The 57,671-nt window shown below is 63.4% G+C and carries 47 protein-coding genes and 1 pseudogene (2 of these 48 only partly in view); 33 read left to right on the top strand and 15 right to left on the bottom strand.

All coding sequences use genetic code 11. From position 1 onward, the window contains the following. Positions 1–392, top strand: the end of a protein-coding gene (locus MSIL_RS08820; RefSeq protein ID WP_012590748.1) for a DNA topoisomerase IB. Its footprint begins 709 nt before the window's first position; only the last 392 of its 1,101 coding nucleotides appear in the window; its start codon lies off the left edge, out of view; its stop codon occupies positions 390–392. Here MSIL_RS08820 and MSIL_RS08815 read toward each other — a convergent pair whose 3' ends face one another. Continuing rightward, on the bottom strand, positions 393–908 hold the full coding sequence (locus MSIL_RS08815; RefSeq protein WP_012590747.1) for a hypothetical protein: 516 nt from the start codon (positions 906–908) through the stop codon (positions 393–395). Positions 909–1,103: 195 nt separating this feature from the next. Here MSIL_RS08815 and MSIL_RS21655 point away from each other — a divergent pair, with 195 nt between their 5' ends. Further along, the gene (locus MSIL_RS21655; RefSeq protein ID WP_012590746.1) at positions 1,104–1,274 is read left to right on the top strand and encodes a hypothetical protein; all 171 of its coding nucleotides are present in this window, start codon (positions 1,104–1,106) and stop codon (positions 1,272–1,274) included. Positions 1,275–1,296: 22 nt separating this feature from the next. Here the strand turns inward: MSIL_RS21655 and MSIL_RS08810 are convergent, their stop codons facing one another. Next, positions 1,297–1,785: a molybdopterin-dependent oxidoreductase gene (locus MSIL_RS08810; protein WP_012590745.1), complete on the bottom strand. Its 489-nt coding sequence runs from the start codon at positions 1,783–1,785 to the stop codon at positions 1,297–1,299. Between the two features lie 127 nt (positions 1,786–1,912). On the opposite strand from MSIL_RS08810, the gene MSIL_RS08805 reads away from it, so the two are divergent. The 8 genes and pseudogenes from MSIL_RS08805 to rquA all read left to right on the top strand — a co-directional run bounded on the left by MSIL_RS08805 (position 1,913) and on the right by rquA (position 9,459). Further along, entirely contained in the window at positions 1,913–2,338 is a 426-nt protein-coding gene (locus tag MSIL_RS08805; RefSeq protein WP_012590744.1) for a hypothetical protein, read from the top strand. A gap of 559 nt (positions 2,339–2,897) precedes the next feature. Next, positions 2,898–3,566 (top strand): annotated as a pseudogene (locus MSIL_RS22335) (DDE-type integrase/transposase/recombinase). 291 nt (positions 3,567–3,857) lie between these two features. Further along, entirely contained in the window at positions 3,858–5,378 is a 1,521-nt protein-coding gene (locus MSIL_RS08795; protein ID WP_012590743.1) for a DASS family sodium-coupled anion symporter, read from the top strand. Between the two features lie 13 nt (positions 5,379–5,391). Further along, positions 5,392–7,176 (top strand): fumarate reductase (quinol) flavoprotein subunit, encoded by a 1,785-nt coding sequence (gene frdA / locus MSIL_RS08790; RefSeq protein WP_012590742.1) that lies wholly within the window; start codon positions 5,392–5,394, stop codon positions 7,174–7,176. Beyond that, a complete protein-coding gene (locus tag MSIL_RS08785) occupies positions 7,169–7,945 on the top strand; it encodes a succinate dehydrogenase/fumarate reductase iron-sulfur subunit (RefSeq protein WP_012590741.1) in 777 nt (258 codons plus the stop codon). Before frdA ends, MSIL_RS08785 begins: the two co-directional genes overlap by 8 nt. Continuing rightward, positions 7,942–8,346, top strand: coding sequence for a fumarate reductase subunit C (locus MSIL_RS08780; RefSeq protein WP_012590740.1), 405 nt, complete (start codon positions 7,942–7,944; stop codon positions 8,344–8,346). Before MSIL_RS08785 ends, MSIL_RS08780 begins: the two co-directional genes overlap by 4 nt. Continuing rightward, positions 8,343–8,726 carry a fumarate reductase subunit FrdD gene (gene frdD, locus MSIL_RS08775; protein WP_012590739.1) on the top strand — a complete coding sequence of 128 codons (384 nt, stop codon included), beginning with the start codon at positions 8,343–8,345 and terminating at the stop codon, positions 8,724–8,726. The genes MSIL_RS08780 and frdD overlap by 4 nt, the downstream gene beginning before the upstream one ends. Positions 8,727–8,790: 64 nt before the next feature. Next, positions 8,791–9,459, top strand: coding sequence for a rhodoquinone biosynthesis methyltransferase RquA (gene rquA / locus MSIL_RS08770; RefSeq protein WP_049768130.1), 669 nt, complete (start codon positions 8,791–8,793; stop codon positions 9,457–9,459). Positions 9,460–9,785: 326 nt separating this feature from the next. Here the strand turns inward: rquA and cutA are convergent, their stop codons facing one another. The 5 genes from cutA to MSIL_RS08740 form a co-directional block, all read right to left on the bottom strand. After that, positions 9,786–10,091 (bottom strand): divalent-cation tolerance protein CutA, encoded by a 306-nt coding sequence (cutA, locus tag MSIL_RS08765; protein WP_012590737.1) that lies wholly within the window; start codon positions 10,089–10,091, stop codon positions 9,786–9,788. Between the two features lie 54 nt (positions 10,092–10,145). After that, positions 10,146–11,123 (bottom strand): HpcH/HpaI aldolase/citrate lyase family protein, encoded by a 978-nt coding sequence (locus tag MSIL_RS08760; protein WP_012590736.1) that lies wholly within the window; start codon positions 11,121–11,123, stop codon positions 10,146–10,148. Between the two features lie 72 nt (positions 11,124–11,195). After that, on the bottom strand, positions 11,196–13,955 hold the full coding sequence (locus tag MSIL_RS08755; protein ID WP_012590735.1) for a phosphoenolpyruvate carboxylase: 2,760 nt from the start codon (positions 13,953–13,955) through the stop codon (positions 11,196–11,198). A 290-nt stretch (positions 13,956–14,245) separates the two neighbouring features. Then, complete coding sequence (gene sucD / locus MSIL_RS08745) at positions 14,246–15,172, bottom strand: succinate--CoA ligase subunit alpha (RefSeq protein WP_012590734.1); 927 nt, start codon at positions 15,170–15,172, stop codon at positions 14,246–14,248. Between the two features lie 76 nt (positions 15,173–15,248). Beyond that, on the bottom strand, positions 15,249–16,433 hold the full coding sequence (locus MSIL_RS08740; protein ID WP_041368804.1) for a malate--CoA ligase subunit beta: 1,185 nt from the start codon (positions 16,431–16,433) through the stop codon (positions 15,249–15,251). Between the two features lie 398 nt (positions 16,434–16,831). On the opposite strand from MSIL_RS08740, the gene MSIL_RS08735 reads away from it, so the two are divergent. The 5 genes from MSIL_RS08735 (at position 16,832) to MSIL_RS08715 (ending at position 23,589) form a co-directional block, all read left to right on the top strand. Beyond that, entirely contained in the window at positions 16,832–18,097 is a 1,266-nt protein-coding gene (locus tag MSIL_RS08735; RefSeq protein ID WP_012590732.1) for a glycerate kinase type-2 family protein, read from the top strand. 165 nt (positions 18,098–18,262) lie between these two features. Then, entirely contained in the window at positions 18,263–19,453 is a 1,191-nt protein-coding gene (locus MSIL_RS08730) for an aminotransferase class V-fold PLP-dependent enzyme (RefSeq protein ID WP_012590731.1), read from the top strand. A 246-nt stretch (positions 19,454–19,699) separates the two neighbouring features. Next, positions 19,700–20,641 carry a D-2-hydroxyacid dehydrogenase gene (locus tag MSIL_RS08725; RefSeq protein WP_012590730.1) on the top strand — a complete coding sequence of 314 codons (942 nt, stop codon included), beginning with the start codon at positions 19,700–19,702 and terminating at the stop codon, positions 20,639–20,641. Between the two features lie 24 nt (positions 20,642–20,665). Then, positions 20,666–22,342, top strand: coding sequence for a formate--tetrahydrofolate ligase (locus MSIL_RS08720; protein ID WP_012590729.1), 1,677 nt, complete (start codon positions 20,666–20,668; stop codon positions 22,340–22,342). A gap of 131 nt (positions 22,343–22,473) precedes the next feature. After that, positions 22,474–23,589 carry a hypothetical protein gene (locus MSIL_RS08715; RefSeq protein ID WP_041367800.1) on the top strand — a complete coding sequence of 372 codons (1,116 nt, stop codon included), beginning with the start codon at positions 22,474–22,476 and terminating at the stop codon, positions 23,587–23,589. A gap of 8 nt (positions 23,590–23,597) precedes the next feature. On the opposite strand, the gene MSIL_RS08710 is transcribed toward MSIL_RS08715, so the two are convergent. The 4 genes from MSIL_RS08710 to metC form a co-directional block, all read right to left on the bottom strand. Continuing rightward, positions 23,598–23,828: a hypothetical protein gene (locus MSIL_RS08710; RefSeq protein ID WP_012590727.1), complete on the bottom strand. Its 231-nt coding sequence runs from the start codon at positions 23,826–23,828 to the stop codon at positions 23,598–23,600. Positions 23,829–24,189: 361 nt separating this feature from the next. Continuing rightward, entirely contained in the window at positions 24,190–24,513 is a 324-nt protein-coding gene (locus tag MSIL_RS08705; protein WP_012590726.1) for a hypothetical protein, read from the bottom strand. Between the two features lie 225 nt (positions 24,514–24,738). After that, positions 24,739–25,542 carry a hypothetical protein gene (locus MSIL_RS08700; RefSeq protein ID WP_012590725.1) on the bottom strand — a complete coding sequence of 268 codons (804 nt, stop codon included), beginning with the start codon at positions 25,540–25,542 and terminating at the stop codon, positions 24,739–24,741. 91 nt (positions 25,543–25,633) lie between these two features. Next, positions 25,634–26,821 carry a cystathionine beta-lyase gene (gene metC / locus MSIL_RS08695; protein ID WP_012590724.1) on the bottom strand — a complete coding sequence of 396 codons (1,188 nt, stop codon included), beginning with the start codon at positions 26,819–26,821 and terminating at the stop codon, positions 25,634–25,636. Between the two features lie 334 nt (positions 26,822–27,155). Here metC and MSIL_RS08690 point away from each other — a divergent pair, with 334 nt between their 5' ends. From MSIL_RS08690 to MSIL_RS08670, 5 genes are all read left to right on the top strand, one after another. Continuing rightward, entirely contained in the window at positions 27,156–28,547 is a 1,392-nt protein-coding gene (locus MSIL_RS08690) for an NAD-dependent succinate-semialdehyde dehydrogenase (protein ID WP_012590723.1), read from the top strand. 410 nt (positions 28,548–28,957) lie between these two features. Then, the gene (locus MSIL_RS08685) at positions 28,958–29,971 is read left to right on the top strand and encodes an amino acid ABC transporter substrate-binding protein (RefSeq protein WP_041368802.1); all 1,014 of its coding nucleotides are present in this window, start codon (positions 28,958–28,960) and stop codon (positions 29,969–29,971) included. 47 nt (positions 29,972–30,018) lie between these two features. Continuing rightward, positions 30,019–31,194, top strand: coding sequence for an amino acid ABC transporter permease (locus MSIL_RS08680; protein WP_012590721.1), 1,176 nt, complete (start codon positions 30,019–30,021; stop codon positions 31,192–31,194). A gap of 1 nt (position 31,195) precedes the next feature. Further along, positions 31,196–32,350: an amino acid ABC transporter permease gene (locus tag MSIL_RS08675; RefSeq protein ID WP_012590720.1), complete on the top strand. Its 1,155-nt coding sequence runs from the start codon at positions 31,196–31,198 to the stop codon at positions 32,348–32,350. A 30-nt stretch (positions 32,351–32,380) separates the two neighbouring features. Beyond that, positions 32,381–33,130 carry an amino acid ABC transporter ATP-binding protein gene (locus MSIL_RS08670; protein WP_041367797.1) on the top strand — a complete coding sequence of 250 codons (750 nt, stop codon included), beginning with the start codon at positions 32,381–32,383 and terminating at the stop codon, positions 33,128–33,130. 563 nt (positions 33,131–33,693) lie between these two features. On the opposite strand, the gene MSIL_RS08660 is transcribed toward MSIL_RS08670, so the two are convergent. Continuing rightward, positions 33,694–34,587 (bottom strand): cupin-like domain-containing protein, encoded by an 894-nt coding sequence (locus tag MSIL_RS08660; protein WP_012590717.1) that lies wholly within the window; start codon positions 34,585–34,587, stop codon positions 33,694–33,696. 313 nt (positions 34,588–34,900) lie between these two features. On the opposite strand from MSIL_RS08660, the gene MSIL_RS08655 reads away from it, so the two are divergent. After that, on the top strand, positions 34,901–35,794 hold the full coding sequence (locus MSIL_RS08655; RefSeq protein WP_012590716.1) for a hypothetical protein: 894 nt from the start codon (positions 34,901–34,903) through the stop codon (positions 35,792–35,794). 115 nt (positions 35,795–35,909) lie between these two features. Next, entirely contained in the window at positions 35,910–39,368 is a 3,459-nt protein-coding gene (gene dnaE, locus MSIL_RS08650; protein WP_012590715.1) for a DNA polymerase III subunit alpha, read from the top strand. Positions 39,369–39,627: 259 nt separating this feature from the next. Here the strand turns inward: dnaE and MSIL_RS08645 are convergent, their stop codons facing one another. Further along, positions 39,628–41,190: an acid phosphatase gene (locus MSIL_RS08645; RefSeq protein WP_012590714.1), complete on the bottom strand. Its 1,563-nt coding sequence runs from the start codon at positions 41,188–41,190 to the stop codon at positions 39,628–39,630. A 161-nt stretch (positions 41,191–41,351) separates the two neighbouring features. Between MSIL_RS08645 and MSIL_RS08640 the strand changes: the two genes are divergently transcribed. Further along, positions 41,352–42,653, top strand: coding sequence for a cytochrome-c peroxidase (locus tag MSIL_RS08640; RefSeq protein WP_012590713.1), 1,302 nt, complete (start codon positions 41,352–41,354; stop codon positions 42,651–42,653). A gap of 56 nt (positions 42,654–42,709) precedes the next feature. Here MSIL_RS08640 and MSIL_RS08635 read toward each other — a convergent pair whose 3' ends face one another. Then, the gene (locus MSIL_RS08635) at positions 42,710–44,197 is read right to left on the bottom strand and encodes an FAD-linked oxidase C-terminal domain-containing protein (RefSeq protein WP_012590712.1); all 1,488 of its coding nucleotides are present in this window, start codon (positions 44,195–44,197) and stop codon (positions 42,710–42,712) included. A gap of 291 nt (positions 44,198–44,488) precedes the next feature. Between MSIL_RS08635 and MSIL_RS08630 the strand changes: the two genes are divergently transcribed. The 7 genes from MSIL_RS08630 (at position 44,489) to MSIL_RS08600 (ending at position 53,483) form a co-directional block, all read left to right on the top strand. After that, positions 44,489–45,538, top strand: coding sequence for a 30S ribosomal protein S2 (locus tag MSIL_RS08630; RefSeq protein WP_012590711.1), 1,050 nt, complete (start codon positions 44,489–44,491; stop codon positions 45,536–45,538). A gap of 100 nt (positions 45,539–45,638) precedes the next feature. After that, complete coding sequence (tsf, locus tag MSIL_RS08625; protein ID WP_012590710.1) at positions 45,639–46,571, top strand: translation elongation factor Ts; 933 nt, start codon at positions 45,639–45,641, stop codon at positions 46,569–46,571. Positions 46,572–46,755: 184 nt separating this feature from the next. Beyond that, the gene (locus MSIL_RS08620) at positions 46,756–47,301 is read left to right on the top strand and encodes a hypothetical protein (protein WP_012590709.1); all 546 of its coding nucleotides are present in this window, start codon (positions 46,756–46,758) and stop codon (positions 47,299–47,301) included. A gap of 330 nt (positions 47,302–47,631) precedes the next feature. Next, positions 47,632–48,276, top strand: a complete 645-nt coding sequence (locus MSIL_RS08615; protein WP_041368797.1) for a protein-L-isoaspartate O-methyltransferase family protein — start codon at positions 47,632–47,634, stop codon at positions 48,274–48,276. Between the two features lie 126 nt (positions 48,277–48,402). Continuing rightward, positions 48,403–49,839, top strand: a complete 1,437-nt coding sequence (locus MSIL_RS08610) for a TolC family outer membrane protein (protein ID WP_012590707.1) — start codon at positions 48,403–48,405, stop codon at positions 49,837–49,839. Positions 49,840–50,122: 283 nt separating this feature from the next. After that, on the top strand, positions 50,123–50,593 hold the full coding sequence (locus MSIL_RS20120) for a PopZ family protein (protein WP_049768128.1): 471 nt from the start codon (positions 50,123–50,125) through the stop codon (positions 50,591–50,593). Between the two features lie 181 nt (positions 50,594–50,774). After that, positions 50,775–53,483, top strand: coding sequence for a valine--tRNA ligase (locus MSIL_RS08600; RefSeq protein ID WP_012590705.1), 2,709 nt, complete (start codon positions 50,775–50,777; stop codon positions 53,481–53,483). Positions 53,484–53,486: 3 nt separating this feature from the next. Here MSIL_RS08600 and MSIL_RS08595 read toward each other — a convergent pair whose 3' ends face one another. After that, on the bottom strand, positions 53,487–54,833 hold the full coding sequence (locus MSIL_RS08595; protein ID WP_012590704.1) for an Nramp family divalent metal transporter: 1,347 nt from the start codon (positions 54,831–54,833) through the stop codon (positions 53,487–53,489). Positions 54,834–55,059: 226 nt separating this feature from the next. Between MSIL_RS08595 and mntR the strand changes: the two genes are divergently transcribed. From mntR to MSIL_RS08580, 3 genes are all read left to right on the top strand, one after another. Continuing rightward, complete coding sequence (mntR, locus tag MSIL_RS08590; RefSeq protein WP_012590703.1) at positions 55,060–55,539, top strand: manganese-binding transcriptional regulator MntR; 480 nt, start codon at positions 55,060–55,062, stop codon at positions 55,537–55,539. 637 nt (positions 55,540–56,176) lie between these two features. Continuing rightward, positions 56,177–57,019, top strand: coding sequence for a tetratricopeptide repeat protein (locus MSIL_RS08585; RefSeq protein WP_012590702.1), 843 nt, complete (start codon positions 56,177–56,179; stop codon positions 57,017–57,019). A gap of 121 nt (positions 57,020–57,140) precedes the next feature. Beyond that, positions 57,141–57,671, top strand: partial view of a DUF72 domain-containing protein gene (locus tag MSIL_RS08580; protein ID WP_012590701.1) — the 5' portion only. 318 nt of this gene lie beyond the right edge of the window; 531 of the gene's 849 nt are visible here — the first part of the coding sequence; its start codon is at positions 57,141–57,143; its stop codon lies off the right edge, out of view.

The following is a 57,671-nucleotide window of genomic DNA, read 5'->3' as shown; positions in this document are numbered from 1 at the left end:
CGAGCGACGTGAACGCCTATCTGAAAGAGATCACCGGCGAGGAAATCACCGCGAAGGATTTTCGCACCTTTGCCGGCACCGTCCTCGCCGCCATCGAGCTCAGGGAGCTCCAGAGTTTCGATAGCGCGGCGCAGGCGAAGCGCAATTTGCGGCAGGCGATCGAGCGGGTCGCTTCCCGGCTCGGCAACACGCCGACGATCTGCCGCAAATGCTACATCCATCCCGAGATTCTGAACGGCTATCTCGACGGCGGCCTTGTCGCCGGGATCAAGACCGAAATCGAAAAAGAGCTGCGCGATGAACTCGCGGGGCTCGAGCCGGAGGAAGCCGCGGTGCTTGCGATCTTACGCGCGCGTCTGGAGCGGGCCGGGCCGAACGGCTGCGCGCCCTGATTACGGCCCAGCGCGCCACGGCGTCTGCAGCGTGACGTCGGCGCCATAGGCTTCCGCCTCGAACGCCTTGCCGACTTCGATCGCATTTCCGGCGTCGTCGGTCGGGTCGGACAGCTTCTGCTTCCAGCGCGTCCAGTGGATGAGTTCGTGCAGCACGGTCGATTCCCAGATGATCCAGCCGTTGCCCTGTTCGTATTTGTTGGCGACCTTGCCATGAATGAAGCAAACAACCTGGCCGTTGTCATCGCCAGTGGTGCGCCCCATGGCGTGGCCCACTTTTGCGCTGTTGATTTGCACGAGCGGGCCTTTGCCCCAGGCGCAGGCTTCGGTCGCCCAAACCTCATTGTTGCCGCACCATTTCACGAAAATTTTCCAACGGTCCGGCGTTTTCGCCTTCATCGTCTGCGGGCTCAGCCAATATTTCAGGTACTGACCGCAGCAGGGAAATTTGCTGGCGTGATCCGCCGAGGATGCGGTCGGGCCCGCATCGCCGCTTTCAAATTGCTCAAATATCATGACGAGTCTCCGCAACAGGCGCGAGGCGGAAACATAGCGCTTCGCCACGAGGCGCGACGTGCCGCGGCGCACGACGGAAGAGCTTTCACATGATGGCGGCCTAATGGGCTTCCATGCCGGGAACCCGATGCGGCGTCGTCTTGTTTGCGAGGGAATCGTGGCGTAGGCGACCCAAGCTGCGAAAGGAGTCGATCAATGTCGATAAGAGACAATCAGCGCGATCATGGCCCGGAAACGCCGGAGGTCCTGACAACCACGGAAGCGCGGCAAGGCGCGTCGACGCATGTCACACGCTACGTTCTAGGCTGGGGATTGTTCCTCGTGGTCTGCGCGTTCCTGATCATCTACTTCGTGATGTATCGATAGAACGCGAGTATCGAGCGGGCGGCTAATGCAGCCGTTCAAGCCTGATCTGCTTGACCATCCGCACCGAGCGGGCAGGGCGTAAATCGCCCTCGACAACCAGACGAAACGGACCCGTCTCCGGCCCGATCGGCGCGCCGTCCATGCGGTCGGCAAGGATCACGCGATCCTTGCGGATGGTGGCGTCGGTTCCGGCGAGATCGAGCGCGATCTTGTATCCGTCGCGGGCTTCGACGATGATGACGTCGGTCATCTCCGCGCCGTGGATGGCCTTGCCGCTCGGCGCGCCGACCCTGGCGAGAATGTCCGTCAGCAGGGCGCCCTCGAACGCATGCGCCGCGCCGTGCTGTTCGGCGCTGACCGTAGCCCGAGGCAGCGCCGCCAGTTCATCGAGCGTCACCGCGCCGGCTTGCCCATCAAGTCCGGTGAGGGCAACGCTGACGTTTGCCTCATCGGCCTGCGAAGGGCTCGCTGCGAGCAAGGCGAGGGAGATGAGCGCAACGGAAAATCGCATGCCTGTCCTCATGGCGGTCAGATCCGCAGGCGGATCCGCGGCCACTATAGGGGCGTCGCGCGCCCCTTGTCACGCGCGGGCGCCCATGAGACGCTTTGCGTCTTCCCTGAATTTTGAGGAGCGGCCGATGAAGCATCATCAACCCTATTTGCACGCGAGCGCGCTCGGCGTCGAAGATTGGGAGCGCGAGGAGTTGATCGCGCTGGCCGCAAAGCTGCTTAACGAAGACATCGCGCTCGATATGGCGCGCGCCGCGTCGGATTGCGGCTCGATCGGCTGTATTGGCGGCCATATGGCGCTGGCTCACGGCGTCTCCGTGCGCGGAGCGCGGCGCTATGTGCAAAGCCAGGCGCAGGGCGGCGCCCCGCTCTCGGCGCTGTTCTTCCCGGATTTTACGGTGAACCACAGCCATCCCGGCTGGCGCGCCAGCGCCACGCAAGCAGCCCGGGCGATCATCAATTTTCTGACATCTGGCGCGCCGGATTGGGACGCCGTCATGAGCGCATCCAACGCCGAGCGAAAGAAATCGGCCCAGATGGCGCGCGCCGATTGACTATTTATTTGGGCGTCGACCCGTCGCGATCGAGCCGGGCGCGAGCATGCAGCCCGTCTTCGCGCGTTCGATTTCGATTCAATCGAAATGGCCAAGACATATCGCGCCAAGTATGTCGTCGCTGCCCTGACCATCCTGCGCGCTTTCTTCATTCCGGGACGCCCACAACAGGCCGCCCCACTCGGAAGCTTCGTGGGTGGTCGCGCGTCGTGCGGGACGCCTTGATCTGGCCCCGCCACGCGGACCCCGTGGTTTCGATGGAAATCATCCGCAGCAACGACCCGGCGCGGAACGCGCTGCTAACCTTGGCGACGCAATGGTTGGGGGTTTTTGGAACACACGTCGTAATCGCCGCGTAGCTCGTCGAGAAGGCTGAGGGCAAGCCGGAAAAGGGAATTGCCGCCGACTGAAAGCTTAAGGAAGCGCTCATCGAAATTACGGAGTCGGGCGGTCGCGGTGCGGGTCGTGCGGCAGCCGGCCAGTCGCCCCGCCGACGCGGCCAACAAGTCAACAGCTTGAAGCGCTTCTGGCGTATTTTTCGGCTATGAACTAAAGCGCAATCGTCTCTTTATCGCGGCCTCGTTTTCCGGCGGAGGCGATCGCCACGCGATTTGGCTCTATTTTCGCTTTCCCTTGAGCTTTAGAATTGTTAAAGATCTTCTGACGGCGCCAAGGGTCATGGTCAGCCATGAAAGCGTCCAGCGCGGGGCCGAGAAATCGCTCCGCCGCCTGGGCCTTGATTGGCGGACAAACGGCGTCTTGATGACATCGCTATCTCGATCAACCGCAAGACACATTGGCTTTGGCGCGCCGTAGATAGGGACGGCTTCGTTCTCGACGTTTTGGTTCAAAGCTGAAGCAGCCCGCCGCCGAGAGGCTTCTACTCAAACTTATTCGCAAGCAAGCGCATCCCGCGTTTCATGATCTAAAGTCAAGCTTGGCTCTTATGGCGCCGCGCAATGATATGGGCTTGTGATTCGCGCATCGTCAGCACAAAAACCTCGACGATCGCGCGGAGGATTCGCGCCAGCTAACAAGACGACGCGAGCGGATCATGAAGCGCGTCAAACCAACCCTTTAACTCCAGCGCTTTGTCTTCCTTCATGATCCGATCGCCAACCTGTCACACTTTGCTCGCCATGACCTCACGGCGCCCGATGATCGCGCGCGGCGCAACGCCGCCGCCGCAGTTCGCAGGGATCTTGCCGGAACACATTGTTGTGTCTGAGTTCAACGGAGAGGGCCGCCAGATTTTATGTCTTCGCGCGCGCGAGTTGACGACGCCGCCCTACCCGAGATCACTGCGGCGGCCGCTAGCGGACGCGCGTTTGTCAGACGCTTGGCGGTCGCCGCGCCAGACCGATCAATGGCCTCCGCCGCCACGCGTTGCGATACGGCTTCCCGGTGGTTTGGGCGGCGCCGATTTGATGCCTTCTTGATCCAGGTCAACGCTCAAGAGCTCGATGTGGGGTATGCTCGTCAAGGACGGGTTGCATTTCACTTTCGAGCAAGGATTACGATGAACTTTCACTCGAAGGCGTTTTTGCGCGAGCACCCGCAGTCGTCGGTGGCCAGCGCATCGCCGCTCAGCCGGCATACGCTAATGGCCGCTTTGCCGCTGGCCATCGGCCTCATCATGATCCTGCTCCCCGCGCCGCCGGGGCTGCCGCTATATAGCTGGCGCTATCTGGCGCTATTCGTCACCGTTATCGTCGGGCTGATCGTCGAGCCGGTTCCTGCGGCTGCGGTCGGCTTTCTCGGCATAACAGCAGGGGCGGCGCTCTCACATTTCGTCCTGTTCTCGCCAGCGCAGCTGGCGGCGCCAGGCTTCAACGCCAACGCGGCGGCGATTTCCTGGGCGCTCTCGGGCTTCTCCAATTCGACCGTATGGCTGATTTTCTCGGCCTTCGTTTTTTCCCTGGGGTACGAGAAAACGGGCCTCGGCAAACGGATTTCGCTGCTCTTGCTGTCGCGGCTCGGCGCGCGCACGCTGACCCTCGGCTATGCCGTCATGTTTGCCGATCTGCTGCTGGCGCCCTTCATGCCGTCCAACACGGCGCGCAGCGGCGGCACGATCTTCCCGGTCATTAAGAACATCCCGGAATTCTACCAGTCCCTCCCCAATGATCCGTCGTCCCGGCGCATCGGCAGCTATCTCATGTGGACGGCGATCGCCTCGACATGCGTCACCAGTTCGATGTTCCTGACCGGGCTGGCGCCGAACATTCTCGCAGTCGAGCTGGTGCGCAAGACCGTCCATGTCGAACTAGGCTGGGGGCAATGGTTCATCGCCTTCCTCCCGGTCGGATTGATCCTGTTGGCGACGACCCCACTGCTCGCTTACGTCTTGTATCCCCCCGAGTTGAAGCGATGCCCGGAGGTGCCGGCATGGGCGCGGCAGCAACTGGGCGAACTCGGCGCATTCTCCGGCAAGGAGATCACGCTTCTGATCCTGGTTATCCTGGCCCTGGCGCTGTGGATTTTCGGCGCGCAGATGGTGGATCCGACCACGGTGGCGCTGATGGTAGTCGGGTTGCTGGTGGTGACCCGCACGATCACCTGGACCGATGTGCTGGACGACAAGCCGGCGTTCAACACCCTGGTGTGGTTCGGCACGCTGGTGGCGTTGGCCGCCGGGCTGGCGCAGGTCGGCGTGGTGGCGTGGCTCGCCGGATTGGTCGGCCCGCTCTTGGCGACCTTGCCGGCATTGGCCGGGTTGATCGCGCTGATCGTGCTGTTTTTTCTGCTGCATTACCTGTTCGCCAGCACCACCGCTCATACCACCGCTCTGCTGCCATTGATGCTGATCGTGGCGACCAAAATCCCCGGCCTGCCGATCGCCACCGCTGCGCTGGGGTTGTGCCTGAGCCTTGGCATCATGGGGATCATCACCCCATATGGCACCGGGCCTAGCCCGGTCTACGCTGGCAGCGGCTTCCTGCCGGGGCGCGATTACTGGCGTCTGGGGGCCATCTTCGGCGGCTACTATCTGCTGGTCTTTCTGCTCGTCGGTGTGCCGATGCTGTTCCTCGTCGGTTAGAAAGGATTGCCTTGTGGAATACTTTGATACCGATGTCCTGATTTTGGGCGCGGGCGGTGCCGGTCTGCGCGCCGCCATCGCCGCAGCGCAGTCGGCCCCCGATCTGAGAATTGCGCTCGTGTCCAAGGTGTATCCGATGCGCAGCCATACGGTGGCGGCTGAGGGCGGCTCGGCAGGCGTTGTGCAGGCTCATGACAGCCTCGACGCGCATTTCCACGACACGGTCGCCGGCGGCGACTGGTTGTGCGAGCAGGATGTGGTCGACTATTTCGTCTCTCGCTGCACGCCCGAGATGATACAGCTCGAGCATTGGGGCTGCCCCTGGAGCCGCAAACCGGACGGCAACATCAACGTCCGCGCTTTCGGCGGCATGAAAATCGAGCGGACATGGTTCGCCGCCGACCGTAGCGGTTTTCATATCCTGCACACGCTGTTCCAGACCTCGACCAAGTTTCCATCGATCCAGCGTTTCGACGAGCATTTCTGCGTCGACCTGCTGGTTGAGGATGGCCGCGCCCAGGGCGCTGTCGTGCTGTCGCAATCGACGGGAGAATTTGCCACGATCACGGCGCGCTCCGTGGTCATTGCGACCGGCGGCGCCGGGCGGGTGTTCCGTCAGAATACCAATGGCGGGATCGTCACCGGCGATGGCATGGCCATGGCGTATCGCCACGGCGTCCCCCTGCGCGACATGGAGTTTGTGCAATACCACCCAACCTGCCTGCCGGGCACGGGTATTCTGATTACCGAGGCCTGCCGTGGCGAAGGCGGATTGCTGGTCAACAAGGACGGCTATCGCTATCTGCAGGATTACGGCCTCGGTCCGGCAGAGGCGCAGCCGCATAACAAGTTCATGGAGCTGGGGCCGCGCGACCGGCTGAGCCAGGCGTTCTGGCACGAGGAACGCAAAGGCCGCACCGTCACCACCCCGCAGGGCGAGGCGGTGCTGCTCGACCTGCGCCATCTTGGCGCGCGAAAGCTCAAGGAGCGGCTGCCGCTGATCTGTGACCTGGCCCGGGAGTTCATGGGCATCGATGCGGTCACTGCGGCGATCCCCGTACGGCCGGCGGTGCACTACACGATGGGCGGCATTCTGGTCGACATCAACACGGCCTCGCCGCTGGCGGGGCTTTATGCGGCCGGCGAATGCTCCAGCGTCGGCATCCACGGCGCCAACCGCCTGGGTTCGAATTCACTTGCGGAATTGTCGGTGTTTGGCCGGGTCGCCGGAGAGCAGGCGGCGGCGTTCGCGCGCGCCGCCCCGCCGCCCCGCAGGTCTGGCCAGGCGGAGGCCATCGAGGCCAAGGCCTTGGGGCTGCTGCAGCAGAAGGGCGGCGGAGAGCAGCACGCCCTGCTGCGCGAGACGATGGGCAAGAGCATGGAAAAGGGCTGCGGCATCTATCGTCTCGGGCCGGAGATGCAGGAGACCTGCGATACGATCGCCGAGCTTAAGCGCCGCTATGCCGACATCACGCTGCAGGATCGCTCGCGGGCCTGGAACACCGATTGGTTATCGGCTATCGAGCTTGGCTTCCAGCTCGATATCGCGGAGGCCATGGCGACGTCTGCCCTGGCTCGGACGGAATCGCGCGGCGCTCACCAGCGGCTGGACGGCTTCGAGACGCGCGACGACGCCAAGTTCCTTTGCCACAGCCTCGCCCACTACCAGGGGAGCGCGCCGCCCACGATCAGCTATGGCGCGGTCACCATCACCCGCTTGCCGCCGGGGCAGCGGGCCTATGGGGCGCTGGGCGAGAAGCTGGATGATGCGGCAGCCAAGGAAAATGGTCATGTATAGCGAAACCACAGCGGTTCCGGTCGACAAACCCAAGATTGTCGAACTTCGGGTGCTGCGGTACCGCCCCGCGTCGGACACCGAACCCGTCTTCATGACCTACCATCTGCCGTTCACGGACGACATGTCGGTTCTGCAGGCGTTGCAGGCGGTCAAGGTCTCACTTGACGCCACGCTGTCGTTTCGATGGTCCTGCCGCATGGCGGTGTGCGGGAGCTGCGGCATGATGATCAATGGCGAGCCAAAACTCGCCTGCAGCACCTTTCTGCGGGACCTCGCGTCCGAACCGGTGACGCTCGAGCCGCTGCATAATTTCCCGATCGAGCGGGACCTGATCGTAACCGTTGGCGACTTCGTCAAGAAGATCGAAAGCATCTATCCTTACATCATGCCGAAGGCGCCAAAGACGATCGAAGATGGCGCGTATTTGCAGACGCCGGGGCAGATGGCGGCATATGGGTCGTTCGCCGATTGCATCAATTGCATGCTGTGCTATGCGGCATGCCCGCAATTCGGCGCCAATCCGGACTTCATCGGGCCGGGCGCGATGGCGCTGCTGCAGCGCTACAACGGCGATTCACGCGACGGTGGGCAGCAACTGCGCCTGGAACAGATCAGCGGCGAGGATGGCGTGTGGTCATGCACCGCGGTCGGCGTGTGCTCTGATGTGTGCCCCAAGCAGGTCGATCCGGCCAATGCCGTAAACCAAAACAAGTCGAACAGCGCATTCGATTTCTTTCTGCGCTTCTTGCGTAAGGAGCCCAGCGCATGAATGAGAGTCGCCCTTTCCACCGCCCCCGGCCAAGCCGCTGGTGGGCTCACAAGCCATACCGCGCCTACACCATCCGTGAGTTATGCGGCGTCGCGGTCGCTGTGTATGGCGCCATTCTGCTGGCCGGCGTGGTTTGCCTGTGGCGCGGACCGGACGCCTATGACGCATATCGGCGCGCTTTAGCCAGTCCATGGTCGCTATTGGCGCATCTATTGCTGTTGGCGGCTGTGCTGTGGCACGTGGTGACGTGGTTCCAGATCCTGCCGAAGACGATGCCCAAGCTCGTGCTGCGGGGCCGGCTGGTGCCGCAGAGGCTGCTCTCTGCCGTCACATTGTCCATCGCGTGCGCCTGTTCGGTCGCTCTGCTGGTGGGCGCGATCATCGTGGGAGCGTGGTCATGACATTTCCGAACGCGCCTCACCCGCCGGCCCGCAGCGTCGCTCCGGTCTTCTGGTTGCTGTTCGGGGCTGGCGGCATGCTGTCGGCCTTGTTCGGGCCGGCGCTGATCATCCTGACCGGCATCATGGCGCCGCATGGCTGGGGTGTGCCGGCGGATTTCGCCGATTTTCCTCACGCACTGGCGTTTGCGCGGAATCCGATCGGCAAACTCGTGTTGCTGGCCGTGATTTCCCTGTTCTTTTGGCACGGCGCCGAGCGGCTGTTTTTGACGCTCAAAGACATGCGCGTGGCCGGCGCGCCTGTCTTGCGGCTGGCGACCTATGGCGTCGCCGCTGTCGTGACCGTGGCGACCTTCGTGTTGCTGTTGCTGATCGGCTTTTGATGTCTCGGATTCCCATCCTCTTATCCCGGTGGCAAATATAGTGTCGAATATTCCACTGCCAGACATGAGCCTGGAACTGCTGCCCGCGTATCTGCGCGATGTCTACACTTGGGCCTACCTTACGCCCGGCACGGCGTGGTTCTTCGATCGACAGATCGTGGTGCAGGCGATTTTGTGGGGCAATGCGCAGCGGCTGATGGGCGACGTGCTGGCTGCCTTGCAGCCGGGGGACCGGGTGTTTCAGCCGGCGGCCGTGTATGGGGACTTTTCTCGCCAGGTGGCGCAGCGCGTCGGTCCGCAGGGCCGATTGGAGGTGCGCGACGTCGCGCCGCTCCAGGTTTGCTTGACCCGGCGCAAGCTGGCCGACCTGCCGCAGGCGAATGTGGCCTGGGCCGACGCATCAATTCCGCAGGACGGCGAATTCGATGCCGTCACCTGCTTCTTCTTGCTGCATGAAGTGCCGGACCAGGTGAAGGTGCAGGTGATCCACGCCATGCTCGGGCTGGTGGGGCCGACCGGCAAGGTGATCTTCGTGGACTACCACCGCCCACATCGCTGGCACCCGCTGAAGCCGGTGATGAAGCGGATATTCGAGCGGCTCGAGCCGTTTGCCGCCAGCCTCTGGGCGCATGAAATCCAGACGCTGGCCGGAGCGGCGGCGGATGGTTTCCAGTGGCGCAAAAACACGCGGTTCCGCGGGCTGTACCAGATCGTAACCGCCGAACGAAAATGACAAATTTGGGCGTAGCGAAAGCCCCCTCGACCTCGGTCCCAGTGAGGAAAGAATCCTAAAAGGTTCTGGCGCAAACATTTTGTGGGGACGCGGTGAGGCGATGTGCGGGCGGCCCCACAGACCCCGCTAGATGTTTGCCAGAGTCTCGTCCAGCCAGTCGAAGGTGGTCTGATGCGCCAGGTACATCGCGCCCCAGCTTAGCGCATTAACGCGTCAAGGCCGCCAGTGGTAGCTCCCGCGATCCGGCGTCATGTGAACAAGGTTGAGGACAGGTGACCCGAGCTGGCGCCGGTAATTTCGTGGGTAGATAGCCATAAAGGCCGGTTTCACGAGGGCGCGTCGCGATCGAGCCAATCGAGAAAGGCTGTATTGACGGAGGAAGGCGCAAGCTCGACAATGCAATTGACGTAATCGACGACGCTGCCGACGATGGCCTCAATGGACGCGCGCCTGCCGTCCTGCGTCTTGATGAGAAGCACGATTTCCGGCTCCTCCTTGATTTCCTCGTCCCATCGATAGGCGCAGGTGATCGGAAACCAGTTGCAGCAAACGGCGACGCGCTGCTCCAGCGCGGCGCGGGCGATCCGGCGCGCTTCATCGATCGTGTTGAGCGTGACGTAGAAGAGTTTCATCTAAACAACCTGGCGGCGCAGCGGGGCCGCGCCGCCGTTGCAGGATTCAAGCGCTCAGGCGGCGATGCCGATCGAACCCGCCTTGGCGAGCAGCGCTTCCGCCATGCGGATGCTGGCGATATCGATCAGGCGGCCGTCGAGCGAAACAGCGCCTTTGCCGGCTTTCGCGGCGTCGTCCATCGCGGCGAGGATGCGGCGCGCCTTGGTGACTTCGGCGTCGGACGGCGTGAACACCTTGTTGGCGAGTTCGATCTGCGAGGGGTGGATCGCCCATTTTCCTTCATAGCCGAGCACGGCGACGCGGTTGGCGGCGGCGATGAAGGCGTCGGGATCGGAGAAATCGCCGAACGGGCCGTCGATCGGGCGCAGGCCATAGGCGCGGCAGGCGACCATCATGCGCGTCTGCGCGGCGTGCCAGGGATCGGCCCAGAAATACTGGCGGTTTCCATTGGGGTCCTTGTCGGTCAGCACGCCATAGTCGGCGTTGACGCCGCCGATGACGGTGGTGCGCGCGCGCGTCGAGGCGGCGTAATCGGCGACGCCGAAGGACATCGCCTCGAGACGCGGGCTCGATTGGGCGATGGCTTCGACATTGGCCATGCCGAGCGCCGTCTCGATCAGCACTTCGAAGCCGATCTTTTTCGTGCGCTTCTTGGCGGCTTCGATCTGCGTCACCAGCATGTCGATGGCGTAGACGTCGGCCGGCACGCCGACTTTTGGAATGAGGATCATGTCGAGGCGGGGGCAGGCTTCGACGATGTCGACCACGTCGCGATACATGTAGTGGGTGTCAAGGCCGTTGATGCGCACCATCATGGTCTTCGAGCCCCAATTGATCTCATTAAGGCCCTGAATGATGTTCTTGCGCGCCTGCTCCTTATCGTCCGGAGCCACCGCGTCCTCGACGTCGAGGAAGACGATGTCGGCGGCGGAGGAGGCCGCCTTTTCGAACAGGCCGACGTTCGAGCCGGGAACAGCGAGTTCGGAGCGGTGCAGGCGCGGCGTCGCCTGTTCAATGATCGTGAAGCTCATCCGTGTGGTTCCTTTCGAGAGTATGTTGGCCGCGCGATCCGCGACGGCGGCATTGATAAGACGATCGTCATGTCACCCGGTGGCGCCAAGACCGCTTGAAATGCAGTTGATCGACAGCAGAAGATTGGATTTGAAGGCTTCCTTGCTCAATTCATTCGTGCTGGCGCGGAAGTTTCGCAACAGTTCGACCTGCTCGCGATTGACCTTGTTGATGGTTTTGAGCCGCGTTTCGAGGCGCGAGCGATAGGCCGGAAAACGCTGCGCGATTTCTTCCTCGCCGGTGATCTTCAGGATGTTTGCCCGCGTCAGCCTGTATTCGGCCTCGATCATGCCGAAAATCGTCTCGCGCACGTCGTCGTCATAGACGAGCCCGGCATATTCGCGGGCGATGTCGAGATCGACCATGCCGAGGGTTTTCTCCACCTCGCCGACGATCATGCGGAACAGGTCGGATTCGGCGAACATGCGCTTCAGCAGCGTCAGGCCGCGCTCCTTGCGCACGTCGAGGAAGCTGGCAATGCCGCTGCCGACGCCATACCAGCCTGTGATGACATGGCGGTTCTGCGCCCAGGCGAACACCCAGGGAATGGCGCGCAGATCGGACAGCGTGCGGGCGCCGAACCGCCGCGCCGGACGCGATCCGATGTTCAGCATCGAGATTTCATCGAGCGGGCTCGCGGACTGAAAATAGGTCAACAAGTCCGGATGATTGATGAAATTGGCGTAGGCGGCGTGCGAGGCGCCGGACAACGCCTCCATCGCCTCCTCGAATTCGGCGCGCAGGGCGGGCGCGGCGCGCTCCAAGGTCAGCGTATGCTCGAACACGCTGGATCCCAGCATCTCCATCTGGAAGGCGGCGGTTCCCCTGTTGGCGTATTTGAACGACACCACCTCGCCCTGTTCCGTGACGCGCAGGCGCCCCTGGATCGAGCCGGCCGGCTGCGCCGCGATCGCCTGCGCGGTCGGCGCGCCGCCGCGGCTCACCGAGCCGCCGCGTCCGTGGAAGAACGAGATCGGAATGCCCGCCTCGGCTCCGATCTTGGCGAGCTTGTCCTGCGCTTTCGCAAGCTCCCAATTCGAGGACAGAAATCCGCCGTCCTTGTTCGAGTCGGAATAGCCGATCATGACCTCCTGCACGCCGCCCTGCATGCGGGCGCTACGGCGCACCAGCGGCAGCGACAGCAATTCGCGCATGATCTGCGGCGCGGCGCGAAGGTCGGTGATGGTCTCGAACAGCGGCGTGATCGACAGCGTGCAGGCCTCGACGCGCGTTGCGTCATGATAAAGGTCGGCCTCCTTGGCGAGCAGATAGGCGCCAAGCACGTCGGCGGCGGAGCGCGTCATGCTGAGCACGAAGCTGCCGAACGCCTCGCGGTCGAATTCCTCGTCGCGGTCGCGAGCGAGCTTGAACATTCCGAGCGTTTCCTCGGCTTCCGGCGGCAGCGCGCGATAGACCGGCGGCCCGATGCGCGGCCGCGCCAGCTCGGCGAGGATCCAGGCCTTCCATTCGTCCGATTCGACGGCCGGCGGCTCGCCGTCGGCCTCCGTATGCATGGCGCGCCACAAGGCCTGCAGGGTTGACGTCAGCTTCGTCGTGTTTTCGCGCAGATCGAGCCTTTGCGTGCGGAAGCGGAACGCCTCGACGGCGAAACGCACCGGACGCACGAGATCTTGCGCGAGGCCAACGCTGCCGCTCTCTGCGAGCGCCTGTTCGGTCACCGCGAGATCGGAAATGAGATCGTCCGCGCTGATGTAATGCGGGCCCGGCGTCCGTTCGCCTTCGTAGAGGGCCAGCGTCGCCTTCACCTTGGCGTGCGCGCAGTACAGAAACTGGCGATAGGGCTCGCCGGGATTGCGCAGCGCGATTCCGGCGCCGTCGCCGCTATCGCTGAGCGCGCGGTTCAGCGCCTCGCGAAAACCCGAGGGCGGCGGCAGAGCTCGCTCGGAGATCGACAGGCTTTTCATCAGGTTGAACAGGCGCTGTTCGTAAAAGCGAAGGCTAGCCTTGGCGTTCTCCCTCAGCGCGCGACGCGTCACCTTGTTGGTGACGAAGGGATTTCCGTCGCGGTCGCCGCCGATCCAGGAGCCGAACTGGAAGAATTGCGTCAGCGCGAAATTTTCGCTCGGGTAGAACCGTTTCAAGGCGCGGTCGAACTTTTTCAAAAGTTCGGGCACGCCTTCGAACAGGGTCTCATGAAAGAAATGCAGACCCCAGGCGATTTCCTGCTCGACCGAGGGTTTCTCCAGCCGCAATTCGCCGGTCATCCACAACAGTTCGATCTCGTCTCGCAGCTGGTCGATGATGCCGGAGCGTTCGCGGCCGGTCCAGCGCGGCTGCTCGAGCTCGACCAGCAGACGATAGATGCGGCGGTGCTTTTCGAGCACGGTGACGCGCTTGGCTTCGGTCGGATGCGCGGTAATGACCGGGCGCACCCGCGTGCGGCCCAGCTTCTCGGCGATGTCGGCGGCGGGAACGCCAAGCTTCGCCGCCTTGGCGATCACATTGGCGAAAGTGCCCGGAACCGCCTGTTCGCCGAGCTCGCGCTCGGTCCGGCGGCGCTCGCCCATGGCGGCGTCCTGCTCGACGATGGAGAGCAGTTGAAACCAGATGCCATGCGCCTGAAAAACACGCGACAGAACCTCCGGAGCCGCATTCTGCAACACCGTCTCGCCGGACAGCACCGGCGCGATTTCGGGATGATGGCGCTGCACCACCTCAAGCAACAGCTGGTAGAGAATTGCGGCGATACGCTCGCCGGAAGGCGCGCCGTCGCTGACGTCGACAACGCTCAGGGCCTGTTCCAGGCGCCGTTCGGCTTGCAGCTCAGTCATGGCGGGCGCTTCCTTGGGATTTGAGCTGGCCGGCGTGGAATTTGCGTTTAGCGGTCATTGGCGCTGCGAAGCCTCCCCTTTTGACGTGGTCGAGTGCGGAGGTTGCATCCTCCGTCGCGATCGGCTGCGGCCTGAGCCGTCCTGTCGCGGCGCGGTTGTCTCGCCGCGGGCCGGCCGGCGGCTTCAATCGGGCGGGCGGGCGTCTTGCGCCGCGATCCCGCAAACGGCGCCGGAGAGCGTGGCCGGCGGGGCCGCGGCGACGTGGCCGCCGCGGCGCGTCATGGTCGAGATTAATGCGCGGCTACGGCTTCGGGCGCCTTGGCTGGCGTCGTGCTGCGGCCGAGCACCCGGGCCATGGTTGCGCCGAGCTCGCTCGGGCTCGGTGCGACGGTGAGGCCGTAGGATTTCATGATCTCGGATTTTTCGGCGGCGCTGTCTCCGGAGGCGGAGATGATCGCGCCGGCATGGCCCATGCGGCGCCCCTTGGGCGCGGTCAGGCCGGCGACATAGCCAACCACCGGCTTTGTCATGTTGTCCTTGATCCAGGCCGCGGCCTCGGCTTCCTGCGGGCCGCCGATTTCGCCGATCATCATCACGGCTTCGGTCTCGGGATCCTGTTCGAACAGGATCAAATGGTCGAGGAAGGAGCTGCCGTTGATCGGGTCGCCGCCGATGCCGACGCTGGTCGAGACGCCGATGCCGAGCTCTTTCATTTGCGCGGCGGCCTCATAGCCGAGCGTTCCCGAGCGCGACACGATGCCGACCGAGCCGCGCATGTAGATGTTGCTTGGCATGATGCCGAGCATGGCTTTGCCGGGGCTGATGATGCCGGCGCAGTTCGGCCCCACCATCAGGGTGCGGCGGCCGCGCTGATAGCGCAACAGATAACGCTTGACCCGCATCATGTCCTGCGCCGGAATGCCGTCGGTGATCGAGCACACGAGCCCGATGCCGGCGTCCGCGGCCTCCATGATGGCGTCGGCGCAGAAGGCCGGCGCAACGAAGGTGATGCTACAATTGGCCCCGGTCGCGCGAACCGCGTCCTTGACCGTGTTGAACACCGGCTTGCCGAGGTGGGTCGCGCCGCCCTTGCCGGGCGTCACGCCGCCGACGACATTGGTGCCGCATTCGATCATTTCCTTGGCGTGGAAAGTGCCTTTGTCGCCGGTAAAACCCTGCACCAGGACGCGGCTGTTCTCGTCGATTAGAATGCTCATCTCGCAGCTCTCCTAAAAGCCGATTGCGCCACAATGAAATCTAAAAATTGCGGCGCGAAAGGGCTTTTGATCTTGTTCAGTTCAGGCTTCTGGCCGGCGCTTGCCCGGCCGCTTCGACCGCCGCGCGGGCGGCGTCGGCGAGAGTGTCTGCTGAAATGATCGGCAGCCCGCTGTTGACGATGATCTCGCGCCCGGCCGCGAAGTTGGTGCCGGAGAGACGCACGATAAGAGGAACATTGACGTTGAGGGTGCGGCAGGCCTGGACGACGCCTTCGGCGACCCAATCGCACCGGTTGATGCCGGCGAACACATTGACGAGGATCGCCTTGACGTTGCGGTCGGACAACACGAGGCGGAACGCGGCCGCGACGCGCTCAGGCGACGCGCCGCCGCCGACGTCGAGGAAGTTCGCCGGAGCGCCGCCGGCATATTTGATCATGTCCATCGTCGCCATCGCGAGGCCGGCGCCGTTGACGATGCAGCCGATGTCGCCGTCGAGTCCGACATAGTTGAGATTGTGTTCGGCGGCCTGGACCTCGCGCGGATCCTCCTGCGAATGATCGCGCATGTCGGAGATGGCGCTGCGCCGGAACAGCGCGTTGTCGTCGAACGACATCTTGGCGTCGAGCGCCAGCACGCGGTCGTCCTTGGTGACCACAAGCGGGTTGATCTCGACCATGGTCGCGTCGAGGTCGCGGAAGGCGCGATAGCAGCCGAGCATGCTCTGCACCGCGCGGCTGACCTGCTTCAGATTGAGGCCGAGGCCGAAGGCGAGCTCGCGCGCCTCGAACGCCTGCAACCCAACGGCTGGCTCGACGACGACCTGGAGAATTTCTTCCGGATGTTCCTTGGCGATCTCCTCGATCTCCATGCCGCCGAAGCGCGATGCGATGATGCGCACGCGCTCCACTTTGCGGTCGAGCACGAAGCCGAGATAGATCTCGCGATCGAAGGGTTCGGCGGCCTCGATGTAGACGCGTTGGACGATCTTGCCTTCGGGGCCGGTCTGGTTGGTGACGAGCGTCTTGCCGAGCATGTCGCTGGCAGCGGCGCGCACTTCATTGTAGGTCTTGCACAGCTTGACGCCGCCCGCCTTGCCGCGCCCGCCGGAGTGGATCTGGGCCTTGACGGCCCAATGCCAACCGCCGAGTTCGGTTGCGCAATAGACGGCTTGATCGGGGCTGTAGGCGACAGCGCCGCGCGGGGTTGCGACCCCGAAGTTGGCCAGGATCTCCTTGGCCTGATATTCGTGAATGTCCAGCTTCCCCTCCTCCACATTGAGAGCGCTCCGCTTCGCGCGGGCTGCCCGGCCGTCTCATCTTTTTGTTGCGGCGCCGAAGAACACTGCCGCAGGACGCAAGCCGTCCTTGTTGAGCCGGCGCGCTTGCGTCGAGCCGACGGCGCAAGCGCGCGAAGATTAGCAGCCCTTTTTTCCCTTGGCCATCGCAGACGGCGACATAAGCCGCGGCCGCGCAGGCCACAAAACACCGTCTCGGATAGGGCGATGTTATAGCTTGAGAAGCGCTTGCGGCGCTCCTTTATTTTTTTTAGGCGCGCCTCAGTTTATTTAGGCGTCCGTCGGCCCCGCTATGCCTTGCAGCAGTCGGGAAAAGCGCGGATAACGGCCGGACTAATACCAAGCGCGGATTCCAAACTCGCATGACCTTCGATCCAGGCAAGCTTCTTCTCGACATGTTCGACGCCGCCGTCAGCGCGGCCTCGCCCGAGAAATGCCTGCCGCAGCATCTGCCGTCCCGGCCGAAAGGACGCACCATCGTCGTCGGCGCCGGCAAGGCGGCAGGAGCGATGGCGAAGGCTGTCGAGGATCATTGGGACGGCCCGCTTGAAGGCCTCGTCGTCACCCGCTACGGCCATGGCGCGCCCTGCCGCCGGATCGAGGTGATCGAGGCGGGCCATCCGGTGCCGGACGCCGCCGGGCGGGAGGCGGCCGAACGCATCCTGGCCTCGGTGAAGGGGCTCACGGCTGACGATCTGGTGCTGTGCCTGATCTCCGGCGGCGGCTCGGCGTTGCTCGCTTTGCCTGCGGCAGGGATCACGCTCGCCGACAAGCAGGGCATCAACAAGGCTCTTTTGAAGAGCGGCGCCAACATCTCCGAAATGAATTGCGTGCGCAAACATCTCTCGGCGATCAAGGGCGGCAAGCTCGCCGCCGCGGCCGCTCCTGCGCGGGTGTTCGCCTTGCTGATTTCCGACGTTCCGGGCGACGATCCGAGCGTCATTGCCTCGGGTCCGACCGTCGCCGATCCGACCACCTCGGCCGACGCGCTCGCCATCATCGACAAATATCAGATCGCGGCGCCCGATCATGTGCGCGCCTATCTGCGCTCACCGGAGTCCGAAACGTTGAAGCCCGGCGATCCAAAGCTGGCCGGCGTGACGAATGTGATGATCGCGACGCCGCAAATGTCGCTCGAGGCCGCGGCTGCAATCGCACGTGCGGCCGGCGCCGCGCCCTTGATCCTCGCCAATGACATCGAGGGCGAGGCCCGCGACGTCGCGCTGGTGCATGCCGCCATCGCCCGGCAGGTCTATCATTTCGATCAGCCGGCGCCGGCGCCCTGCGTTCTGATCTCGGGCGGCGAAACCACCGTCACCGTGCGCGGATCGGGGCGGGGCGGGCGCAACGCCGAATTCCTGCTGGCGCTTGGCGTCGCGCTCGACGGCCATAAGGGCGTCTATGCGCTCGCCGGCGACACCGACGGGATCGACGGCACGGAAGACAACGCCGGCGCGCTTTTGTTTCCGGACAGTCTCGCCAAAGCTGCGGCGGCCGGCGTCAGCGCCAAGGCGCGGCTCGCCGATAATGACGGCTATAGTTTCTTCGCTGCGCTCGATCATCTGATCGTTACCGGGCCGACCCGAACAAACGTCAATGATTTCCGCGCCATTTTAGTGGCTCGATAGAACTGCCGCTGAGTTTCGCGCCGGCTCGCGGCGCCGCGGCAGCACATTGCGAGTATAAACCGAGTTCTCTGGCCATTCGCCTGGCTGGTCAAGCAATCGCCGGTGACTTGAGATTGTCGGCTTTTTCGTGGATACTACCAAAGTAGTGCAAATGGAGGATACATAATGCCGGGCCGTCACTTTCTTTTTGTCCCAGGACCGACCAATGTCCCGGAGCGGGTCGCGCGCGCAATGGTCGTGCCGATGGAGGACCACCGGTCTCCCAAATTCCCCGAGCTGACTCTGCCGCTGTTCCAGGATCTGAAGAAGATTTACAAGACCAAGGACGGCCAGGTCTTTCTTTTCCCCTCCTCCGGCACCGGCGCCTGGGAATCCGCCTTCAACAACACGCTGTCGCCCGGCGACAAGGTGTTGATGTCGCGCTTCGGCCAGTTCAGCCATCTCTGGATCGACATGGCGCAGCGGATGGGCTTCGACGTGCAGATCCTCGAAGAGGAATGGGGCACCGGCGTCAAGCCCGAGAAAATCGAAGAGATCCTGCGCGCTGACAAGTCGCATCAGATCAAGGCCGTGACCGCGACGCACAATGAGACGGCGACGGGCGTTGCGAGCGATATCGCCGCCGTGCGCAAGGCGATGGACGCCGCCGGCCACCCGGCGCTGCTGTTCGTCGACGCCGTGAGCTCGCTCGGCAGCCTCGACTTCCGTCAGGACGAATGGGGCGTAGACCTCGCCGTGTCTGGCTCGCAGAAGGGCTTGATGCTGCCGGCCGGCCTTGGCGTGCTCGGCGTTAGCCAGAAGGCGCTTGCCGCCTCCAAGACGGCAACGTCGAAGCGCTGCTATTTCGATTTCGACGACATGATCAAGGCCAATGCGACCGGCTATTTCCCCTATACGCCGCCGCTGCCGCTGCTCTATGGCCTCCGCGAATCGCTGAAAATGATCGAGGACGAAGGCCTTGAGAATATTTTCGTGCGCCACAGCCATTTGGCCGGCGGCGTGCGCGCCGCGGTCAAGGCCTGGGGCCTTACCCCCTGCGCCAAGGAGCCGAAGTGGTATTCGGATACGGTGACGGCGATCGTCGTGCCGCCGCAGTTCAATGCGGTGCAGGTCATCAGCACGGCCTATAGCCGCTACAATCTGTCGCTCGGCGCCGGATTGTCGCAGGTCGCCGGCAAGGTCTTCCGCATCGGCCACCTTGGCGACCTCAACGAACTGATGGTGCTCGGCGCGCTCGCCGGCGCCGAAATGGCCATGGCCGACGTCGGCATCCCGGTCACGCTCGGCAGCGGCGTCGGCGCGGCGCAGTCCTTCTATCGCGCCGCTGCTCCCGTCAAGGCTGAAAAGGCGGCCTGACCGCTCACCTCGCCAAAGCGCCGCGCGTTTTTCGCGCGGCGCATTTTGTCGCGGGCGGATCGGCGGTCGACGCGGATGAACTCGCCTCTTCTGCCGCGATCCCTCCTGCGCCGGGCCGCTTCCTTTGCGTTATTGCTAGGGGATGCGGCTGGCCGCATAGTCGCGTGGAGGCCGCTCTTGCGGGGGCCGGCCGCGCGCCGTCAAACCCGTTCACGTCAATAACATCCAAAGACAAAAGGGAGCGCCGTGACACATTCGATCGTCTTTCTCGACCGTTCGACCCTTGACGCCAATGTGCGGCCGCCGGACTTTCCGCACAGCTACAGGGAATATGACGTCACCGCGCCGGACCAGATTGTCGAGCGCCTCAAGGGCGCGACGATCGCAATCACCAACAAGGTTCCGCTGCGGGAGGCGACCCTCGCGCAATTGCCGGACCTGAAGCTCATCGCCGTCGCCGCGACCGGCACCGACGTCATCGACAAGACCTACGCCAAGGCTCATGGCGTTACCGTGTCGAACATCCGCAACTACGCCTTCAACACCGTGCCCGAGCATGTCTTCGCGCTCGCTTTCGCGTTGCGCCGCAGCGTCGTGCCCTATGTCGACGACGTGCGCGCCGGCCGCTGGCAGGAGAGCGATCAGTTCTGCTTCTTCGACCATCCGATCCGCGACATGCGCGGCTCGACGCTCGGCATCGTCGGCTACGGCGCCCTCGGCAAATCGGTTGGCAAGATCGCCGAAGCCTTCGGCATGAAGATCTTGGCCTATGACGTCTTTCCGCAGCCGGGCCTCGTCGACCTCGACACGCTGATCAAGGGCAGCGACATCATCACGCTGCACGCGCCGCTGACGCCGGACACCAAGAACATGATCGGCGCGCGCGAACTTGACATGATGAAGCCCGATGCGCTGCTCATCAACACGGCGCGCGGCGGCCTCGTCGATGAAGCCGCCCTTGCCGACGCCCTGACCGCGGGAAAGATCGGCGGCGCCGGCTTCGACGTGTTGACCGTCGAGCCGCCAAAGCAGGGCAATATTCTGCTCGATCTCAAATTGCCGAACCTTCTCCTAACGCCGCATGTCGCCTGGGCGAGCCGCGAAGCGATGCAAATTCTCGCTGACCAGTTGATCGACAATGTCGAGGCTTTCGCCGCCGGCAAACCGCAGAATGTCGTTGAAGCCTGAGTTCAGATTGTTTTAGGAGCGGCCATGGCCTCGGATATTGAAATCGCCCAGCGCGCCACAATGGAGCGCATCACCAAAGTCGCCGCGGAAAAGCTCGGCATCGACGACGAGCATCTTGAACCCTACGGACATTTCAAGGCGAAGATTTCGCTGGATTATGTCGACAGCCTGAAAGACCGTCCGGACGGAAAGCTCATTCTCGTCACGGCGATCAGCCCGACGCCGGCCGGCGAAGGCAAGACGACGACGACGGTGGGTCTCGGCGACGCGCTGAACCGCATCGGCAAAAAGGCCTCGATCTGCCTGCGCGAGCCTTCGCTCGGACCCGTATTCGGCATGAAGGGCGGCGCGGCCGGCGGCGGCTATGCGCAGGTCGTTCCGATGGAGGACATCAATCTCCATTTCACCGGCGACTTCAGCGCCATCGCGCTGGCGACCAATCTCCTCGCGGCGATGATCGACAATCACATCCATCACGGCAACGAACTCAACATCGACGTGCGCCGGATCGCCTGGAAGCGCGTCGTCGACATGAACGATCGCGCCCTGCGCGACATCACCATCGCCCTCGGCGGCACGGCGAACGGCTTTCCGCGCCAGGACGGTTTCGACATCGTCGTCGCCTCGGAGGTGATGGCGATTTTCTGCCTCGCCAATTCGATCGAGGATTTGAAAGCGCGTCTCGGCGCCATCGTGATCGGCTACACGACCGACCAGAAGCCCGTCCATGCGCGCGATCTACAGGCTAACGGCGCGATGGCGGTATTGCTCAAGAACGCTTTGAAGCCGAATCTCGTGCAGACGCTCGAGAACAACCCGGCCTTCATCCATGGCGGTCCCTTCGCCAATATCGCGCATGGCTGCAATTCGGTGCTCGCCACCAAGACGGCGCTCAAACTGTCGGACTATGTCGTGACAGAGGCCGGCTTCGGCGCTGATCTTGGCGCGGAGAAATTCATCGACATCAAATGCCGCAAATCGGGCCTGCGGCCGCAGGCGGTCGTCATCGTCGCCACGATTCGTGCGCTAAAATATCATGGCGGCGTGGAGCTCAAGGAGCTCAACACGGAAAACCTCGATGCGCTGCGCAAGGGGCTCTCCAATCTCGAACGCCATATCAACAACATCCGCAACCATTACGGACTGCCTGTTGTCGTCGCGATCAACCATTTCACAGCGGACACCGCGGCCGAGGTCGATCTGTTGAAGAAGAGCGTCGCTGATCTTGGCGCGCCAATCGTCGTCTGCCGCCATTGGGCGGAAGGCGGCAAGGGCGCCGAAGATCTGGCCCGCGTCGTCGTCGAGATGATCGACAAGGTCCCGAGCGACTTCCATTTCGTCTATGAGGATTCCGCCTCGTTGTGGGACAAGGCGACGGCGGTCGCGACCAAGCTCTATGGCGCGACCAAGGTGACGGCCGACGCCAAGGTCCGCAACCAGATCAAGAAGCTTGAAGAGAGCGGCTACGGCAATTTCCCGATCTGCATCGCGAAAACGCAATATTCCTTCTCGACCGACGCCAAGCTGCGCGGCGCGCCGACGGGCCATGACATCAACATCCGCGAGGTCCGGCTTGCGGCCGGAGCGGAGTTCATCGTGCTCGTCTGCGGCGACGTCATGACCATGCCGGGGCTGCCCAAAATTCCCTCGGCGACCAAGATCGACCTCAACGAAAAGGGCGAGGTCGTCGGGCTGTTCTAGGCCATCGCGAGACGCCCCAAGCATCGGAGTCTCGGACTCAACATCAAGCCGGCGCGCCTTCGCCGGCTTTTTTGCATGCGTGCGCTTGCGCATAGCGCGCAGAGTCGCAAAAGCTGAACAAGCGGGCCGCCATGGCAGGCGCAGGGGCTGACAGCTTGTTCACCGAGGATGATCTTTCCGCCGCCCGCGCTGCCGGCGTTCTTTCCGAGGACGATTATCAGCGACTGAACGCGTTTCTGCTCGGCCGCGCGCAAAAAATGCAGCCCCAGGGCCAAGAGCGGCTGGAGGGTTTGGCTGCTGCTCCCGAACCTGCCCGGTTCGACGTCATCCATCTGCTCTGGTACGCGGGCGCGCTTGTCATCATCGCGGCGATGGCCGTGTTCATCAATCAGGCGTTCAACGCGCTTGGCGGCCCGGGGCTGGCCTTGGTCGCGGTCTGCTACGCAGCCTTCTTTGTCTTTCTCGGCGATCATCTTTGGCGGCGCAGGGATCTCAAGATCCCCGGCGGACTTGCGATCACCATCGCCGTCGCCATGACGCCGATGGCGATCTGGGGACTACAGGAGTCGTTTGGCCTCTGGAGCGAAGATGCGATCGGTCGCCACGCCTACAGCGATTTCGTGCCGCTCATCAACGGCAACTGGCTCTTTATGGAGCTTGCCGCCGTCGCAGCGACCCTGCTTGCCCTGCGCTTCTTTCCTTTTGCGTTCCTGACGATGATCGCGGCAATTGCGCTCTGGTTCATGTCGATGGACCTTGGCGCGCTGCTGACGCATGGCCGTTACGACGATTATGAACTGCGGCGGGAGGTTTCGCTCTGGTTCGGCCTTGCGCTGATCGGCCTTGCCTGGTTCGTCGACGTCAAATGGCGCAGGGCGGGGGATTTTGCCTTCTGGCTGCACCTTGCCGCCGCCGCCGCTTTCTGGGGCGGCCTCACCTTTCGCGCCAGCTCGGGCGAATGGCTGGCGCTGACCTATTGCCTCATCAATATCGCGCTTGTGTTCCTTGCCGTGTTCCTGCGCCGGCGCGTCTATGCGGTGTTTGGCGCAATCGGCGTCAGCGTCTATCTCGGCCATCTCGCCTATGACGTGTTCGATCACGTCGTGCTGTTTTCCTTCGCGCTGTCGGCCGTCGGTCTCGCCATCATCGGCCTTGGCATCGCGCTGAACAGGAAAATCGGCGCGATCGACAGCTGGATCGACGCCAACGCGCCGCCCGCGCTGCAACGGTTACGGCCGCCGGCTTGATTTTGGTTCTATCTCTCGACCGCTTCCGACGCCTTCGTCACCCTGGCAAGCTGCGCGTCGAGCGCCGCAAGATCCTTGCGATTGGCCTGAAGCCTGCGTTCGAGCTGCAGCAGGATCGACCGGCTGCGGCCGCCGAGGGCCGGCGAATTTCTGACTTCCGTCAAATCATCTTCAGAATGGCGGACGAGCAGCGCGATCTGCTCGCGCTGCGCTTTGAGTTCCCCGATTTTGTGCAGCATCCCTAATTCCCCCCTGCTGCGGCCGCAGGAGCATGAAACTGCATTCTAACGCCTCAATCCCGGCGAGGTTTCGTTGCGCCAAAGAATTGCTGCGCCGCAGCGGCATGTTCGCGAACGGCCGATAGGGTTATGGGAACCTTAAGATGCGGCGTCGATACGGCGAAGCTCGCGCAACATGAGTCTGTGGCGTGACCATTTTTTGGCGACTCGGCCGCCACTCATTCTTTGAGCGCTTGGTCAGACTCTTTCGGGACGATAGGTTACCGCCGTCAGGATTTAGCCGATCGATGTGACCGGACATATTGACGCACGCAAGCTTGAGGACTTGCGCGCCTCGTTTCCAATACAGGAGACGCCTGAATTAGCGCGCCGCGCCGCTGTTGACGCCGCCAAAGCCGGCCCGTTCGGCAAAACCCTGTCCCTGGGTCCGGACAAAAATGTCGCGGCGCTCAGCGGCGGCTCCGGTGTTATATTCGCCGTAATAGGCGCTCGCGGCGATCGCGCGTTCGCTCTGGGGAAGCGCGCCGACCTGCTGGCCGTCGACGGTGGCAGGCGCCGAGGATCCGGACACGCGGTCGACAAAGGACTGGCCCGGGTCGACGACGCCGGCGACGGCGGATTGCTGGGCGATAGCGCCGAAGGCCAAGACGGCGGCGGCGCAGATGAGATTTTTCGAGGCGCTCATGATCTTTGCTCTTTTGTTGGACTGCATCGGCGGCGCTGACTGTCCGCCAGTAAGCTTCAATATGAATGGTCATATTGATATTGGCAATGCCAAAGTCGGGGCCTCGCGCGAACGTGATGCGCGCGATCGCCCTGCGCGCGAACCCGCAATATGGCAACCAAGCGCGCTATCCGGCGGCGCCCGGATTCTATGATTTGGGATTTTTTGGCTGGGGGTTTTTGCGCGTCAGGAGCGCGCCATAAGTTCAACGGCGAAGCCGTAGATGCGCCGCCGCGGCGCCTCTGGCAAAGCGGCGAGCGTTTTGAGATAGATTTCGCCGGCCTGGCACATTTCGCCGTCGCTGAGCGGCGGGTTTAAAACCTTGCCGTCGAGAAGCGTCGCGATCGCGGCGTTGGAGACGCCTTGCGCGCGCAGCGCATTCTCCAGCGTGTGAAAATCCTCCTCGGTCGGCCGCTCGCGGTCGCCGCGTTTATCCTTGCCGTCGCTGATGGCGTTGAGGCCCGCGGCGGCCAGCGCGGCGAGCAGGGCGCGGTGATCGCGCGAAAAACCTACGAAATCGGCATGGCCGCCGCCGTAGAGGAACGCGACGCAAAGCCCCTGATCATTCGCGGCCAACGCATGAAGCATTGCGTATCTGGCGTCGAAATAGCGATCCAGCGCCGGACCATCCGCCTGCGCGGCGAGGATCCCATGCGAGCGCCTCAATCCGCGCGCGGCCTCGATCATCAGGGCGTCGGCGCTGGCGCTCTCGCCCGCACTCGCCGCGCGCTCTGCGGCGCGCGCCAGAAAGGCTTCATATTCGGCCGGGAAAGCGGCTTTCAGAGTTTCGAAGAAACCGGAGTAATCGGGCGTTCCGGCGACCGTCCGTTCGATCGCCCGGCGCATGGCGGCGATCTCTTGCGGCGAGGCCTGACGCTCAGTGACGCGCCCGGAGCCCGGACCGCGCGCGGCCTCATGCCAGTAGGCCCAGCCGAGGATGATCGCGACACATGCGGCGAGGCCAAGCAGCGCGAGCCGCAGCGTATGCATGCCAGCCGGTTCTCCTTATTGATTTCGTTAGAATGTGCCCACAACCGCGCGGCGAGGGCAAGCGCGCGGGCCTCGTCTTTAGGCGGATGCTCTAGCTCGCGGCGCGCAGCCGCTCGAAGCCGCGCTCGAGATCGGCCTTGAGGTCCTCGACGTCCTCGAGCCCGATGTTGAAGCGCAGCGCCGGCCCCGGCGGCGACCAGGGCGTCGCGGTGCGATAGGCGCGGCAGTCGAATGGAATGACCAGGCTCTCGAAGCCGCCCCACGAAAATCCCATGCCGAACAGTTCCAGCCCATCCAGCATGGCGGCGACCGCCTTTTGCGGAAAGGGATTGAGCAGCACGGAAAACAGGCCCGTCGAGCCGTAGAAATCACGCTTCCATAAGGCATGGCCGGGGCAGGAGGGCAGCGCCGGATGCAGCACCGCTGCAATTTCCGGGCGTCCTTCGAGCCAGCGCGCCATGGCGAGCCCTTGCGCCTGCGCCTCGCGCAGCCGCAGTTCCAGCGTGCGCAATCCGCGCAGGGCGAGAAACACATCCTCCGGTCCGGGGCACATGGCGAAGGCGTCAGCTGTGGCGGAAAGGCGCGGCAGCCATTCGGCGGTGGCGGAGATGAGGCCGAGCAGCAGATCCGAATGGCCTGAGAGATATTTTGTGCCGGCCTCGATCGCCATGTCCGCGCCGCGCTCATGCGGCGGGAAGAACAGGGGCGTCGCCCAGGTGTTGTCGAGGATCGCGCATATCCCCTTCGCCCGCGCGATGGCGAAGATCGCCGGAACGTCGGGCAATTCGAAGCTTTGCGATCCCGGCGTCTCGAGGAAGATAACGCTGGTGTTCGGCCGGATCAGCTGTTCGATCCCGGCGCCGATCAGCGGATCGAAATAGGCCGTCTCCACCCCGAGCCGTGCGAGAACGCCGTCGCAGAAAATGCGCGAGGGGCGGTAGATCGAGTCAGTGACAAGGATGTGGTCGCCGGCTTTGACCGCGGTCAGCAGCGCCAGCGTGATGGCGGCGAGTCCCGTCGGGGCGAGCGCCGCGCCGGCGGCTCCGCAGAGCTCGGTCCATGCGTCGGTCAGCGCCTTGGTCGTCGGCGAGCCGGACGTGCCATAGGTGAAGGGCGCATTGCGGGTCACGAGGTCGTGATAGCTGGGGAACAGCACGGTCGAGCCGCGATAGACCGGCGTATTGACGAAGCCGAATTGCTCGGACGGGCGGCGGCCGGCGTAAACGAGCTTCGTTCGGGTCTTTAGCGCCTTGTGATCGTCTTTGGTCGACTCGGTCATTCTCGTCCAATCGGGCTTTTGATACGCTGCAAACTGTTGCCGCGCCGCGGCAAACGTCAAGATCACGCTTCAGAGCATTTCAAAAAAAGCGTGGTTTGGCCTCAGAAAATGCGTTGAAACAAAGGCCTAACCGCAGATCTCAGGCGGAGTGCGGGCAGGCCGGTCTGAAACGCCAGGATTTCGGATCAAGCATAAATGACCGCGCTTTGGAATGGCGAGAGCAATCGCGCCTTGCAAACCGCTCGGCCCGGGTGGTCAGGTTGCAGTTCATAAGGGCGCATCGGACCGCCGCCGCTCCGCGCCGGCGTCTCGCCAAGCAAGAGGAGGATCTATCGTGGCCTATGCATCCATAAATCCCTATACCGGCGAAACACTGAAGACTTTTCCCGACGCCGCCGACGCCGAAGTCGAGAGGGCGATCGAGAGCGCCCACGCAGCTTTTCTGTCGTGGAAGGACGTTCCATTCGCCAGCCGGGCCAAAATCATCCAAAGCGCGGCCAATATTTTGCGCAAGGAGAGCGACGCTTACGCCCGGCTGCTGACGCTCGAAATGGGCAAGCTGTTTTCGGAAGCCAAGGCAGAGGTCGAGCTATCCGCCGCCATCTTCGAATATTACGCGGTGCACGCCGAAAAGCTGCTCGCGCCGGAAAAGCTTCCGGTTGCCGATCCCGCCGAGGGGGAAGCGATCCTCGTGCATGATCCGCTCGGCGTGCTGCTCGCCATCGAGCCGTGGAATTTCCCCTATTATCAGATCGCCCGCATCCTTGCGCCGCAACTCTCCGCCGGCAATACGATGCTGCTCAAGCACGCCTCCAATGTGCCCCAGAGCGCCGCCGCCTTCGAGAGTTTGATGCGGAACGCCGGCCTGCCCGAGGGCGCCTTCAAGAACCTCTACGCCACGCGCTCCCAGATCGAACTTATTCTCAACGATCCGCGCGTCCATGGCGTCGCGCTGACGGGGTCCGAAGGCGCCGGCGCCGTTGTCGCGGCCCAGGCGGGCAAGGCGCTGAAAAAATCGACGATGGAGCTGGGCGGCGCCGACGCTTTCGTCGTGCTGGCCGACGCCGATCTCGAAAAGACCACGAAATGGGCGGTGTTTGGACGTCACTGGAACGGCGGACAGGTCTGCGTCTCCTCCAAGCGCATGATTATCGTCGACGAGGTCTATGACAACTTCCTCGATCGCTACAAGGCGGGGGTGGCCGGTCTGCGCGCGGGCGATCCCTTCGATGAACGCACGACCCTGGCGCCCCTGTCGTCGCAGGGCGCGGCCGATGAGGTAAAGGACAAGATCCGTGAGGCGGTCGGCCACGGCGCGACGGCGACCGAGGTCGGTCCCAGCGTTCCCAATCAGGGCGCTTTCGTGCAGCCGACGATCCTTACGGATTTCACGGAAGATAATCCCGCTCGCTACTGGGAGTTCTTCGGCCCGGTTTCCATGCTGTTCCGCGCCAAGGACGAAGACGACGCCGTGCGCATCGCCAATGATTCCCCCTACGGGCTCGGCGGCTCGGTGTTCACCTCCGATCCGAAGCACGGCGCCGAGGTCGCGCGGAAAATCTCGACCGGCATGGTCTTCGTCAACCATCCGACCATGGTGAAGGCCGATTTGCCCTTCGGCGGCGTTCGCCGCTCCGGCTACGGCCGCGAACTGATCGGGCTCGGCATCAAGGAGTTCGTCAATCACAAGCTGATCGACGTCGTCGACATCGACGCGCCGTTCTGACCTCGCCCCGAAGCAGCTCTTAGAGTCCGTTTGGAAAAGCCCGATTTCTCCAAAAGCCCTCATGGTGAGGAGGCCCTGGGGCCGTCTCGAACCACGAGGGCGCCAACAGTGCGCTCTGACCAAATCCTTCGAGACGCCATTTCTCAGGAAATGGCTCCTCAGGTTGAGGAGAACCGAATTTCTAAACGGCCTCTGAATTGAGGTTGGTCGGCTTTCGGCAGGTTTTGCCCATGCGGGCGTGTGAAGCCACAAAGCGGCGCTGAGCGGCGCCGTGGGGCCGGCTTGTGTTTTGGCCTCTTGCGCCAGCGCCCTTGACCCATTTCCGCAAAGCCCTCTAGTTGCGTCTGCGCGCCTGCCTTCCAAAGGCCGGCGCGCGGGGGTCAATTCTGGAATGGTTTCGCATGTTCAAAATGAACGTCGTCAGAACTCTCTTTGCGCTCGGGCTCATGATCGGGTGCGCGCAGGGGGCGCAGGCGGGCCTGCTCGATCAGGTGCAAAAGCGCGGCTATGTGATCTGCGGCTCCAATCCTGGCGTTCCGGGGTTCGGCCTGCCCGACGATAAGGGCGGCTGGACGGGGTTCGACGTCGATTTCTGCCGCGCGGTCGCCGCCGCCATCTTCAATGACCCGACCAAGGTCAAATTCATCGCGCTGAGCGCCAAGGACCGCTTCACCGCCCTGCAGTCCGGCGAAGTCGATCTGCTCTCGCGCAACACGACCTGGACGCTGTCGCGCGAGACGGGACAGGGGTTCCTCTTCGCCGGGATCACCTATTACGACGGGCAGGGCTTTCTGGTGCGCAAAAAGCTCAATCTTTCGTCCGCGCTGGAATTGTCCGGGGCCTCGATCTGCGTCCAGCAGGGCACCACGACGGAGCTGAACCTCGCCGACTTCTTCCGCGGCAACAATATGAAATATGAGCCGGTCAATTTCGCCAACGCCGAGGAGGCGGTGCGGGCCTTTGAGGGCGGCCGCTGCGACGCCTACACCACTGACGCCTCCGGCCTCTATGTCGAGCGCCAGCGTCTCGCGGACCCTGAAGACAGCGTGGTGCTGCCGGAAATTATCTCGAAGGAGCCGCTCGGCCCCGCCGTCCGTCAGGGCGACGATGGATGGTTCAACGTCGTCAAATGGACCTTGTTCGCGCTCGTCAATGCGGAAGAGCTCGGCGTCACCTCCAAGAACGTCGACGAAAAGGCCAAATCCGATCGGCCGGAAGTCAGGCGTCTGCTCGGCTTTGAAGGCAATTTCGGCGAACCGCTCGGGCTTGACGCCGATTGGGCCTACCGGATCGTCAAGCATGTCGGCAATTACGGCGAAATATTCGATCGCAATCTCGGCGACTCCTCGCCTTTGAAAATCAAGCGGGGGATCAATGCGCTCTGGACCAAGGGCGGGCTGCAATACGCCCCGCCGATCCGATAGGCGCACATTTGACGGCAGGGGGCGATGGACTTTCGCCAATCAGGGCGATGAAGCTTCGGCGCCATCCCGCGCTGGAGCTCTGGTATGACGCCAGGGCGCGGGCCGTCCTGTTGCAGATCGCTTTCGTCGCGGCCTTTGTGGCGCTCGCCGCCCTCGCCTTTATCGACGTGCGCGCCAATATGGAGGCGCGCGGCATTGCGACCGACCTCAGCTTTCTCGGCAAGGTCGCGGGCTTCGACATCAATCAGAGCCTCATTCCCTATAGCGCCGCCTCGACCTATGGCCGCGCCTTTATCGTCGGACTGCTGAATACATTGCTTGTCGCCGCGGTCAGCCTCGCGCTGGCGACCGTGCTCGGCTTTATCGTCGGCTTCGCGCGCCTGTCGAAGAACTGGATCGTCGGCCAAACCGCGATGGCCTATGTCGAGGCGGTGCGCAACGTGCCTTTGCTGCTGCAGCTTCTGTTCTGGTACAATGCTGTCCTGAAGCCGCTGCCATCGCCAAAGCAATCGCTGCCGCTTCCCTTCGGGATGTTTCTCAACAATCGCGGCCTGTTTGCGCCGGCGCCCGTGTTCGAGGCCGGCGCCTTTTGGCTCGTGATCGCGGCGGCCGTCAGCATCCTCGCTGCGATCGCAATGCGCCTGACGCCGAAACGGGTCAAATTCGCCACGCCGCCGCGGGCGTTTTTCAGCGGCGTCGCGGCGGCGGTGCTGATTGTCCTTCCCCTCGCGGCTTTCGTCGGCGCCGGGACGCCGATCGCCTTTATTCAACCCGAGCTCAAGGGCTTCAACTTTGTCGGCGGCGTGCGGCTGCTGCCGGAATTTGTGGCGCTTGTTCTCGGCCTCAGCCTCTATACGGCGGCGTTCATCGCCGAGATCGTGCGCGCGGGCGTCGAGGCGGTGCCGCGCGGCCAGCGCGAGGCGGCGGCGGCGATCGGCCTGAACAGCGCCGCCGCCAACCGTTTTGTCATCGCGCCACAGGCGATGCGCCTCATCGTCCCGCTGCTGACCAGCCAATATCTAAACCTCATCAAGAACTCTTCGCTCGCCGTCTTCATCGGCTATCCCGACCTTGTGCAGGTTTTCGCCGGAACCGTCCTGAACCAGACCGGCGCCGCCGTGCAGGTCATTTTCATCACCATGGCGGTCTATCTCGCGATTTCGCTCCTCGCCTCGCTCGCCATGAATCTCTATGGGCGCCGCTTCGCGCTGGTGGAGCGCTAGCATGGCCGCCAAGGCTCGCGGCGGCCCCGGCGCGAATGCGCTCTATGTGCTGCAGGGGCATATTCCGGCGCGGCCGCCGCCGCCGCGCCGCCGCCGGCTGATCGATCTGATCGCCGGCAATCTGTTCGACGGCTGGCGAGCCAGTCTACTCACCGTCGCGACCTTCGTTCTGATCGCGCTGATAACGCCGCCGCTGCTGCGCTTCCTCGTGTTCGACGCGGTCTGGTCGGCGCCGGACGGCGCCGCCTGCCGCGCGCCGGGGGCCGGGGCCTGCTGGGCCTTCATCTGGCGCAAGCTGCCCTATTTCACCTACGGCTCCTATCCGCTCGATCAGCGCTGGCGCGTCGACGTCACGCTGGCGATCGGCGCCGTGCTGATCTTCTGGCTGCTCTGGCTCGACGCCGCGCGGCGCAATCTCGCCGCGATCCTGTTCTTCGGCGTCTATCCGGTGGTCGCCTTCCTGCTCCTCCATGGCGCCCCTTCCATTGGGCTGCCGCGCGTCGCCAGCGATCTTTGGGGCGGCATCTTCGTCAGCCTGCTCGTCGCTATCGTCGGCATGGTCGTTTCGCTGCCCTTTGGCGTGCTGCTTGCGCTGGGGCGGCGCTCGTCGCTGCCGGCGCTCAGCATCGCCTGCGCCAGTTTCATCGAACTCGTTCGTGGCGTGCCGATCATCACCGTTCTGTTCATGGCGAATACGATGCTGCCGCTGTTCGTGCCGGAAAATCTCGCGCCCGACCGGCTGCTGCGGCCCCTCATCGGCGTCGCGCTCTTCGCCTCGGCCTATATGGCCGAAGTGGTGCGCGGCGGATTGCAGGCGATTCCGAGCGGTCAGTTCGAGGGCGCCGAGGCGCTGGGCCTCGGCCGCTGGCAGACGCAGCGCCTCGTCATCCTGCCGCAGGCGCTGCGGGCGGTCATTCCGGGCGTCGTCAATAATTTCATCGCGCTGTTCAAGGATACGACGCTCGTCGCCGTCGTCGGCATTTTCGACTTTCTCCGGACGGTCGATTCGGCGCGGCTCGATCCCGTCTGGGCGGGCCCGACCATTGCGACAACGGGCTATGCTTTCGCGGCGATGTTCTATTTTGTCTTCTGCTTCGCCATGTCGCGCTATTCGCTGTTCGTGGAGCGGCGATTTTCGCACGAGAGGCGAGGGTAAGCATCGGAGAATTGGCGTTTGGCTTCCGGCATGACTGAGGCGCGCGCGCCGCGAGTCGCGATCGAGATGATCGGCGTCAACAAATGGTATGGCGCCTATCACGCTTTGCGCGACGTCAATCTCACGGTGACGGCCGGCGAGCGCATCGTCGTCTGCGGCCCTTCCGGCTCCGGCAAATCGACGCTGATCCGCTGCGTCAACCGGCTTGAGGCGCATGAGAGCGGCTCCATCGTCGTCGAGGGCGTGGAGCTGACCGACGATCTCCGCCACATCCATGAGGTGCGGCGCGAAGTCGGCATGGTGTTCCAGCATTTCAATCTTTTTCCCCATCTGACGATCCTCGAAAATTGCACGCTCGCGCCGATCCATGTGCTGAAGATGGAGCCGCGCGACGCCGCGGCGGTCGCCATGCACTATCTCGGCAAGGTCCATATTTCAGACCAGGCGGAAAAACATCCGGGGCAGCTTTCCGGCGGCCAGCAGCAGCGCGCCGCCATCGCGCGGGCGCTGTGCATGAACCCGAAAATCATGCTGTTCGACGAGCCGACCTCGGCGCTCGATCCCGAAATGGTCAAGGAAGTGCTGGAGACCATGGTGCAGCTCGCCCGCGAAGGCATGACCATGGTCTGCGTGACGCATGAGATGGGCTTTGCCCGTCAGGTCGCCGATCGCGTGATCTTCATGGACGCCGGCGCGATCGTTGAGATCAATCGGCCCGAAGACTTCTTCTCGGCGCCGCGGCATCCGCGCGCGCGCCAGTTCCTTGGCGAGATTTTGTAAAAGGACCGGCCAGTTTTTGCCAATTGGCCCGGAACGGCAGAGCTTGCTTGCGCGTTATATCTTCATTGCGTAGCGCGCCGGCTCCGCTCGAGTCGGTATGGGCGAGGGTCCAATGAGGTTTTTTGGGAAGTTAATTCTGCCCGCGATAGCTGTGGCCTGCGCTTATGGCCTCGCTACAAAATGTGCGTCTGCCCAGGCGGCCGGTCCGAACAATGGGCTTGATCACACGATGCGCTCGCTTGAGGATTTGCGCGACGATGTGCGCGCCCGCGCAGGCTGGCGCAAGGACGAATGGGTCTGTCAGCAGCCGTCAGGTCCTTGCGTTTGGCATGCTGGATATTGGGGGCCGGCGCCCGCGCCAATTCCCCCGCCGCGGACCGTCTATATCACGATCGAATCGGTGCGCGGGTTCCCGTGGATCGGCGAAGCGCCTCCCGGGCCGCCGCCGTATTAGTCGCGACGCCGCGTTTCTCCTTGCCCCTGTGGGCCTTGGAGCGTGAGGCATTCTTGACCGGACAGCGCACTCTTGCAGCGATGGCGCTCCGCTCTGATGCTTAAGGCAGCTATTTGCCGGCCTTGCCGCGCAAGGCCATCACGGCAGACCCCACCCGCCGCTTGACGAAATCCTGCACCGGCGACTGGAACGGCGGCGTCGGCTTCAGGCCCATCTTCCGGATGAAATAATTCATGCGGTAGATGTTGGCTCTCTCATTGCCATAGCTGTGATAATTGATGCTGACGGCGATCGAGATTTCATCGCCGTTCCGCACCCAATGCGGCGCGTTGATGGGGATATGCACCCCGTCGCGCGGTCCAAGCTTGACCTCGTCGGCGTGATCCTGCAATTGCGGCTTATATTGCGCGGCGTTGCGGCTGTTGGTCCAGAACGCTTCGATCTCCTCCTCGGGCAAGACCTCGCGATCGTCCGGGCGGAAGATGCTGATCACCTTCGTTCCTTGGACCTGGAGCAGGAAATTGCATTCGCTGTCGATGTGATAGGTCGTCAGACGACCCGGCGAGGTAATGAAGACGATGACCTCCTTGCGGCGCATATTGCGCTCGAGGTCGCGGCCGGACACCTCGAGAAGGTCGGACATGCAGTCGTCGAGCAGCTTGGCGTAGGCGGGGTCCTGCTCGGCGCCTTTGAGCGCGATCCAGGCGCCGGCGGATTCGATCCGCCTGATCGTCTCGTCGACCGGGAAGGCAAGCGGCCTTTGTCCCCATTTTTCGTCGATGTCGGTGACGCCGGTATCATAATAAAGATCGTTCGGCCGCTTTTGCGCCGTGTCGCGCGCGAGCTCCAACAGCCGCGGCAAGGCAAGCAACGGATGGCCCGTCAGCCGATGCTGCAAGGTGAAATGGCGCTTGTTGAAATTTTGACGGAATTGATCCTTGTCGATTATCAACAAATGTTCGGCGCCGACGCTCGTCCCGGATTCCATAACATTGCTGTCCATGTTCTAAGCTTCTCCAGAGAGGAGCAATAAGTTATGACGAAAATAAATAATCGTTAGACATCGCTTGTTAGTATTTACAATAGCGAGGCCATTGCAATTTCGCCTGCTAGCGCCAGCATATAGTCTAAAATGGCGCGGCTTTCAAACAAATGATCGAAGCTAGTCCACCAAAAGCAACTATTAGCGGCGCCCCATACGGGTGTTGCTGGGTTGACGAAAACGGACTTTAATCGTAGCGCTGCGTCGCTCGCTGGAACGCCTCGGCTATTGGCGAAGAATAGATTTCTCGATTGGAGCGAAAAGGTTCTGTTTAATGCCAGAGCTTCTCGTAGATCCGGACGGCCGGTTCAGCCGCAATTATAACCGTTCGCCTTTCCAGTTTCCGCATGGGCTCAAAGGCGATCCGCTGTTCGAGCTGCCAAGCCTCGTCGAATTGGCGAAGCGGATGCCTGACCATAGCGACACCTATTGGTCGAACGGCAAGGTCGACGTGACCGACGCCTGGGGAGTCAGCCGCGATGGCCGCCGCACGCTGGTCGACACCATCGCCGGCATCGAAACCAATAATTCACTGGTGATCATCAAGCACACGGAACAGGATCCGGTTTACGGGCCCGTGCTGCAAAAATTCCTCGGCAAGGTCGTCGAATTTGCCGGCGAGCAGATGCGCAGCGACGTCGCGGTCGGCGAAGTTCTCATCCTGATCAGTTCGCCCAATCGCATCACGCCCTATCATATTGACGGTGAGTGCAATTACGTCGTGCAGGTCGCCGGCGATAAAACGCTGTCGGTGTTCGACCAGACCGATCCCTCGCTCGTCTCCGACGATGTGATCGAACGATTTCACGCCGGCGATTGGAATTCCGCGCCCTATGATGAGGAGAGCCAGTCGAGGGCGACGGTTTTCGCGTTGAACGCCGGAACCGGCGTCCATATCCCCCTCTATGCGCCACACTGGGTGCGCAACCACGACAATGTGTCGGTCGCGCTCAGCGTGACCTATGAATTGCATTCGGTGCAGCGCGCCTCCAGCGTCCATAAAATGAACTATCGGCTGAGAAAATTGGGGATAAACCCAAAGCTCCCCGGCGTGTCGCCCTGGCGCGATAGCATCAAGGCGGCCCTCGCCGATGCGACGCTGACGGCGAGAGACATCGTCATGCGTAAGCAGCGCGCGCCCTATCCGCTCTGGACGCCATCCAGCTAGCGCCGCCCCGGCTTTCGGGCGCCGCGAAGAGAGGCGTACCATCAAGGCGAAATTGCTGTAGACTCCAACCAGGCGGCGGATTCGCCGCCTTGTCAGTTGCGAGCCCTTGGACCTTATGTCTCAAAAATCCGCTGAAGCCGGGCTTGGCTTTGTGCATCTCCACGTCCACAGCTCCTTTTCCTTGCGGGAGGGAGCGATGGGCATCGGCAAGCTCGCCAAACTGGCCGCGGCCGACCATATGCCGGCGCTGGCGATCACCGACGGCAATAATCTGTTCGGCGCGCTCGAATTCTCCGAAAAGCTCGCCAAGGAAGGCGTGCAGCCGATCATCGGCGCCGAGCTCACGCTCGACTTTCGGGACGGCGCCGCGATCTCTGCGCGCGGCGAGGAGCTCGGGGCCGGCCGCGCCTCGATCGTCCTCATCGCCAAGGACGAGGCCGGCTATCTCAATCTGATGCATCTTGTCTCGCGCGCGTGGCTGGATCCGGAGCCGGGCGATCCGCCGCATGTTCCGATCGAGCGGCTGCGCGGGCGGACGGGGGGGATGATCGCGCTCAGCGGCGGCCCGGCGGGGCCGCTCGACCGGGCGTTCGCGGCAAGGCGCTCCGAACAGGCATTTGCGCGCGCGGCGCAGCTGGCGGAGCTTTTCCCTGACCGCCTCTATATCGAGTTGCAACGCCACAACCTTGCCGCCGAGCGCGAGGCCGAACCGCGGCTGCTCGATCTTGCCTATCGCAAATCGCTGCCCCTGGTCGCCGCCAACGAGCCCTATTTCGGGACAAGCTCCGACTACGAGGCCCATGACGCGCTGATCTGCATCGCCGAGGGGACGGTCATCGGCGACGGCGCCCGCCGGCAGCTCTCGCCCGAGCACCGCTTCAAGACCCGGGCGGAAATGGTCGCGCTGTTCGCCGATTTGCCCGAGGCGAGCCGTAACACCGTCGAAATCGCGCGCCGCTGCGCCTTCCGGCCGCTGACCCGCAAGCCCCTGCTGCCGCGTTTTTCCGCGACGGGCGAGCTCGAGGCGGAAGCCGACGCGTTGCGCAGCGAGGCTGAGGCCGGGCTTGAGGCCCGCATCGAGGCGCATGGGCTCGCCAAGGGTTTTACGGCGGAGGATTATCGCAAGCGTCTTGCCTTCGAGCTCGACGTCATCGTCAAAATGAAGTTTCCGGGCTATTTCTTGATCGTCTCGGACTTCATCAAATACGCCAAATCGCAGGGCATTCCGGTCGGTCCGGGGCGCGGATCGGGCGCGGGCTCGCTCGTCGCCTACGCCCTCACCATCACCGATCTTGACCCGATCCGCTTCGGCCTCCTGTTTGAGCGCTTTCTCAATCCCGAGCGCGTCTCGATGCCGGATTTCGACATCGATTTCTGCCAGGACCGCCGCGACGAAGTCATCGCCTATGTGCGGCGCCGCTATGGCGCGGACAAGGTGGCGCAGATCATCACCTTCGGCTCGTTTCTGGCCCGAGGCGTCTTGCGCAACGTCGGCCGCGTGCTCGAAATGCCGCTCGGCCAGGTCGATCGCCTCGCCAAGCTCGTGCCGCAAAATCCGGCCGCGCCCGTCAGCCTGAAACAGGCGATCGACTCCGAGCCGCGCCTCAAGGAGGCCGCCGAGGCCGAGCCGCGCGTCGCCAAAATGCTGCAGATCGCGCAGACGCTGGAAGGGCTCTACTCCAACGCCTCGACCCATGCGGCGGGCATCGTCATCGGCGACCGGCCGCTGGAGCAGCTGGTGCCGCTCTATCGCGATCCGAAATCCGACATGCCGGCGACCCAGTTCAACATGAAATGGGTCGAGCCCGCAGGGCTCGTCAAATTCGACTTTCTCGGCCTCAAAACGCTGACCACGCTGTCGACCTGCGTCAAGCTGCTTCGCCGCCGCGGCATTGAGATTGAAATCGACAAGATCCCGCTCGACGATTCCAAAACCTACGCCATGCTTGGCCGCGGCGAGACGATCGGCGTGTTCCAGCTTGAAAGCGCTGGCATGCGCCGGGCGCTGGTCGACATGCATGCCGACCGTTTTGAGGACATCATCGCCCTCGTCGCGCTCTACCGGCCGGGCCCCATGGCGAATATCCCGCGCTATTGCGCGGTGAAGGCGGGGGAAGAAGAGGCCGACTACATCCACCCCAAGATCGAAGGCGTGCTGAAAGAAACCTTCGGCGTCATCATCTACCAGGAGCAGGTGATGCAGATCGCGCAGATCCTCTCCGGCTATTCGCTCGGCGAGGCCGATCTTCTGCGTCGCGCCATGGGCAAGAAGATCAAGGCGGAGATGGACGCGCAGCGCGACCGCTTTCTGCGCGGCGCGATCGACAACGGCCTCGCCAAGGCGAAGGCGAATGAAATCTTCGATCTGCTCGCCAAATTCGCCGACTATGGCTTCAACAAAAGCCATGCGGCGGCCTATGCGCTGATCGCCTATCAGACCGCCTGGTTCAAGGCCAATTATCCGCTGGAGTTTCTCGCCGCTTCGATGACGCTGGACAAGGCCAACACCGACAAGCTGGCTGAATTTTCCAATGAGGCGCGGCGGCTGAACGGCGCCGTCGAGCCGCCCTCGATCCAGCGTTCGGGGGCGGATTTCGAAGTTTGCGCCAATGACGCCGGCGAGCTCCAGATCCGCTATGCGCTCGGCGCGATCAAGGGCGTGGGGCAGGGCCATGCCGAAGCTCTCGTCGCCGCGCGGAACAGCAAGCCGTTTCGTGATTTCGCCGATTTTTCGGCGCGCATCGATCCGCGCGCGATTAACAAGCGCATGCTCGAAAGCCTCGTGGCCGCTGGGGCGTTCGATGAGATGGAGCCGGATCGCGCCCGCGTCTTCGCCGCCATCGAGACGATTCTGGCCAGCGCCCACCGGCGCGACGAGGAGCGCCGCGCGGGACAGTCGGCGTTGTTTGGCGCGGGCGCAGAAGATCGCATGCCCCTGCCGAAAGTCGCGCCCTGGACGCTTGCGGAACGGCTGCGGCGCGAATTCGATTCGGTCGGCTTTTTCCTGTCAGGCCATCCGCTCGACGCCTACGCCACGATCATGAGCCGGCTGCGCGTGCAGCGCTGGACCGAATTTTCGCGCGCGGTGAAATTGGGCGCGACCGGCGGCCGGCTCGCCGCAACGGTGCTCGACCGGCAAGAGCGCCGCACCAAATCCGGCTCCAAGATGGGCATCGTGCAGCTGTCCGATCCATCCGGCCAATATGAGGCGATCCTGTTTCAGGAAGGCCTCAACCAATATCGCGACCTTCTGGAAAAGGGCGCCTCGCTGCTGCTCGTGCTGCAGGCTGCGGTCGAAGGCGATGAGGTGCGCGCGCGCATCGTCTCGGCCGAGCCGCTCGACCATGCGGCGAGCCGCGTACAAAAGGGTCTCCGGATTTTCGTCGCCGACGACAAGCCGCTCGATCAGATCAAGCAGAGCCTGCGTCCGCAGGGCGACGGCGAGGTCGCCCTGATCCTGCAGACCCCGGAGTGCGAGATCGAGCTCAAGCTGCCCGGAAAATATGGGGTTTCCGCGCAGTCCGCGGGAGCGCTGAAGGCGATCCCGGGCATTCTTGCTGTGGAGCATGTCTGACGCCAAAGCCGCCTCGACGTCGCTCGCGCCTTTAACTGGCGCGACCGCCGCAGCCGACGCGCAATGATGCAATCGTCGATAAGCTGGATCGAGAGCATGGCGCAGCCAACCGCGCTCGGCGGCGTCGTCGATTTACGGAAACTCCGGAGAGTCAGACGTTCGATCTTGAATGTCTGATGCTCTGAAAGGAAATGCCCGGGCGCGCTGAGGGCGATCCCGGGCATTCTAACTATGGGCGAACCTCGTCAGGCGGGTCGGCTCAGTTCCCGGTCAACTTCAGCGCCGGCACCAGATCGCCGAGCGGCTGGCCGCCCTGACGCTTGATCGCAGCGTCGCGCACGGCGATTCCGGGCAGCTTCGGCAGGTTGTAGCGCTTCGTGATCAAGCGCAGGATCGAGGTCGTGTCGTAGCGGGTGTGGTCGACGAAGCCCTTGCGGGCGAAGGGCGAGACGATCAGCGCCGGGATGCGGCTGCCGGGGCCGAAGCGATCGGCCTTCGGCGGCGCCGCGTGATCCCAGAAGCCGCCGTTCTCGTCATAGGTGACCACGACGACCATATTCGCCCACTGCGGGCCGTTTTGCAGATGCTGGATGATATTCACAATATGATTGTCGCCGCTCAGCACGTCCGCGTAGCCGGGATGTTCGTTGAGATTGCCTTGCGGTTTGTAGAACGTCACTTCCGGCAGCGTCCCCGCGTCGATCGCGGCGATAAATGCCGAGCCGTCGAGGCCGCCGTCGCGCAGATGCTCGGCGCGGGCAGGGGTTCCCGGCGCATAGGCCGCGAAATAATTGAACGGCTGATGATGAAACTGGAAATTCGGGATCGGCGAGGCGTTCTGCCCATTGAGCGCCGCCTGCCAGGCGCCGCCGTACCACGCCCAGGTGACGCCGGCGGTCGACAGAAGATCGCCGATGGTCTTCTGCGTCTGCGGCGGCAGAACGTTCGCTACCGCCGGATTGGCGAAGGCGGGGTCTCCCCCGGCGGCCGGCGGGACGGAGCTCGGCTGATAGGGCGGCTGCATGGTGTTGACGGCGTAGAAATCCGGCGTGATCGCGCCATCATTGACAAATTGCGGCGGCCCGTCGATTGCCGACGCCGGCGCCGTCGGGCTGACCTTGAGGCTGACTTTGTCCGCATTGACCGCGGCGATCAGGCCGGCCGCGGGGCTGTTGTTGGCGTTCGGATAGATCGGCGCGCAGGAACAGATGAGATATTGGTGGTTGAGGAACGAGCCGCCGAAGGCGCCCATGTAGAAATTGTCGGCGAGCGTGTATTGTTTCGCAACATTCCACAGCGGCAGGCTGGCGCCGCCGTCGTAATAGCCCATCACGGCCCCGCCGGAATCGGCCCAGGCGGCGAAGCGGTCATTCTTGCTGTTGTTGATCTGCATCTGGTTTTGATAGAAGCGATGCCATAGATCGCGCGTTACTTTCCCCATCGAGACGTTGAAGCCGTTGGGGTCGTCGATTCGGAAAGGCGCGTTGGGCAGATGCTCGGTCTGGATCTGCGTCACCGGCGGAACCACGCCCGGCGCGGTCAGGCCGCTCCATACCGGCGGCAGCTCCTTCAGAACCTGGCCGTTGCGGTCTTTCTGAGCGAGGCGCGCCGCCTTCGCGCGCGAGCTCTTCAGACCGTCTGCGCCCGGGAAAAAGCCGTAAAGATTATCGAAGCTGCGGTTCTCAGCGTAAATCACGACGATCGTCTTGATTTTGGCGAGTCGCGCAGAGACAGCCGCTGCCTCCGGCTCGACGCTCTCGGCCGCAAACGCCGGCGATGCGATCGCGATAGCGACCGCCCATGATACGAAAATTCTGCTCATTCTAATCCCCTCGCCGCCCCGTGGCGCTGCGCTGGCATAGAACCGGCTTGCAACAGAAATTTGACAGTTTGTATGCGTTATAATCAGCCATCGGCTGTCATCTTACTGTCGCGTAGGCGCTGCATTTTCGCGCCGCTTTTGGCAGCGAGGCGGGCGCACATATGATTTTTTTATTTTTCGGGCGCGCAGCCCGCTCGACGATTGCCGCGGCGGCGCTTGCGGCGAGTTGCGCTTTCTTTGCGTCGCCTTCCAGCGCTCTCGATAAGACTGACGCGCAGCCCGGCGACGCCGCGCCGGGACAATCGCGCGCCGCCGTCTTTCAGCGCGTCAAGAAGCTTGCGGATGTCGGCCAGCGGCTGTTCGCCGATCCTGGCCTCTCGGCGTCAGGTTCGATGTCCTGCGCGACTTGCCATGACGCCGCCAAGGGATTTGCGCCGGCCAATGCGCTGGCCGTGCAACTCGGCGGCAAAAATCTCGATCAGGCTGGGCTACGCGCCGCGCCAGGCCTGACCTATCTGCAGACGACGCCGCGCTTCACCGAGCATTATCATGAGTCGGACGATGACGGCGATGAGAGCGTCGACGCCGGTCCGACCGGCGGATTGATGTGGGACGGCCGCATCAATCAGGTGGCCGCTCAGGCCTTGTTTCCATTGTTCTCGCCCTATGAGATGGCGAATGAGGATCACGCCGCGCTGGCGCGCGTCATCGACGCGAAATATGGCGCCGAACTGCGCGCGATCATGGAAGGGACAATGCCGGAGGGCGAAGACTTCGCGTTGCGCGCGGCCGCCAAGGCGCTGCAGGCCTATCAGGAAACGCCCGCCGCATTCTTTCCCTACAACAGCAAATATGATTTTTTCCTCAAAGGCCAGGTCGCCTTGACGGACCAGGAAAAACACGGTCTCGACCTCTTCAACGACGAGAAAAAGGGCAATTGCGCGAGCTGCCATTTTTCGGCGCAGCCAAAGCCCGGCGTTATGCCGCAGTTCAGCGACGCCGGCTTCATCGCCCTCGGCCTGCCGCGCAACAAGGATATTCCGCGCAACGCCGACCCGGCCTTCTTCGATCTCGGCCTCTGCGGGCCGGAGCGCACGGATTTCAAGGATCAGACCGACTATTGCGGGACGTTTAAGGCGCCGACCCTGCGCAACGTCGCTCTGCGTCAGAGCTTTTTCCACAATGGCGTCTTTCACGATCTGCGTGAGGCTGTGGCTTTCTATGTCGAGCGTGATGTGAAGCCGGAAAAGTATTATCCGCGCCGCATTGACGGAACCGTCGACAAATTCAACGATCTGCCGGTGCAATATCGGGCCAACATCAACAATGATCCGCCGTTCGGCGGCAAGCCGGGCGATGCGCCGGCGATGACCGACGCCGAGATCGACGATGTGGTGGCGTTTCTCAAGACGCTGACCGACGGCTATGCGCCGCCCTCGCCGGAGACGCACGCCGATCGCTAATCAAACCCAATCGCTAAGGGCCGCGGCTTTGTGGATGTAAGGCGCGGGGGGATCCGCTAAAACCGCGGCAGCTCCGGGAACGGCAGCTGTCCCTGATGCACATGCATCCGGCCCATTTCGGCGCAGCGGTGCAGCGTCGGAAACATTTTGCCGGGGTTCAGCAGCATCTTCTCATCAAAAGCGCATTTGATGCCGATCTGCTGGTCGAGGTCGATCTCGTTGAACATGACGGGCATCAGATCGCGTTTTTCGACGCCGACCCCGTGCTCGCCGGTCAGCACCCCGCCTACTTCGACGCACAGCCTCAAGATGTCCGAGCCGAAATCCTCCGCCGCCTGCAATTCGCCGGGCTTGTTAGCGTCATAGAGAATCAGCGGATGCAGATTGCCGTCGCCGGCGTGAAACACATTGGCGACGCGCAGCTTGTGCTTTTCAGATAGTTCGGCAATGCCGGCGAGCACCCGCGGCAGCTGCTTGCGCGGGATCGTGCCGTCCATGCAGAGATAGTCCGGCGATAGCCGGCCGACCGCCGGAAAGGCCGCCTTGCGCCCGGCCCAGAAGGCGAGGCGTTCGGCTTCGGAGTTTGAGATCCGGCATTGCGTCGCGCCGCGTTTAAGCGCGATCGCCTCGACAAGGCCGACGAGATGATTGACTTCGACCGGCGGTCCGTCGAGCTCGACGATCAGCATTGCTTCGGCGTCGCGCGGATAGCCGGCATGGACGAAATCCTCCGCCGCGTGGATCGCCGGCCGGTCCATCATCTCCATGCCGCCCGGAATGATTCCGGCGGCGATGACGTCGGCGACGCAGGCGCCCCCCGCCTCGCTGGAGTCGAAGGCGATCATCAGCGCCCGCGCGCTTTCGGGCTTGCGCAACAGCCGCACCGTGACTTCGGTGACGACGCCGAGCATTCCTTCCGAACCGACGACGAGGCTTAGGAAATCATAGCCCTCGGCGTCGAGAAAGGCGCCGCCGAGGCGCACGATCTCGCCGTCCATCAGGGCCATTTCGACGCCGAGAACATTATTGGTGGTGAGGCCGTATTTCAGGCAATGCACGCCGCCGGAGTTTTCCGCGACATTGCCGCCGATGGAGCAGGCGATCTGCGAGGAGGGGTCCGGCGCGTAATAGAAGCCCCTATGGTCGACGGCGCGGCTGATTGCGGCGTTGGTGACGCCAGGCTCGACCACGGCGCAGCGGTTCTCAAAATCGATCTCCTTGATCTTGTTGAATTTCATCATGGAGATCAGCACGCCGTCCTGGAGCGGCAGCGCGCCGCCGGAGAGCGAGGTGCCGGCGCCGCGCGGCACCACCTTGATGGCGTTGGCGTAGCAATAGCGGAGCACGGCCTGAAGCTCGGCAGTCGTCGAGGGTAAAACGACGACCAGCGGCAGATTGGCGTAGGCGGTAAATCCGTCGCTCTCATAGGGACGCCGGCCGATTTCAGCGTCGATGACGGCCTCGCCCGGAATGATGGCGCGCAGCGCCGCGACGATTTCCCTGCGCCGCGCCATGATGGTTTGATCGACGTCGAGCGCTTTCATCTGCCTCCCCAACCGCTGGCCGCCTTTACGGATACGGCGCGAAACCCTAAATTAGGCCTGCAAAGTCGGCCGGGTAAAGTCCGACTTCCACGGGCGTCAGCTTCGGTTTGGCGTGCGGACCTTGCGTTCGCCTCCCAACGCCCCTATAAGCACGCCCATTCCACACGCGGATCGCGCGACCCTGATTCAAGGGCCGCTTCCGGTGGCGTTGTCTATTGGATCGTCCGCAAGGCCTCCACGAGAGAACGCCCGTAACGTTCCGCGGCGGCTCAACCGGAGATCTAGAACGCTATGTCATTACCCGATTTCACCATGCGCAGCCTGCTCGACGCGGGCGCCCATTTCGGCCACCAGTCGCACCGCTGGAACCCGAAGATGGAGCCCTTCATTTTCGGCACGCGCAACAACATCCATATCATCGATCTCGCCCAGACCGTGCCGCTGCTGCATCAGGCGCTCAAGGCCGTGTCCGACACGGTCGCCCGCGGCGGCCGCGTTCTGTTCGTCGGCACCAAGCGGCAGGCGCAGGACGCGATCGCCGATGCGGCGCATCGCTCGGCGCAATATTACATCAATTCCCGCTGGCTTGGCGGAATGCTGACCAACTGGAAGACGATTTCGGCTTCGATCCAGCGTCTGCGCAAGGTCGAAGAGACGCTGCAGGGCGGCGGCTCTGGCCTCACCAAGAAAGAGCGGCTGATGATGTCGCGCGAGCGCGACAAGCTCGAAAAGGCGCTTGGCGGCATCAAGGAAATGGGCGGCATTCCCGACCTCATCTTCGTGATCGACACCAATAAGGAGCAGCTCGCCATTAAAGAGGCGGAGCGGCTGCATATTCCGGTGGCGGCGATTCTCGACACCAATTGCAATCCGGACGGCATCACTTTCCCGATTCCGGGCAATGACGACGCCGGCCGCGCTATCGCGCTCTATTGCGATCTCATCGCCCGGGCGGCGCTCGACGGCATCGCCCGCGGCCAGGGCGCCGGCGGGGTTGACTTCGGCGAGGCCGACCAGCCGCCGGCGGAGGATCTGCCAGCTGCGGATCTGCCGGCTGAGACGCCAGAGCCGACCACTGCCGTCACCGAGGCCTATGAGGCTCCGGCGGAGGCTTTCGAACTGCTGACCGCGCCGCGCGGCGCCCCGGACGATCTCGGCAAATTGCCGGGCATCGGCCCGCAGATCGTCAAGAAGCTCAACGACGCCGGCCTCTATCATTTCTGGCAGATCGCCGCGATGACGCCCGAAGATGCGGCGAAGACCGATCATGATCTGAAGCTCGGCGGCCGCATCGAGCGCGACGGCTGGGTCAATGTGGCCCGCAGCCTCGTCGCGGCCTGATTGTTTTTGGCGCAGCGGAGACGCTATAGGAGCAGCGACGCACTTCAACCGGAATAGCGTCCTGCTCCAGCCGCCTGCGAATTCATAAGGATTAGAGACAATGGCGAGCGTCACGGCCGCAATGGTGAAGGATCTTCGCGAGAAGACCGGCGCCGGCATGATGGATTGCAAGAACGCCCTCAATGAAACCGGGGGCGATATCGAAGCCGCGATCGACTGGCTGCGCAAGAAAGGCCTGTCCAAGGCCGCCAAGAAGTCCGGTCGGATCGCCGCCGAAGGCCTCGTCGCCGTCGCGGTCCATGAAACCGACGGCGTCGTGGTCGAGGTCAATTCGGAAACGGATTTCGTCGCCCGCAATGAAGAGTTCCAGGCGCTTGCGCGCACCATCGCGCTTGTCGCGGTCGAGAAGGGCTTGACTGACGTCGAGGCGCTCAAGGGCGCGCATTATCCGGGCGGGTCCACCGTCGCCGAGGCCATCGCCAATTCGGTGGCGACGATTGGCGAGAATATGACCTTGCGGCGCGTCGCCGCGGTCAATGTCGCCCAAGGCGTCGTCGGCCAATATGTGCATAATGCGGTGGCCGACGGGCTCGGCAAGATCGGCGTCATCGTCGGCCTTGAATCGACCGGGGACGCGGTGGTCCTCGCGCCGCTGGCGCGGCTGATCGCGCTGCATATCGCCGCGGCGAGCCCGCTCGCGCTGGAAGCCGCCGATCTCGATCCGGCCGTGGTTGCCCGCGAAAAGGCGGTCCTTGCCGACAAGAACGCCGGCAAACCGCCCCAAGTGCTGGAGAAGATCGTCGAATCCGGGCTCAAGACCTTCTACAAGGAAGTATGCTTGGTCGATCAGCCTTCGATCCACGCCGATCACGCCAACAAGACCATCGGCCAGGTGGTGAAGGAAGCGGAGAAAGCGGCGGGCGCGCCGGTCAAGCTCAAGGCTTTTGTCCGCTATGCGCTGGGCGAGGGCATTGAAAAGCAGGAAAGCGACTTCGCCGCCGAGGTCGCCGCTGCCGCCAGCGGCCAGCTCTAAGGCTCCAATCCGCTCGAATTGAAAAAGCCGCCCGCGCGCCGCGTCGGGCGGCTTTTTCGCGTCTGGCGTTCGGAACAACGCGCGCCGCAATTCGCAAATTGACCGCCAGACGAAATCGCAGGAATGTCACGCGACGCCGCGTCGACGCGGTGATTCTTGCGTCCCGCTTTGGGAGATCCGCGCCATGTCTTATCGATCCGAACTGCGCCGCCTGAAAGGGCGGTTGATCGCAATCAGCGTTCTCTCTGCGTTGTTTGGCGCGGCGTTCATGAATCCCGGCGCCGCGCAAACGGTGCGAAAGGACTGCAGCGAGAAATATCAGGCCGCCAAGGCGGCCGGCACGCTGAACGGTCTGGCGTGGCCGCAATTTTACAGCCAATGCGCCGCTGAAGCCAAAGCCGGCGCCGCCGCGGCTGCGCCCGCCGCCGCCCCCGCGGCTCCTGTGACGGCTGCGCCCGCTGCTCCGGCCGCGCCCGCCAATCCGCTGAAGCCTGCGGCAACCACAGCGGCGAAGCCGGCTGCTCCCGCCGCTCCCGTGGCGGCAGGCGCCGCCGTTTTTCCTTCGGCGATTTCGGCGGCCTACGCCAATGAAAAGCCGGGCAAGCAGCGCATGAAGACCTGCCTCGACCAATATCACGCCAACAAGGCGACCGGCGGCAACGCGGGCTTGAGGTGGATCGAGAAGGGCGGCGGCTATTACAGCCAGTGCAACGCCCGGCTGAAAGGCTGAAGGCAGACCCGTCTCAGGCCGCGCCGCACGCGGCGCGGGCGGACAGCGCCGCGGCGGTCGCCGCCCGGCGTTTTAGCGCTTGCGTCGAAACGCCACGCGTGCGGCGGCGCGGCCAATCTCCTTGTAACGACTGAGAGTTCCTGCCGTCCCTCCGATCCCGGCGGCTTGACGAAAAAGCCACACAGTCCGGAAGAACGACCGCCAACCCGCCCGCCAGAATAGACAGCAGCGGCCGCGCCTCATATAAATTCGGCGGAACATGTGCGGCGAGGTCGAGACAACATGCAGGACGCGGGCAATTCCGATCCTTGGGAGTCGTCCAGGCGCACAATGGTCGATCGCCAAATCCGGACGTTTGACGTCACGGATTCGGCTGTAATCGATCGAATGCTGGCGGTTCCGCGCGAGAAATTTCTCCCCGCGAGCCTTGAGCCATTGGCCTATTCGGACTCGGCGCTGCTCCTTCCCGGAGCTGCCGGCGAGCGGCCGCGCAGCCTTCTGCCGCCGCTGGTGCTGGCCCGTCTTTTACAGGGCGCGCGCCTTCTGCCCACCGACAAGGCTTTGGTCGTCTCGGCGGGGAGCGGCTATTCGACGGCTCTTGTCGCTGGACTTGCGGCCGACGTGGTCGCCGTCGAGTCCGATCCGTCGCTCTATGGCGCACTGCGCGGCAGCCTTGACGCTTTCGGCCTCACCCAAGTCCGTACGCTGCAGACGCCGCTGGTCGTCGGCGCGCCCAACGATGCGCCCTTCGACGTTATTCTCATTGACGGCGGGGTTGCTGGCCGGCTCGATCCTTTGCTGGAGCAACTGAAAGACGGCGGGCGCCTCGTAACCGTGCAGCAAATGGCGGATGGGGCGTGCAAGGCCGTGCGCTATGACAAAGCGGATGGCGCGACCGGTTACCGCATCCTGTTCGACGCCTCCGCGCCTGTGCTCGACGCGTTCAGGCCGGTCGAAGAATTCACGTTTAGTTGAGTTTCGGCGACGCGCCGTTTCGTCGAAACCGTTCTGCTGGCCGGTCGCTCTTGCGCGGCCGCGCCGGCGGAACAGGCCGGAAGAGGCCCGCGGCAAGATCAAGCCGCGCGGCGCGAGGCCATAAAGATGGGAACCGAAAGTTTGGTTGACGCCTCGCATCGAGCCGCTTCGTCCTGCATCGACCTCAACCGAGGCAAGTTCGCAAAAGCGCTCGCCATAGCCCTTTTCGGCTCGATTGCCGCTGCCAATCCGGCCGGGGCCGAAACCATGTCGAGCGCGCTGGTTCGCGCTTATATCGGCAATCCGGATATGAACCAGCAGCGCGCGGGCGTTCGCGCGCAGGACGAGAATATCCCCCGGGCGACCTCGGGCTGGCGTCCGCAGGCCAGCGCGACCGGGCAGGTTGGCTATAATTATCAGGACTTTCGCCAGCTCGGCACGCGCCTCAATGGCAGCACCCTGCCAACCTCCATCGGTCTCTCGGTCACGCAAAATGTCTTTAACGGCAACCGCACGCTGAATTCGGTGCGGCAGGCCGAGTCGGGCGTCTTCGGCGCCCGCGAGGATCTGCGCAACACCGAGCAGAACGTCCTGCAGAACGGCGCGACCGCCTATATGAATGTGCTGCGCGACACCGCCGTGCTTGAGCTTCGCCGCAACAATATCACCGTTCTCGAAGAGCAGCTGCGCCAGACGCGCGACCGCTTCAATGTCGGCGAAGTGACCCGCACCGACGTGGCGCAGGCGGAATCGAGCCTGGCGAATTCGCGCTCGGAATATTTCGTCGCGCAAGCCAATCTTCAAAACAGCATCGCCAATTTCCGCCAGATCATCGGCGTCGAGCCGACCCGTCTCGAGCCGGCGCGCACCATCGAGGCCCTGCTGCCGAAGAACATGAATAGCGCGGTGGCTCTGGCGCTCGAGGAGCATCCGGCGATTCAGGCGGTGCTACATGCGGTCGATCAGGCGGAATTGCAGGTCAAGCTGGTCGAGGGCGAACTGGCCCCGAGCGTCAATATCGTCGGCAGCGTGCAGCGCGCGACCGACTATCAGGGCATTCGCAACGCGAGCCTCGTCAACGGACAGGTGGTCGGACAGATCTCGGTGCCGATCTATATGGGCGGCGAAGTCTACGCCCGCGTCCGCCAGGCGAAGGAGACGCTGGCGCAAACGCGGCTGCAAGCCGATCTGCAGCGCGACTCCGTCCGCGCCACCGTGGTCTCGGCCTATGGGCAGCTCGACTCGTCGAAAGCGGTCATCCAGTCGGCCAAGGCCGCGGTGAAGGCGGCGGAAATCGCCCTCGACGGCATCCGCGAGGAGGCCAAGGTCGGCCAGCGCACGACCTTCGACGTGTTGTTCGCGCAGCAGACGCTGCTGAACACGCGCGTCAGCCTCGTCACCGCCCAGCGCGACCGCGTCGTCGCCTCCTACAATGTGATGGCGGCGATCGGCAAGCTCTCGGCGGCCAACCTCAGCCTGAACGTCGCCGAATATGATCCGACCGTCCATTTCGAGCAGGTCAAGGACAAGTGGATCGGCCTGCGCACGCCGGACGGGCGCTAACCCTCTCTGAATATTGGTCAAGCCGCCGCCTTGCGGCTGTGGGCGCAAGCCGGTTCTGCTTGCCAGCAGGGTTGTGCTGAGACTACCCTTCACTTCCGATTCTGCGGCGGGCCGGGAATTTTGGCGCGGCGGCGCCGACTGGCGTCAATCGGCGCAGCGTTGGCGATTATGATTTGGCTCGAATCGAACCAAAATTATTATGATCGATTGCAGGTGTCTAGGGCAGGATGACGTCCAAAATTCCATTCTCAACTTTTGGCGGCAGGCTCTGAGAAAGCGGTAGATGTCGATGAGCGCAGCCTATTCTGTCGAAGCCTCGGGCGAACTGTCCGAACCCCGGCCTCGGGAGCCGTCCATGGAGGATATTCTCGCCTCGATCCGCCGCATCATTGCTGAGGATCAGGCTCTGTTTGCCGCCGATGGCTCCTCCCGCGCGAAAGGCGAGGACGCGACCGATGACGACGCAAGGGACGCGGGCTTCGGCGGCCCGACGCAGGCGGCGTCATCGCAGGCAGGCCTCGGTTCGGAGGATGTCAGCGCACCGCCGATCGCCTCGGGCGAGACCCGCGAAACCGTCGCCGGCGCCTTCAATACGCTGCTCGCGAGCCGTTTCGCCCAGAATTCCGAGGCCGTTCTTGCGCTCGCTCGCGAAGCCTTGCGCCCGATGCTTGCGGCGTGGCTTGACGCCCATCTTCCCGCGCTCGTCGAGCGGCTCGTCAAAGCCGAGATCGAACGGATGACCCGGGGCGACTGACCGCGGACTGGCAAATCCCGGCTGATCCGGCGGCGCCGCTGGCGGACAGCGGCGGCAACGCCTATGTCTGCGATCGCCGCGCGCCGACGCGGCTTGCCTTTTCCGCCGCGCTTTGCAATCGCTGAGCCCGAACTTTTGCGTGGGCGCCCCGGCGTGGCCCAAGATTAACGAAACGAAGCTGATGATGGACAAGACTTTCGATCCGAAGACGGTCGAAGGCCGCATGCTGGCGGTGTGGAGCGAGGCCGACGCCTTCAAGGCGGGCCGTCCGGACCGCAAGGCCGCCGAGCCTTTCGCGATTGTGATTCCGCCGCCGAACGTCACCGGCGCCCTGCACATGGGCCACGCCCTCAATGCGACCTTGCAGGATATTCTCGCGCGCTTCGAGCGCATGCGCGGCAAGGATGTGCTGTGGCAGCCGGGCACCGATCACGCCGGCATCGCCACCCAGACGGTGGTGGAGCGGCAATTGATGGAGCGGCAGGAGCCCGGCCGCCGCGAGATGGGGCGCGAAAAATTCCTCGAACGGGTCTGGGCCTGGAAGACCGCCTCGGGCGGCGCCATCGTCGAGCAGCTGCAGCGCATCGGCGCCTCCTGCGACTGGTCGCGCGAGCGCTTCACCATGGACGAGGGGTTGTCGCGCGCCGTCGTCAAGGTTTTCGTGCAGCTTTTTCGGGAAGGCCTCATCTACAAGGACAAGCGGCTGGTCAATTGGGACCCGGCGCTGCTGACCGCCGTGTCCGACCTCGAAGTCGTGCAGGTCGAGACGAAGGGCCATCTCTGGCATTTCAACTATCCGGTTGTCGATGACGCGGGCGTCGAAACGGGCGAATTCATCACGGTGGCGACGACGCGGCCGGAGACGATGCTTGGGGACGCCGCGGTGGCGGTCAATCCGTCCGACGCGCGCTATTTGCATTTGCAAGGCAAGAGCGTGCGTTTGCCGCTGGTCGGCCGGCTGATCCCGATCGTCGCCGATGATTACTCCGACCCGGAAAAGGGCACCGGCGCGGTGAAAATCACGCCGGCGCATGATTTCAACGATTTCGAGGTCGGGCGCCGGCATGGCCTGCCGCTCATCAATATTTTCGACGCCGAAGCGAGGCTCTTGCTCAATGGCAATGAGGCCTTCGCCGCAGGCGCTGAGCCGATTGCGGAGCTTGCGGCGCTAAACGGCCTCGACAGAACCGCGGCGCGCGCCAGAATCGTGGAGCTGATGGAGGAGCGCGGCCTCCTCGCCGCCGTCGAGCCGCATCCGCATATGGTCCCCCATGGCGACCGCTCGGGCTCGGCGATCGAGCCGTGGCTGACCGATCAATGGTATGTCAACGCCAAGGTGTTGGCCCAGCCGGCGCTCGAGGCGATCCGCTCTGGCAAAGCCCAATTCATCCCGAAGAATTGGGAGAAAACCTATTTCGACTGGCTCGAAAATATCGAGCCCTGGTGCGTTTCGCGTCAGCTCTGGTGGGGCCATCAGATCCCGGCCTGGTACGGTCCCGATGGCGCAATTTTCGTCGCCGCCGACGAGGCGGAAGCAAGCGAGGCCGCGCGCGCGCATTATGGCGCGCCAACGCCCCTCCAGCGCGACCCAGACGTGCTCGACACCTGGTTTTCCTCGGCGCTCTGGCCGTTTTCAACGCTCGGCTGGCCGGACGACGCCTCGGAGCTCAAGCGCTATTATCCGACCAGCGTGCTGATCACCGGCTTCGACATCATCTTCTTCTGGGTCGCCCGGATGATGATGATGGGCCTCCATTTCATGGGCGAAGTCCCGTTCCGCGACATCTACCTCCATGCGCTCGTCCGTGACCAGAAGGGCGCCAAGATGTCGAAGTCGAAGGGCAACGTGATCGACCCGCTGGAACTCATCGACCAATATGGCGCCGACTCGCTGCGCTTCACGCTGGCCGCGATGGCGGCGCAGGGGCGCGACGTCAAGCTGGCGACCCAACGGGTCGAGGGCTACCGGAATTTCGCAACGAAAATCTGGAACGCCGCGCGCTTCGCCGAAATCAACGGCTGCGTCCGCGTCAAGGGCTTCGATCCGAAATCGGTCAAAATCGCGCTCAATGCCTGGATCATCGGCGAGGCGGCGAAGGCCGTCGGCGAGGTCACCGCAGCCATTAAAACCTACCGTTTCAACGACGCCGCCAACGCCGCCTATCGCTTCGTCTGGAACATTTTCTGTGACTGGCATCTGGAGCTGGCCAAACCCCTCCTGCAAGGGCCGGACGGCGCAGCCAAGGATGAGACGCGGGCGGCGACGGCCTTCGTCTTCGACGAGATTTTGAAGCTGCTGCATCCCTTCATGCCCTTCCTCACCGAGGAGCTTTGGGGCGTCAAGGCGACGGACGAGCTGCCGCGCGAGACCGTGTTGGCGCTGGCGCCCTGGCCGGATCTGGCCGAGCTGGAAAACGCCGCGGCCGAAGCCGAACTCGGCTGGGTCGTCGAGCTTGTCTCCGAGGTCCGGTCGGTTCGCTCCGAGATGAACGCGCCGGCCGGCGCCCTTATTCCGCTGGTGGTCATCGGCGCCCCAGCCGAGGTCGAGGTGCGGGCGAAAAACTGGGACGAGACCTTGCGCCGCCTCGCGCGCCTGTCGGAAATCTCCTTCGCCAAAGAGGCCCCGGATCAATCCGCGCAATTCATCGTGCGCGGCGTGGCCGCGGCGCTGCCGCTCTCCGGCGTCATCGACTTCGCCGCCGAGAAGGCAAGGCTCGCCAAGGAGATCGGCAAATGCGAGGCGGAGGCGAAAAAGATCGACGCGAAACTCGGCAACGCCGATTTCGTCGCCCGCGCGCCGGAAGAGGTGGTCGAGGAAAATCGTGAGCGTCTCGAGGAGGCGCGCGCGCGCGCCGAAAAGCTTGGCGCGGCGCTGAAGCGGCTCGGCTGAATTCTACGAACCCATCACCGTGTCGATGAGGAGCTTGGCGTTGAGGCCGATGATGATTGCGGCGATCACCCAGGCGATGGCGCTGGTCGTCAGTGGGGCCTTGAGTTCGCCCATCCGCTTGCGCGAGGCGGTGAGCCAAACAAGCGGCGTCACGGCGAAGGGCAGCGCCAGGCTCAAGATCACCTGACTGAGGATCAGCAGCCGGTTTGTCGCGCCCTCGCCGCCGATGTAGATCACGACGATCGCCGGAACGATGGCGACCGAACGCGTGAGCAGCCGCCGCGCGACGGGGTTCAGCTTCAAATTGACGAAGCCCTCCATGACGATCTGGCCGGCGAGGGTGGCGGTCAGGGTCGAATTGAGGCCGCAGGCGATCAGCGCCACCGCGAATAATTTGGCGGCCAGAGCGCTGCCGAGCAGCGGCGCGATCAGGCGATAGGCGTCGGGGAGCTCGGCGACCTCGAAATGGCCATGCGCATGGAACGCTGCGGCTGCGAGGATCAGGATCGAGCCATTGATGAGCAGCGCGAAGGTCAGAGCGAGGGTCGAATCGGCGATGGCGAGGCGGATCGCGCTTTTGCGTTCGGGAACGCTGGTCCCGACCGCCCGCGTCAGCACGATGCCGGAATGAAGATAGAGATTATGTGGCATCACCGTCGCGCCGAGAATGCCGAGCGCGATGTAGAGCATCTGCGTATCGGAAAATAGCGCGCTTGTCGGCAACAGGCCCCGCGCGACGCCCGCCATGTCGGGACGGGCGAGGACCAGCTCGATGAAAAAGCAAGCGGCGATCACGATCAGCAGCGAAACGACGAAGGCTTCCAGCTTGCGAAAGCCGAAGCGCATGAAGGCGAGAACGAGAAGCGCGTCGAAAGCCGTAAGGATGACGCCGATGCCGAGCGGCAGTCCGGTCAGCAGCTCGATGCCGATCGCGGTGCCGATCACCTCGGCGAGATCGGTGGCGATGATCGCCACTTCCATGATCAGCCAGAACAGGAGTGAGACCGGTTTGGGAAAGACGTCGCGGCAGATTTGCGCGAGATCGCGGCCGGTGGCAAAGGCAAGGCGCGCCGAAAGCGCCTGAAGGACAATCGCCATCAGGCTGGAGAGGACGGCGACGAACAGCAGCGCCGTTCCGAACTTCGAGCCGCCGGCAAGCGCTGTCGCCCAATTGCCGGGATCCATATAGCCGGTGGCGACGAGATAGCCCGGACCCGCGAACGCCAGGAACCGCCGGACGGTCGAGCCTTTCGCCGGAACCATGACGCTGCCATGCGCGCCTCCAAGCGATCGCGCGGCGACGTCGAGCGGCAAGGCCAAGCTCTTCTCGGCGAGCGACAGTTCCGTCAACGCGTGCTCCTTCCAATTTTGCCGCAGCGCGGGATTATGTAGCCAAGGCTACATAAGTGTCAATCGCAATGCGGCGCGGGCCGCGATTTCCATATTAAGCGGCCGGTATTTCGGTATTAAGAAGCGATGCGCTAAAATGGCCCGGCGGGCTTGAATTCGCGGATGCCGGCGGCGCCCCAAAACGCCCTGTCCTGGTCGAGGGCGAGAAGAGGTCGGAGCGTCCGGTTTGAGCGCCAATGAAGCGAAAACCCCGCGCAAGGGGCGCGCCGCGGAAGCCCACGGACAGCCGGCTGCGCTGCCCGATGAAGCGGAGCAGGCGCAGCGTTTTGAAAAAGCGCGGTCGGCGCAGGCCCGGGCGGTGCTCGAAGATTACGCTGAATTGATCGACGACCTGATGACTTGCGGCGGGGAAGCGCGCCCGACCGATATTGCGCGCCGGCTTGGCGTATCGCACCCGACCGCCATCAAAAGCATCGCCCGGCTGAAGCGCGAGGGTCTTGCCGCCTCGGCGCTGAATCGCGGTGTTTTCCTTACGGCGGCGGGGCGGGAGCTCGCGGCGCGCGCGCGGGCGCGCCATCGGCTCGTGGTCGATCTATTGGTCGCGGTCGGCGTCCCCCGCGCCTGCGCGGAGCAGGATGCGGAAGGCATGGAGCATCATGTGTCCGATATCGCGCTCGCCGCCTTCTCACGCTTTCTTAAGCGATGACGTAAAAATTTGATTGTCGACGAAAGCGCGCAGCCACAAAGCCAACGCGATTCAGCGTCATTGGAGGATTGTTGCGGCGCGGCGGCGGGCCTTGAAACATTCGCAGGCGCGTGAGGGGGCCGGTGTCTCAAAATGGCGCCAAGATTTGTGCCTTTTAGACCACAGCCAGGGATATCGTTGCTTTGACTTGGCGTTTCAAGAAAAAGGTTACTGTTCAAAGCTATAAAACTGAGCGAATCTCTGTTTAACAAGCAATCCTCGGCGCCGTTACGCGCGGAAGGTTAAGGACGCGAGCAGATTACAACGCCTGCTTGCTCGCACCGATCCTCGTCAAGGCTGTTGGTTAGACTGCGCGCCCGCCGCACCGGCAGGAGGCGAACGCGAATAATTGAACGCAAGATGCGGCGCGATGTGACGAAACACACGTCAGACGCTCTTGCGGCCGCCTATTTAAAGTCGGCCGGCGGATTTTCGCGGCCAAAACTGCAAACCGGGCCGCAAACGCCGGTTGTCTGAAGGGTCTGCGCGAATTTTTTTTTATTTCTCGCGCACCCAAAAAGCGTCCTGCGCGTTATGCGATTGGGACGCGTTGGTTGGTTCTTTGGCGGGATGGGTTTCCGCGACTGAAAGAGTGCTGATGTCGACTTGGGTGAAGCGGATAGGGGCGGTGGCTCTTTTCGGACTGGCGGCGAGTTTGCCGGTCGCGCCGATTCGCGCCCTCGAAGGCGCCGAAAGCGCCGCCGTTCAGGATAAGGCCATCGTCTCTCCGGCGTTCAAAACGCCGCGCGCCGCCTTGCAGGCGGGCCTTGAAGACTTTCGCTCCGGCGCGTCTGATTCGGCCGTCGCCGCCTTGAAATACGCCGCCGCGGGCGGCGAGACTCTGGCGCAGTGGAAGCTCGCCACGATCTATGCGGCCGGCCAGGGCGTACCGCACGACGATCTCAAGGCGTATGAATATTTCTCGCAGATCATCGAGGGCTTCGACGAGGACAATCCAAACTGGCGCGATAGGTCGATCGTCTCGAACGCCTTTGTCTCGATCGCGACCTACAGCCTCAACGGCATCGCCCAATCCAAGGTGAAGCCGGATCCGGCCCGCGCGCTCGCTCTGTTCAAATATGCCGCAGCGAATTTCGGCGACGCCACGGCGCAATATAGCCTCGCGCGCATGTATCTGGACGGCGCCGGCGGGGACAAGGATTCACGGCAAGGCGTCCGCTGGCTTTATCTCGCCGCCGACAAGGGACATGTCCAGGCTCAGGCGTTGCTCGGTCAGATGCTGTTTACCGGCGATGAAGGCCTGCGGCCGCAACGCGCCCGCGCGCTAATGTGGCTGACGCTGGCGCGTGAGGCCGCGCTTGATTCGGCCAAGGATCAATGGATCATCGACGCTTATGAAAAGTCGCTCGCGGCGGCGACCGAGACGGAGCGCCAGACGGCGCTAACCTATCTCGAAGACCATCTGAAGCGGCGGAATTGATTTTTCGCCGCCGAATGGCCTGCGGATAAATCTCCCTTTCCTTTGACGACCGATTAACTGTTGGGCCTCTGCGCGCGGATGCGGTCATCGGCGTCCAAATCCTTGCGATCCCTTAGGCGAAATGGCAAAAGCCCAGACCTCGACAAAACGTCACGATAGCTCGGGCAACGCGGGCCGAATCAAGGTCGGAGTGGGCGGCTGGAGCTTTCCGCCCTGGCGGGACAATTTTTATCCGAAAGGCTTGCCGCAGGCTCAGGAGCTGAGCTTCGCCAGCCGGAAGCTGACGGCAATCGAAGTCAACGCCACGTTCTACCGCACGCAAACGCCGCAAAGTTTCCGCCGCTGGGCGGAAGAAACGCCTGAAGACTTCGTTTTCTCGCTCAAGGCGCATCGCCTTGCGACGCATCGTAAATCGCTCGCAGAATGCGCGCCGGCCATCGAGCATTTTCTCGGCAGCGGCCTCGCGGAGCTTGGCGACAAGCTCGGGCCCATCGTCTGGCAGTTCGCCCCCTTCAAGCAATTCGACGCCGACGATTTCGAGCGTTTTTGCGACGCTCTGCCGAAGGCGCTCGACGGTCGTCCGCTCCGTCACGTTCTCGAGGTTCGGCACGAGAGCTTTCGCGTCGCGGCATTCGTTGCCCTGGCGCGGCGC

Source organism: Methylocella silvestris BL2 (assembly GCF_000021745.1).
Taxonomy (GTDB): Bacteria; Pseudomonadota; Alphaproteobacteria; order Rhizobiales; family Beijerinckiaceae; genus Methylocapsa; species Methylocapsa silvestris.
This window is presented reverse-complemented; position numbering and strand designations above follow the sequence as displayed.

Coding starts and splice junctions, on each gene's coding strand:
- dnaE (WP_012590715.1), top strand. CDS start 35,910: ATGTCTCAAAAATCCGCTGAAGCCGGGCTTGGCTTTGTGCATCTCCAC.
- rquA (WP_049768130.1), top strand. CDS start 8,791: ATGAGCCTGGAACTGCTGCCCGCGTATCTGCGCGATGTCTACACTTGG.
- MSIL_RS08655 (WP_012590716.1), top strand. CDS start 34,901: ATGCCAGAGCTTCTCGTAGATCCGGACGGCCGGTTCAGCCGCAATTAT.
- MSIL_RS08715 (WP_041367800.1), top strand. CDS start 22,474: ATGGCAGGCGCAGGGGCTGACAGCTTGTTCACCGAGGATGATCTTTCC.
- MSIL_RS08610 (WP_012590707.1), top strand. CDS start 48,403: ATGGGAACCGAAAGTTTGGTTGACGCCTCGCATCGAGCCGCTTCGTCC.
- MSIL_RS08815 (WP_012590747.1), bottom strand. CDS start 908: ATGATATTTGAGCAATTTGAAAGCGGCGATGCGGGCCCGACCGCATCC.
- MSIL_RS08675 (WP_012590720.1), top strand. CDS start 31,196: ATGGCCGCCAAGGCTCGCGGCGGCCCCGGCGCGAATGCGCTCTATGTG.
- MSIL_RS08795 (WP_012590743.1), top strand. CDS start 3,858: ATGAACTTTCACTCGAAGGCGTTTTTGCGCGAGCACCCGCAGTCGTCG.
- MSIL_RS08670 (WP_041367797.1), top strand. CDS start 32,381: ATGACTGAGGCGCGCGCGCCGCGAGTCGCGATCGAGATGATCGGCGTC.
- MSIL_RS08735 (WP_012590732.1), top strand. CDS start 16,832: ATGACCTTCGATCCAGGCAAGCTTCTTCTCGACATGTTCGACGCCGCC.
- cutA (WP_012590737.1), bottom strand. CDS start 10,091: ATGAAACTCTTCTACGTCACGCTCAACACGATCGATGAAGCGCGCCGG.
- MSIL_RS08730 (WP_012590731.1), top strand. CDS start 18,263: ATGCCGGGCCGTCACTTTCTTTTTGTCCCAGGACCGACCAATGTCCCG.
- MSIL_RS08620 (WP_012590709.1), top strand. CDS start 46,756: ATGTCTTATCGATCCGAACTGCGCCGCCTGAAAGGGCGGTTGATCGCA.
- MSIL_RS08615 (WP_041368797.1), top strand. CDS start 47,632: ATGGTCGATCGCCAAATCCGGACGTTTGACGTCACGGATTCGGCTGTA.
- MSIL_RS08585 (WP_012590702.1), top strand. CDS start 56,177: ATGTCGACTTGGGTGAAGCGGATAGGGGCGGTGGCTCTTTTCGGACTG.
- sucD (WP_012590734.1), bottom strand. CDS start 15,172: ATGAGCATTCTAATCGACGAGAACAGCCGCGTCCTGGTGCAGGGTTTT.
- MSIL_RS08755 (WP_012590735.1), bottom strand. CDS start 13,955: ATGACTGAGCTGCAAGCCGAACGGCGCCTGGAACAGGCCCTGAGCGTT.
- MSIL_RS08710 (WP_012590727.1), bottom strand. CDS start 23,828: ATGCTGCACAAAATCGGGGAACTCAAAGCGCAGCGCGAGCAGATCGCG.
- MSIL_RS08720 (WP_012590729.1), top strand. CDS start 20,666: ATGGCCTCGGATATTGAAATCGCCCAGCGCGCCACAATGGAGCGCATC.
- MSIL_RS08630 (WP_012590711.1), top strand. CDS start 44,489: ATGTCATTACCCGATTTCACCATGCGCAGCCTGCTCGACGCGGGCGCC.
- MSIL_RS20120 (WP_049768128.1), top strand. CDS start 50,123: ATGTCGATGAGCGCAGCCTATTCTGTCGAAGCCTCGGGCGAACTGTCC.
- MSIL_RS08785 (WP_012590741.1), top strand. CDS start 7,169: ATGTATAGCGAAACCACAGCGGTTCCGGTCGACAAACCCAAGATTGTC.
- MSIL_RS08660 (WP_012590717.1), bottom strand. CDS start 34,587: ATGGACAGCAATGTTATGGAATCCGGGACGAGCGTCGGCGCCGAACAT.
- MSIL_RS08635 (WP_012590712.1), bottom strand. CDS start 44,197: ATGAAAGCGCTCGACGTCGATCAAACCATCATGGCGCGGCGCAGGGAA.
- MSIL_RS08760 (WP_012590736.1), bottom strand. CDS start 11,123: ATGAGCTTCACGATCATTGAACAGGCGACGCCGCGCCTGCACCGCTCC.
- MSIL_RS08700 (WP_012590725.1), bottom strand. CDS start 25,542: ATGCATACGCTGCGGCTCGCGCTGCTTGGCCTCGCCGCATGTGTCGCG.
- MSIL_RS08645 (WP_012590714.1), bottom strand. CDS start 41,190: ATGAGCAGAATTTTCGTATCATGGGCGGTCGCTATCGCGATCGCATCG.
- MSIL_RS08805 (WP_012590744.1), top strand. CDS start 1,913: ATGAAGCATCATCAACCCTATTTGCACGCGAGCGCGCTCGGCGTCGAA.
- MSIL_RS08810 (WP_012590745.1), bottom strand. CDS start 1,785: ATGCGATTTTCCGTTGCGCTCATCTCCCTCGCCTTGCTCGCAGCGAGC.
- MSIL_RS21655 (WP_012590746.1), top strand. CDS start 1,104: ATGTCGATAAGAGACAATCAGCGCGATCATGGCCCGGAAACGCCGGAG.
- MSIL_RS08600 (WP_012590705.1), top strand. CDS start 50,775: ATGATGGACAAGACTTTCGATCCGAAGACGGTCGAAGGCCGCATGCTG.
- metC (WP_012590724.1), bottom strand. CDS start 26,821: ATGACCGAGTCGACCAAAGACGATCACAAGGCGCTAAAGACCCGAACG.
- MSIL_RS08680 (WP_012590721.1), top strand. CDS start 30,019: ATGAAGCTTCGGCGCCATCCCGCGCTGGAGCTCTGGTATGACGCCAGG.
- tsf (WP_012590710.1), top strand. CDS start 45,639: ATGGCGAGCGTCACGGCCGCAATGGTGAAGGATCTTCGCGAGAAGACC.
- MSIL_RS08705 (WP_012590726.1), bottom strand. CDS start 24,513: ATGAGCGCCTCGAAAAATCTCATCTGCGCCGCCGCCGTCTTGGCCTTC.
- MSIL_RS08780 (WP_012590740.1), top strand. CDS start 7,942: ATGAATGAGAGTCGCCCTTTCCACCGCCCCCGGCCAAGCCGCTGGTGG.
- MSIL_RS08685 (WP_041368802.1), top strand. CDS start 28,958: ATGAACGTCGTCAGAACTCTCTTTGCGCTCGGGCTCATGATCGGGTGC.
- frdD (WP_012590739.1), top strand. CDS start 8,343: ATGACATTTCCGAACGCGCCTCACCCGCCGGCCCGCAGCGTCGCTCCG.
- MSIL_RS08640 (WP_012590713.1), top strand. CDS start 41,352: ATGATTTTTTTATTTTTCGGGCGCGCAGCCCGCTCGACGATTGCCGCG.